We start from the raw sequence: 47,753 nt of genomic DNA, 5'->3' as shown, positions 1-47,753 counted from the left end.
CCCTAAGCCCTATCAATGCCTTACGCTACGCTCGCCACCACAGATCCACTGCCCTCGTGAATAAGACAGGCTAGGCCTTTCGACCCTCCGAGCGTCGGCACCGGCGTGCGGGCCGAACGACCTCGGCGCCAGAAACCGGACGGAACGCTATGAAGCGGATCGCCCCGGTTGGAGCGACCCGCCCTTCGGTATGTGCGAGGGCGGCCGATGCCTCAGCTTCAGCGGCCCTTTTTGTAGAGCTTGCTCGCAATCTCGAAGATTTCCTCTGGCGCATAATCGGGTGCGAATGCGCCGTAATTGCCGTCGAGTTCCGGGATCTTGCCGCCTTCCGGGTGGCCGTCGACGATCTCGAGGTTTCCCGGCGGATCGCCAGCCAAAGCCACCTCGTCGTTCGACCAGACTCCGGCAGCCTCTTTGTAGTCATCCGGGCTGAAGCGATAGAGGCGCCGATGTGAGCCCTCCTGAAGATACTTTTGACACTCAGGGATCTTGTCGAGGACGATGTTCGGGGTCGGGAGCATCTTCTCGATCTCGACGCCGGTCAGCTTCTTGAGCGCCAGGGCGTAGGCGTGTGCGTGGACCGAGCCGCGAACGAGCAGGTAGCCGCAGACCTCACGTCCGGTCGGGTCGCTGAGGGTCTCATAAACGCGCAGCTTGTGCAGGCGGGCGCCGCATTCCAGGTGGAAGTTGTGCAGAAGATCGATGATCAGGTTACCGGTCGTCGTGACCATGTCCATGTTCCAGGACGCGGCATTGGAGTTCATCGGCATCGCACCGCCGCCATTCGACAGGAAGCTTCCGGCGAGGCGGATGTCTTTCATGTCTTCGAAGGGCGCCTTCGAGATGTCGACGTCTTCTTTCGGGTTGCCAGGGCCGCAATTGAGCATCGAGACGCCGGTCGAGACGAGCTCGACATGGCCGAGCTCCTCGGCGAAGATACTCGACACGAGGCTATAGAAGGGGCGCAGTTTGGTCTTGTTGCGGAAATTGAAACTCTGGAACATGTAGTTTCCCAGGGTCGACATCTCTCCGTACTTACCGCCGAGCAGTTCTTGCAAAGCTGCGGCAGCATTGGGGTCGGGTCTCTTTGGTTGCGGAAGCTCGGCTTGCAAACGATCGATGCGCATAAACATAAGTTATTAACCCTCAGCGAAATGTTTATCGTGAGGATGCTACCGATGGCGCCGGGTTCGGTTCCGATAAAACATGAGACTGTGAATGGAGGGAAGACCGCCGGGGCCCGCCCTAACCGTCCCTAGCAACCTGCAGGAAATCTGTCGGCTCCGGGCGTTCGCCCGTGAAAACGCCGGCCGTTAGCCGTCGGCCGAAGACGCAGGCCGTGTCGAGATTTGTGCGGTAGCGGCGGAGTTCCGGTCTGCCCGACATCTGTGGAGTATGGCCGTGGACGACGTGCTTGCCGAAATCGAAATCCGCGCGGAGGAATGGCTCGCGTATCCATAGCCGGCTCCGAGTATTGGGATCGATTCCGGACTGGCCGGGCCGGAAGCCGGCATGAACGTAGTAGCGCTGCGCATCCGCATGAACGGTCGGGAGGCCCGAGACCCAGGTCAGAAGCTCGTGGGGCATGTCTTCCGGATCGTCGATACCAAACGAGGTCAGGGTCGCGTTACCTCCGTTCTCCAGCCAGGCGGTCGCTCCGAGGCCGGTCCTGTAGGCATCGATCAGCAGCGCCTCATGGTTGCCCATGAGGCATGTTACACATCCCGGTTCGCAACCCTCCAGTGCACGCAAGCGTGCGATGACGGCGTCACTGTCGGGTCCTCGGTCGATATAGTCGCCGAGGAATACGAGACTGCGCGGACGTCCGGCCGAATGATGATCGATGAGGGCCAGCAACCTGTCGAGGGCATCGGCGCAGCCATGGATGTCGCCGATCGCGTAGGTGAGATCTGTCACGGACGGCCTTCTGATCGGGTTGGCGGATCGGGCTGGAACGTCTGGGCGCAACGCTTCGATCTTCTCATCAGGTGATGATGGTGGAATGGCCGGGCTTCCGCCTCCGTCGGGCGTGCGGGCTCCCTTCGAACTCATCGGGTTGGTCCCATTTGAGACATCCCTTGATCATCGGACGGCAAGCCTCTATCGCAGCCGCGTCTTACGTCCGGCTCGCCGTGTCGAGCCACTCTTCAGTCGAGCCGTCCCAATTGACGGCATGCTCGATTTTGCCGCAGGAAAGTGACGATGGCCAAAGAGAAGTTTGCTCGCACGAAGCCGCACTGCAACATTGGCACGATTGGTCACGTTGACCACGGCAAGACGTCGTTGACGGCGGCGATCACGAAGGTGCTGGCGGAGTCGGGCGGCGCGACGTTCACGGCCTACGACCAGATCGACAAGGCACCCGAGGAGAAGGCACGCGGGATCACGATCTCGACCGCTCACGTGGAGTACGAGACGGCGAACCGTCACTACGCCCACGTCGACTGCCCGGGCCACGCGGATTACGTGAAGAACATGATCACGGGCGCGGCGCAGATGGACGGCGCGATCCTGGTGGTGTCGGCGGCCGACGGCCCGATGCCGCAGACCCGCGAGCACATCCTGCTCGCCCGCCAGGTCGGCGTTCCGGCGCTGGTGGTGTTCCTGAACAAGGTCGACCTCGTCGACGACGCCGAGCTCCTCGAGCTCGTCGAGATGGAGGTGCGCGAGCTCCTCTCCAAGTACGACTTCCCCGGCGACGACATCCCGATCACCAAGGGCTCGGCCAAGGTGGCTCTGGACAACGGCGACAAGGCGGTCGGCCATGACGCGGTGCTGGCCTTGATGGCGAGCGTGGATGCCTACATCCCGCAGCCCGAGCGTCCGATCGACAAGCCGTTCCTGATGCCGATCGAGGACGTGTTCTCGATCTCGGGCCGCGGCACGGTGGTGACGGGCCGGGTCGAGCGCGGCATCGTCAAGGTCGGCGAGACCGTGGAGATCGTCGGCATCCGGGCGACCCAGACCACCACGGTGACGGGCGTCGAGATGTTCCGCAAGCTGCTCGACCAGGGCCAGGCCGGCGACAATGTCGGCGTGCTCCTGCGCGGCACCAAGCGCGAGGACGTCGAGCGCGGCCAGGTCGTGTGCAAGCCCGGCTCGGTCAAGCCGCACACCAAGTTCAAGGCCGAGGCCTACATCCTGACCAAGGAGGAGGGCGGGCGCCACACCCCGTTCTTCACCAACTACCGGCCTCAGTTCTACTTCCGCACCACCGACGTGACCGGCGTGTGCGAGTTGCCCGAGGGCACCGAGATGGTGATGCCGGGCGACAGCGTCACCATGGACGTCACCCTCATCGTGCCCGTCGCCATGGAAGAGAAGCTGCGCTTCGCCATCCGTGAAGGCGGCCGAACCGTCGGCGCCGGCGTCGTCGCCGCTATCAACGACTGAGCTCTCAGGCTCATGCGAACCTGATGCAATCAGCGCGCGCATCGGGCTCGTGAATGCAGGGCGGATCCCGTCCCGAAGGATTATCCACATCAACGCCGGTGCTTCGTCTTGACGTAGCGCCGGCGTCGCCGTTTCTTAACCCTGGGTTGCAAGCCGAGAGGCTGTCTCATGGGTTCTGATACGTCGGCGGCGCGAAACCGGTATCGCCTCCTCACCAGACGAAGCTTGATGGCGACTGCCCTGTCGGCGTTTGCCCCCTCGTATCCGGCTCTGGGGGCGTCCAAGAACGCACCGGAAGGAGCGCTCGCGTTTCGAGACGAGGTTCTGATCCTCCTTCGCCGCGACTTTCCCGATGCGCCAGTCAGTCTTACGGACGACCCCGAAGAGGTCGTCATCGGACGCTTCACGCTTTACCTCGGCAATCTCCGGCGAAAATCCAATGGGCTGATCGGGATCGAGCGACGCGCCGCCATCCTCGACTACCTGCGTCCGCTCGCGACCGCCAAGCCACTACCGAGCCAGCCTCAGCCGGCAGAGAGCTTCGCCGACGCCTCGAAGCGCTTGCGCATCCAACTCGTCCCGAACGAGTATGAGCAACAGGCACCTCTGCTGACCTGCCGCCCCTTTTCCAAAAGGCTCCTCGTCGCCTACGTCCTCGACGAGCAGAACCGCTACCAGATGGTCACTCGGCCTATCTTCGAGAGCTGGGGCGTCGATCAGCAGACCGTCGAGGAGATCGCCAAGCGGAACCTCGAACTCGCCTCGGGCGGCGTTCAGGTCCATATCTCGCCCACGGGAAAAACGGGACGTTTCGCAACCCTCGCAGACGAAAGCGGATATGCGGCGGCGAGCCTCCTCCTGCCTATGGTGATGGACCAGATTCAGGAGGGTCTGCGGACACCCAGCATCATCGCCGCCGTCCCCACCCGCGACATCCTCATCGCCTGGTCGTCTGACTCCGAGGAGAAAGCGCGCCTCGCGAACGCCGTCACGTCCTATGCGAGCAAAGGTCCCTACAGCCGAAGCACGGAATTATTCTCCTACTCGCGCAAGGGTCTCCGACCGTTGAACGCATCCGAAATGGCCAAACACGGCCGTTAGGTAACATCGAATTTCGCCGGCTCGCATATGCCGAGTCTCTTGCACACTCTGCCGGTATCGGGCATGGAGCGTGCCGCGTAGGAGTGTAGCTCAACTGGTCAGAGCGTCGGTCTCCAAAACCGAAGGTTGCGGGTTCGAGTCCCTCCACTCCTGCCATTATTGTTCAAGCGCGGTGCCTGATCGATTTCCTCCTCCGGAGCCTCGATCAGAAGCGCATTTCGTGCTCTCGGTCGACAGGTCTCCCGCGGTCGACAAGACACGGGACTTGCGCTAGAGCATTCGCACTCCGAGATCGGTGACTGTGTTCGGTGCGGGCTTCGACCAGAGCCTCCGCGCCGGTACGCTTTCCGGTTAGGATCGATTTTCCCTGTTGTTGGCATCAATGGCATCGAACGAAGCAACCAAGAAGGTGGACCCGGCGCGCAGCCCGCAGCGCGGCTCCGCCTCGCCGACGCCGCCCCGGGCTACCCCGCCCGCGCGGCCAGCTCCCAAGCGCGTCGGCCCGTTCGAGTTCCTGTCCCAGGTGCGCGACGAAGGCCGCAAGGTCACGTGGCCGACGCGCAAGGAGACAGTTGTGACGACTATCATGGTGTTCATCATGGTCGTCGTGGCGAGCCTGTTCTTCACTGCCGTGGATCAGGTCCTGCGCTACCTCGTCACCCTGATCCTCGGGGTCGGGGCCTAAGAACTTTCTCGGCCCGACCGGTGCTCAGCGCCAGGGCCGACTGACGTCAGGATTTGGTGAGAACCGTGTCGAAGCGCTGGTACATCGTCCACGCCTACTCGAATTTCGAGAACAAGGTCGCGCAGTCCATCAAGGACCAGGCGGCTCAGCGCGGCCTGATGGAGCTGTTCGACGAAGTGATGGTGCCGACCGAGAAGGTTGTGGAGGTCCGTCGTGGCCGTAAGGTCGACGCCGAGCGCAAGTTCTTCCCCGGCTACGTGCTGGTGAAGTGCGACCTCACCGACGAGGTCTACCACCTCATCAAGAACACCCCGAAGGTCACAGGCTTTCTCGGAGCCGACAAGTCGAAGCCGGTGCCGATTCCTGATTCGGAGGCCGAGCGAATCAAGGGTCAGGTTGCCGAGGGCGTCGACCGGCCGAAGCCGTCGATCTCCTTCGAGATCGGCGAGATCGTCCGCGTCGCCGACGGTCCGTTCGCCTCGTTCAACGGCACCGTGGAGGAGATCGACGAGAGCCGCTCGCGCCTCAAGGTCGCCGTTTCCATCTTCGGCCGCGCCACGCCGGTCGAGCTCGAATACGCCCAGGTCGAAAAGGCCTGAACGTAGCGCGCCGCCTGCCGGTGCGCATCATCCGCGGGAGGCCCGCCCGGTTCGCCGCCGGGATCTACGGGCCGCACCGCGACCTGCAACCGTCCGAACCGACCGTGCTGAGGCAGCCGGACGGCGGACATTTCTTTGGGAGCAGTCCCTATGGCGAAGAAGATCACGGGCTACGTGAAGCTTCAGGTCCCGGCCGGCGCCGCCAATCCGTCGCCGCCCATCGGCCCAGCGCTCGGTCAGCGCGGCCTCAACATCATGGAATTCTGCAAGGCCTTCAACGCGAAGACTGCGCAGATCGAGAAGGGTACCCCGATCCCGGTCGTCATCACGGCCTACCAGGACCGGTCCTTCACCTTCGAGATGAAGCAGCCACCGGTCACCTTCTTCCTGAAGAAGGCCGCAGGCTTGAAGATCGGCAAGAAGCCGGCTTCCGGCTCGAAGACGCCCGGCAAGGGCCCGACGGTGGGCAAGGTGACCGAAGCGCAGTTGCGCGAGATCGCCGAGAAGAAGATGCCCGACCTGAACTGCGACTCGGTGGATGCCGCTGTCGCGATGATCCGTGGCTCCGCGCGGGCCATGGGCCTCGACGTCGTCGCTTGAGGGGGAGGGCACAATGGCACATGAAGGCAAGCGTATCCGCGCCGCCCGCGAGGGCATCGACGCGCTGAAGCTCTATCCGATCGCCGAGGCGATCAAGCTCGTGAAGGACAAGGCCAGCGCCAAGTTCGACGAGACGGTCGAGATCTCGATGAACCTCGGCGTCGACCCGCGCCACGCCGATCAGATGGTCCGCGGCGTCTGCAACCTGCCCAACGGCTCCGGCCGGACGGTGCGGGTGGCGGTCTTCGCCCGCGGCGCCAAGGCCGAGGACGCCAAGGCGGCCGGCGCCGACATCGTCGGAGCGGAGGATCTCCTCGAGATCGTCCAGAGCGGCAAGATCGAGTTCGATCGCTGCATCGCGACCCCGGACATGATGCCCCTCGTGGGACGTCTCGGTAAGGTTCTGGGTCCGCGCGGCCTGATGCCGAACCCGAAGGTCGGAACCGTCACCATGGACGTGAAGGGTGCCGTTGCGGGCGCCAAGGGCGGCTCGGTGGAGTTCCGCGTCGAGAAGGCGGGCATCGTGCATGCCGGCATCGGCAAGGTGTCGTTCGACGCCGACAAGCTCGTCGAGAACATCAAGGCCTTCGCCGATGCGGTCTCCAAGGCCAAGCCGGCTGGCGCCAAGGGCACCTACATCCAGCGCGTCGCCGTGACCTCCTCGATGGGTCCGGGCGTGCGGGTCGAGCCTGCGAGCGTTCTCGCAGTCTGATCGTGCTCCTCCTTGAGATTTGAAGCGCCCGGCCCACAAGGCCGGGCGTTTTTCGTTCTCCTCGGCCAGAATGCCCGTCCGCCTTTCCGCCAGCAGCGTCACCGTGGCTCCGGCGAACATCGCGAACGCGAAAACGCAGCCGGAGACGGCGCCGGCCATGGTCGGCGCGAGTGGCGCCCCTGCGCGACGTCGCAAGGTTTAGCGGCCGAGCAGCCAGCGACAAAAAACGACGCGCCCAGTGTTGCGGCAGGGTGATGATTCCGGCGCAGGCTGTGCTAGAACGCCGGGCATGCGATGCACCCTCCCGGTCTCATCCCGCCGACGCATCCTCTGCGTCTTCCCCGCCTACACGCCGTCCTTCGGGACATTCGCCCACGCCTACCCCCTCATGGGCGGCGTGAAGGCGTTCATGCCGCCGCAAGGCCTTCTCCTCATCGCGGCCTACATGCCCGAAGCGTGGGAGTGCCGCTTCATCGACGAGAACATCAAGCGGGCTAGGGCGGAGGATTTCGCCTGGGCCGACGCGGTGTTCGTGTCGGGCATGCACATCCAGGCGCCGCAGATCAGGGATATCTACGCCCGTGCCAATGAAGCCGGCAGGGTCACCGTCCTCGGCGGTCCCTCGGTCTCGGGTGCCCCGGAGGAATATCCCGAATTCGATTACCTGCATGTCGGCGAGATCGGCGATGCCACCGACCAGCTCGTCGAGATCCTCGACCGCGACGTCTCGATACCGTCCGCCCAGGTCAAGCTGGAGACCAAGGAGCGGCTGCCGCTCGCCGACTTCCCATCGCCGGCCTACGAAGCGGCCCCCCTGAAGCGCTACCTTATCGGCTCCCTGCAGTTCTCGTCCGGCTGCCCATATCGTTGTGAATTCTGCGATATCCCTCAGCTCTACGGCCGCCAGCCGCGGCTGAAGACCCCTGAGCAGATGTGCGCCGAGCTCGACGCGATCATCTCCCAGCCGGGCCACCCGGCGGTGGTCTACTTCGTCGACGACAACTTCATCGGGAACCGCAAGGCGACCAAGGACATGCTGCCCCACCTAGTGGAGTGGCAGAAGAAGAACGCTTATCCGCTGCAATTCGCCTGCGAGGCGACGCTGAACATGGCCAAGCAGCCCGACATCCTCGAGCTGATGCGCCAGGCGAACTTCATGACGGTGTTCGTTGGCATCGAGACGCCCGAGGAGGAGGCGCTTGCGGGCATCGACAAGAAGCACAATGCCGCCGTGCCGATGTACGAGGCGATCGAAACCCTCAACAGCTATGGCCTCGAGGTGACCTCCGGCATCATTCTCGGCCTTGATACCGATACCGATGGGTCCGAGCAAAAGCTCATCGACTTCATCGACAAATCGGCGGTGCCGGTGCTGACGATGAACCTCCTCCAGGCGCTGCCGAAGACCCCGCTCTGGGACCGGCTCACCCGCGAGGGCCGCCTCGTCCACGACGCTTCACTCGAATCGAACGTCCTGTTCAAGCGCCCGCACGACGACGTCGTGGCGAGCTGGCGCCGGGCGATCGCCCACGCCTACGAGCCGGCCCATCTGTTCGAGCGGTTCCGGCATCAGGTCGAGGTGACTTATCCGAACCGGATCAAGACCCCGATGAAGGGCAAGCTGACCCGGACCAACCTGCGACGCGGCGTGATCCTCGGCTTCAACATCGCCCTGAGGGTCGGCCTGCTATCCGACTACAGGCGGGTGTTCTGGCGCGCGGCCGGCCACGCTCTCAAGCGCGGACAGATCGAGGCGATCTTCAACATGGGTTTCGTCGCACACCATCTCATCCGCTTCACGCGCGAGGCGCTGCGCGGCGAGCACAACGCCTCGTTCTACGCGGCCAAGGCCGACCAGAAGCGCCAGGAGCGCGAGCCCTGGTGGCGGGCGGCGCGGCGCTTCCTACCCACCTGAAAAGGCGGCGAAGCAGCGGCTCGGCGTCAAGGAAAATCCCGTGCCTGCGACGTATTTCTCGACGCGAGCCCCTTGGCACGCGACGTGCGAGGCTCTATAGACGCCCCTCAACGTTTTCATACATGAGAAAGGAATCGACCGATCGGTCGCATTCCGCATGAGAAATCGCCTGGGCAACCAGGCGGTTATGGCCGGCAGGTTTCGTGGGGCTTAACGCCTCGCGGAGCTTCGTCCGGCCATGTCCTGTCCGAGACTGCAGGCGCCGGGCAACCGGCTTAATCCTCAAAGCCTGCACAGACGGGGAAGACCGAATTCAACACCCTCGCTTCGCTGCCTCGAGCAGCGCGGGGAGGTATCGGTTTGAACCATCTCGCCCGTGTCGTCCGCCGTTCGCGGAGGCCGCCAGGGGACAGGGCCGTGAAGCGTCGTTCGAGGACGTTCCGGCTTCGATTCGTAGCCGAGTTCCGTCCCGGGCGGCATGTGCAACCGGCGGACCCGCTTCAGGGTTCCGCCAACCGGAGAGAGCCCCAGTGGACAGGACAGCCAAAGCTGATCTCGTCACGACGCTCAACGGCGTGTTTGCGAACACCGCCGTCGTTGTCGTGGCCCACTACAAAGGCCTTACGGTCGCCGACATGCAGAAGCTGCGCTCGCAGATGAAGCTCGCCGGTGCCACCGTGAAGGTCACCAAGAACCGCATCGCCAACATCGCTCTCGATGGCACGGACGTTTCCTCCATCAAGCCGCTCCTGAAGGGCCCGACCCTGCTCGCCTATTCGAGCGATCCGGTCGCGGCCGCCAAGGTGGCGGTGGACTTCGCCAAGACCAACGAGAAGCTCGTGATCCTTGGCGGCGCCATGGGGAAGACTTCCCTGAACCCGGACGGCGTGAAGGCCTTGGCCTCGCTTCCGTCCCTCGACGAACTGCGCGCCAAGATCGTGGGCCTCATCCAGGCTCCCGCGACCAAGATCGCCCAGGTCGTCAATGCGCCGGCGGCCAAGCTCGCCCGCGTGTTCGGGGCCTATGCCACGAAGGACGAAGCGGCCTGAGCCGGTTCACCCCTTCAAAATCCATCCGTTCAAACCGATATATGAAGGAACACTACAATGGCTGATCTCGCCAAGCTCGTCGACGACCTGTCGTCGCTCACCGTCCTCGAGGCCGCCGACCTCGCCAAGATGCTCGAAGAGAAGTGGGGCGTCTCGGCCGCCGCTGCCGTCGCCGTCGCTGCCGGCCCGGCCGCCGGTGGTGGCGCTGCCGCCGCCGCCGAGGAGCAGACCGAGTTCACGGTCATGCTCGCCGGCGCTGGCGACAAGAAGATCGAGGTCATCAAGGAGGTCCGCGCGATCACCGGCCTCGGCCTCAAGGAAGCCAAGGATCTCGTCGAGGCGGCTCCCAAGGCCGTCAAGGAGTCCGTCACGAAGGACGAGGCCGAGAAGATCAAGGCCCAGCTCGAGAAGGCCGGCGCCAAGGTCGAACTCAAGTAAGGACGCGATGGACCTCTGCGGGTCCGTCAAGGTTCGGCGGGTCCTTTGAAGGACCGCCCACAATCCAGGCCCGCGGGTTCCGACCCGTGGGCCAAGGTCGCTTAAAGCGAGGTTGCTTCAAGTCGACCTGATCGGCCCTGGAACGGGCCTCTTGAGTGAGTTTCGGGTGAGGCCGGTCCGGCGGGGCTGTCTCATCGCCTGGTCGCGGGAGGCGTGTCGCCTTCCCCGGGCACCCGGTACGCGGAATGGTGGAGCGAGGTCACACATGGCCAACACGCTGGTCGGTCGCAAGCGCATTCGCAAGTTCTTTGGCAAGATCAAGGAAGTCGCCGAGATGCCGAACCTCATCGAGGTTCAGAAGGCATCCTACGACCAGTTCCTGATGATGGACGAGCCGGAGGGCGGCCGCGGCGACGAGGGCCTCCAGACCGTGTTCAAGTCGGTCTTCCCGATCTCGGACTTCTCCTCGACCGCCCTGCTCGAATTCGTGAAATACACGTTCGAGGCGCCGAAATACGACGTCGACGAGTGCCGCCAGCGCGGCATCACCTACGCGGCTCCCCTCAAGGTGACGCTGCGGCTTATCGTGTTCGATGTCGATCCAGACACGGGCGCGAAGTCCGTCAAGGACATCAAGGAGCAGGACGTCTACATGGGCGACATGCCCCTCATGACGGAGAACGGCACCTTCATCGTCAACGGCACCGAGCGCGTGATCGTCTCGCAGATGCACCGCTCGCCGGGCGTGTTCTTCGACCACGACAAGGGCAAGACCCACTCCTCGGGCAAGCTCCTGTTCGCCGCGCGCATCATTCCGTATCGCGGCTCGTGGCTCGACGTCGAGTTCGACGCCAAGGACATCGTGCATGTCCGTATCGACCGGAAGCGCAAGCTGCCCGTCACCTCGCTGCTGTTTGCGCTGGGCCTCGACGGCGAAGAGATCCTCTCAACCTTCTACAACCGCGTGGTCTACGACCGCGACGGCGCCGACTGGCGCGTGCCCTACGATGCCGAGCGCCTCAAGGGCTTCAAGGCTTCTGTCGATCTCGTCGATGCCGAGTCCGGCGAAGTCGTGCTCGAGGCCGGCAAGAAGCTCAACGCCCGCAATGCCCGGCAGATCGCCGAGCGCGGCGTCAACTTCCTGAAGGCCACGGACGAGGATCTGATCGGCCAGTACATCGCCGAGGATCTCGTCAACGAGAAGACCGGCGAGATCTGGGCCGAGGCCGGCGACGAGATCTCGGACAAGCTCTTGAAGAGCCTCGAAGAGGTCGGCATCGTCGAGCTGCCGGTGCTCGATATCGATCACGTCAATGTCGGTCCCTACATCCGCAACACGCTTGCCGTGGACAAGAACTCGTCCCGCGAGGGTGCGCTGTTCGACATCTACCGTGTCATGCGCCCTGGCGAGCCGCCCACCCTCGACACCGCCGAGGCGATGTTCCACTCGCTGTTCTTCGATTCCGAGCGCTACGACCTCTCGGCCGTTGGCCGCGTGAAGATGAACATGCGTCTGGACCTCGACGCAGAGGACACCGTGCGGACGCTTCGCCGCGAGGACATGCTCGCGGTCGTCAAGGCGCTCGTGGACCTGCGCGACGGCAAGGGCGAAATCGACGATATCGACCATCTCGGCAACCGCCGTGTGCGCTCGGTCGGCGAGCTCATGGAGAACCAGTACCGCCTCGGCCTGCTCCGCATGGAGCGCGCCATCAAGGAGCGCATGTCTTCGGTCGATATCGACACGGTCATGCCGCAGGACCTGATCAATGCGAAGCCAGCGGCTGCCGCCGTGCGCGAGTTCTTCGGCTCGTCGCAGCTCTCGCAGTTCATGGATCAGACCAACCCGCTCTCCGAGGTCACGCATAAGCGCCGCCTCTCGGCGCTTGGCCCGGGCGGCCTCACCCGTGAACGCGCCGGCTTCGAGGTGCGCGACGTGCACCCGACCCATTACGGCCGCATCTGCCCGATCGAGACGCCGGAAGGCCCGAATATCGGCCTGATCAACTCTCTCGCCACCTTCGCGCGGGTGAACAAGTACGGCTTCATCGAGACCCCGTTCCGGCGGGTCAAGGACGGCGTCGTCACCACCGAGGTCGCCTATCTCTCGGCGATGGAGGAGGCGAAGTACTTCGTCGCCCAGGCGAACGCCCAGATGGACGAGAACTTCAAGCTGACGGAAGACCTCGTGGTCTGCCGCCGGGCCGGCGACGTCATCGTGGTGGCGCCCGACCGTGTCGACCTCATGGATGTATCGCCCAAGCAGCTCGTCTCGGTGGCCGCGGCCCTGATCCCCTTCCTCGAGAACGACGACGCCAACCGCGCACTCATGGGCTCGAACATGCAGCGCCAGGCGGTGCCGCTGGTTCGCGCCGATGCGCCCTTCGTCGGCACCGGCATGGAGGCCGTCGTCGCTCGCGATTCCGGTGCCGCCATCGGCGCTCGGCGCTCGGGAATCGTCGACCAGGTCGACGCGACTCGTATCGTCATTCGCGCCACGGAAGAGGCCGATGCCACGAAGCCCGGCGTCGACATCTACCGCCTGCAGAAGTTCCAGCGCTCGAACCAGTCGACCTGCATCACGCAGAAGCCGCTGGTCCGCGTCGGCGAGGCCGTGAAGAAGGGCGAGATCATCGCCGACGGTCCCTCGACCGAATTCGGCGAGCTCGCGCTCGGCCGGAACGTGCTCGTCGCGTTCATGCCGTGGAACGGCTACAACTTCGAGGACTCGATCCTGCTTTCCGAGCGGATCGTGAAGGATGACGTGTTCACCTCGATTCATATCGAGGAATTCGAGGTGATGGCCCGCGATACCAAGCTCGGGCCGGAAGAGATCACCCGCGACATCCCGAACGTCTCGGAAGAGGCGCTCAAGAACCTCGACGAGGCCGGCATCGTCTATATCGGTGCCGAGGTCCACGCGGGCGACATCCTGTGCGGCAAGATCACCCCGAAGGGCGAGAGCCCGATGACGCCGGAGGAGAAGCTCCTTCGCGCCATCTTCGGCGAGAAGGCCTCGGACGTGCGCGACACCTCGCTGCGGGTGCCGCCGGGCGTCACCGGCACGATCGTCGAGGTCAGGGTGTTCAACCGCCACGGCGTCGACAAGGACGAGCGCGCCCAGGCCATCGAGCGCGAGGAGATCGAGCGCCTCGCCAAGGATCGCGACGACGAGCAGGCGATCCTCGACCGCAACACCTATGCACGCCTCTCCGATCTCCTGATCGGGCAGGCCCCGATCGCCGGACCGAAGGGTTTCAAGAAGGAGACCACCCTGACGCGGGAGCTCATCAACGAGTATCCGCGCTCGCAATGGTGGCAGTTCGCCGTGGTCGACGACCGTCTCATGACCGAGATGGAAGCGATGCAGAAGCAGTACGACGAGTCGAAGAAGCGTCTCGAGCAGCGCTTCCTCGACAAGGTCGAGAAGCTGCAGCGCGGCGACGAGCTCCCGCCCGGCGTGATGAAGATGGTCAAGGTCTTCGTCGCGGTGAAGCGCAAGATCCAGCCCGGCGACAAGATGGCCGGCCGCCACGGCAACAAGGGCGTCGTCTCGCGGATCGTGCCGATCGAGGACATGCCGTTCCTGGAAGACGGGACGCATGCCGATATCGTGCTCAACCCGCTCGGCGTGCCGAGCCGCATGAACGTCGGCCAGATCCTCGAGACCCATCTCGGCTGGGCCGCGGCAGGCCTCGGCCGCAAGGTCGGGCTCGCAGTGGATGCTTACCTGCGCAGCCATGACATCGCGCCGCTCAAGGCGGAGATGCAGGCGATCTACTCGCCGTCCGAACTCGAAGGGCTCAGCGACGAGGATTACGCAGAGGTCGGCAACAACCTGCGCCGCGGCGTGCCGATGGCGACGCCGATCTTCAACGGCGCCAAAGAGGCCGATATCGAGGCGATGCTGGAAATGGCCGGTCTCGACCGGTCGGCTCAGTCGACCCTCTATGACGGCCGCACCGGCGAGCCCTTCGACCGCAAGGTGACGATGGGCTACATCTACATGCTGAAGCTGCACCACCTCGTGGACGATAAGATCCACGCCCGGTCGATCGGTCCGTACTCGCTCGTCACCCAGCAGCCGCTGGGCGGCAAGGCGCAGTTCGGCGGTCAGCGCTTCGGCGAGATGGAGGTCTGGGCACTGGAGGCCTATGGCGCGGCCTACACGCTGCAGGAGATGCTCACGGTGAAGTCGGACGATGTCGCCGGCCGCACCAAGGTCTACGAGGCGATCGTCCGTGGCGACGACACCTTCGAGGCCGGTATCCCCGAGAGCTTCAACGTGCTCGTCAAGGAGATGCGTTCGCTCGGCCTCAACGTCGAGCTGACCTCGTCCAAGAAGACCGCCAACGACCAGATCGAGCCGCCTGCCGAGGCGGCCGAATAAGGCACGCTCCCGTGCCGGCTGAGGCGAGCCGGCACGGTTCGAGCGGGGAGGGGTAGCACCTTCCTAAACGGCCAGCGGCGACCCGGCCGGTCGCGGCGCCGACACATTTCAGTACGTGGCTGCCCGAGCGCGGGGCACCCCGTCATCAGGAGACGATCATGAACCAAGAGGTCATGAATCTTTTCAATCAGCAGGCACAGCCTCAGAGCTTCGACCAGATCAAGATCTCGATCTCGTCGCCTGAGAAGATCCTGTCGTGGTCCTTCGGCGAGATCAAGAAGCCCGAGACGATCAACTACCGGACGTTCAAGCCCGAGCGCGATGGCCTGTTCTGCGCGCGGATCTTCGGACCGATTAAGGATTACGAGTGCTTGTGCGGCAAGTACAAGCGCATGAAGTACAAGGGCGTCATCTGTGAGAAGTGCGGCGTCGAGGTCACCCTCGCGCGCGTGCGGCGTGACCGCATGGGCCATATCGAGCTCGCCGCGCCCGTGGCGCATATCTGGTTCCTGAAGTCGCTGCCCTCGCGCATTGGCCTCCTGCTCGACATGGCGCTCAAGGATCTCGAGCGGATCCTCTACTTCGAATCCTACGTCACGATCGAGCCGGGCCTCACCCCCTTGAAGGAGCGTCAGCTCCTGTCGGAGGAGGAGTACCTGCGCGCGCAGGAGGAGTACGGCGAGGACAGCTTCACCGCCATGATCGGCGCGGAAGCGATCCGTCGCATCCTGCAGGAGCTCGACCTCGACGGGATCGCGAACTCGCTTCGCGAAGAGATCGCGACGACAACATCCGAGCTGAAGCCGAAGAAGCTGCTCAAGCGCCTGAAGATCATCGAGGCCTTCCAGATGTCGGGCAACAAGCCCGAATGGATGATCCTCACCGTGGTGCCGGTGATCCCGCCGGATCTGCGTCCGCTCGTCCCCCTGGACGGAGGCCGCTTCGCCACGTCCGATCTCAACGACCTCTACCGCCGCGTCATCAACCGCAACAACCGTCTCAAGCGGCTGATCGAGTTGCGCGCGCCCGACATCATCATCCGCAACGAGAAGCGGATGCTGCAGGAGGCCGTTGACGCCTTGTTCGACAATGGCCGTCGCGGCCGCGTCATCACGGGCGCCAACAAGCGCCCTCTGAAGTCGCTCGCCGACATGCTCAAAGGTAAGCAGGGCCGTTTCCGCCAGAACCTGCTCGGCAAGCGCGTCGATTATTCGGGCCGCTCGGTCATCGTGGTCGGTCCGGAGCTGAAGCTGCACCAGTGCGGCCTGCCCAAGAAGATGGCGCTGGAGCTGTTCAAGCCGTTCATCTACGCGCGCCTCGACGCCAAAGGCTTCTCCGCCACCGTCAAGCAGGCGAAGAAGCTCGTCGAGAAGGAGAAGCCCGAGGTCTGGGATATCCTCGACGAGGTGATCCGCGAGCATCCGGTGATGCTCAACCGCGCCCCGACGCTCCACCGTCTCGGCATCCAGGCCTTCGAGCCGAAGTTGATCGAGGGCAAGGCGATCCAGCTGCACCCGCTCGTCTGCGCGGCGTTCAACGCCGACTTCGACGGCGACCAGATGGCCGTCCACGTGCCGCTCTCGCTCGAGGCCCAGCTCGAAGCGCGCGTGCTGATGATGTCGACGAACAACATCCTGCACCCGGCCAACGGTCAGCCGATCATCGTGCCCTCGCAGGACATCGTCCTCGGCCTCTACTACCTGTCGATCGTCGGCGAGGGTCTGCCCGGTGCCTTCGACGGCACCAACAAGCAGAACCCGATGCAGGGCGTCTACGGCACCGTAGGAGAGCTCGAGCACGCCCTCGCCGCAGGCGCGGTCAAGCTGCATTCCAAGATCAAGTGGCGCTGGAAGGGCATCGGCCCGGACGGCGAGCCGCTGACGAAGACCTACGACACCACGCCTGGCCGCGTGATCCTGTCCGGCGCCCTGCCGCTGCACAAGAACGTCCCCTTCGACGTCGTCAACAAGCTGATGACCAAGAAGGAGATCTCCGCGATGATCGACACCGTCTACCGCCATTGCGGTCAGAAGGAATCGGTCATCTTCTGCGACCGGATCATGGGTCTGGGCTTCAACCACGCGTTCAAGGCCGGCATCTCGTTCGGCAAGGACGACATGGTCGTGCCGGACAACAAGTGGCCGATCGTCGACGACACCCGCGCGCTCGTGAAGGATTACGAGCAGCAGTACAATGACGGCCTGATCACTCAGGGCGAGAAGTACAACAAGGTCGTCGACGCCTGGGCCAAGTGCTCCGACAAGCTCACCGCCGAGATGATGTTGCGCATCTCGACCGTGCAGAAGGACGAGAACGGCGCGGATAAGCAGGTCAACTCGATCTACATGATGAGCCATTCGGGTGCGCGCGGTTCGCCGGCGCAGATGAAGCAGCTTGCCGCCATGCGCGGCTTGATGGCCAAGCCCTCGGGCGAGATCATCGAGACGCCCATCATCTCGAACTTCAAGGAAGGCCTCGACGTTCTCGAGTACTTCAACTCCACCCACGGCGCCCGCAAGGGCCTCGCGGACACGGCGTTGAAGACCGCGAACTCCGGCTACCTCACCCGTCGTCTCGTCGACGTGGCGCAGGATGCGGTCATCCGCGAGGTCGATTGCGGCACGACCAACGGCATCAAGATGCGCGCCATCGTCGATGCCGGCCAGGTTGTGGCCCCGCTCTCGATCCGTATCCTCGGCCGCGCCACGGCCGAGGACCTGGTGGCCCAGGACGGCACCGTGATCGTCAAGACCAACGAGACGATCGAGGAGAAGCATCTGCCCGCCATCCAGGCGGCCGGCATCCAGGAGGTGAAGATCCGCTCGGTGCTCGTCTGCGCCACGAAGAGCGGCGTCTGCGCCACCTGCTACGGGCGCGATCTTGCCCGCGGCACGCCCGTCAACATGGGCGAGGCCGTCGGCGTCATCGCGGCGCAGTCGATCGGCGAGCCGGGCACGCAGCTCACCATGCGTACCTTCCACATCGGAGGCGCCGCGCAGATCGCCGACTCGTCCTTCATCGAGTCGAGCTTCGAGGGCACGATCAAGATCCGCAACAGGGCGCTGGCGCGCAACACCGACGGCGATCTGATCGCCACAGGTCGTAACGTCGCCGTCGTCATCGTCGGTTCGGATGGTTCCGAGCGGGCGGTCCACCGCCTGCAATACGGTGCGCGCCTGCGCGTCGACGAGGGCGACAAGGTCAAGCGCGGCCAGCGCATCGCCGAGTGGGACCCCTATACCCGTCCGATCATCACCGAGACCGACGGCGTGGTCGCCTACGAAGACCTCATCGACGGCCAGTCCATCACCGAGACCACCGACGAGTCGACCGGCATCGCCAAGCGCGTCGTCATCGACTGGCGCGGCACGGCTCGGACGGCGGATCTCAAGCCGGCGATGCTGGTGCTCGACAAGGACGGCAAGCCGATGAAGCTGCCGCGCGGCTCGGATGCCCGCTACTTCCTGCCCGTCGACGCCATCATCGGCTACGATCCGGGAGCGACGGTGAAGGCCGGCGACATCCTGGCTCGTGTCTCCACCGACTCGGCCAAGACCCGCGACATCACCGGCGGTCTGCCGCGGGTGGCGGAGCTGTTCGAGGCGCGTCGTCCGAAGGACGCGGCGATCATCGCCGAGAAGTCGGGCACGATCCAGTTCGGGCGCGACTACAAGAACAAGCGTCGTCTCACGCTGACGCCGCATGACGGTTCGGAGGCGGTCGAGTACCTGATCCCCAAGGGCAAGCACATCCACTTGCAGGACGGGGACGTGGTGGAGCTCGGCGACTACATCGTCGATGGCAACCCGGCGCCGCACGACATCCTGGCGATCAAGGGCGTGGAGGAGCTTGCCGCCTACCTCGTCAACGAGATCCAGGAGGTCTACCGGCTCCAGGGCGTGTCGATCAACGACAAGCACATCGAGGTCATCGTCCGGCAGATGCTGCAGAAGGTGGAGATCACCGATGGTGGCGATTCCGAGATCCTGACGGGCGATCAGATCGACCGGACGGAGCTCGCCGAGGTCAACGAGAAGCTCCTTGCCGAGGGCAAGAAGCCGGTCGTCGGCGTTCCGGTACTGCTCGGCATCACCAAGGCGAGCTTGCAGACGAAGTCGTTCATCTCGGCGGCCTCGTTCCAGGAGACCACCCGCGTCCTCACCGAGGCGGCCGTCAACGGCAAGATCGACTACCTCGAAGGCCTCAAGGAGAACGTGATCGTCGGATCGCTGATCCCGGCCGGAACGGGCTCGATGGCGGCCGATATCCGTGCCGTCGCACGGCGCCGCGACGCCATGATCCTCGAGCAGAAGGCGACCGAGAGCGGAGCCCACAAGCTCAACGAGCTACCCTCGGCCGCCGAGTAAGGCCACCGGGCTTAGACACTGTCCGAAGGGGCTGCCGAGAGGCGGCCCCTTCTTCGTTCCACCGCAATAATTCCGGAGTTCCGGCGAAACAGCCAAGGATTCCACCCTGACCCGAAGCGCCGATCGCCCCAGGAACGTTACGTTTCCTTCACATCCAGCCACTTCGCGGTTGACGTCAGGCGAATCCGGCTCTAACAGACCCACATTGAACGGCTGGCCGTAGGCGGTAGCCGATCGACGCGCTTCCTCAGAAGCCACGATCCAGACCGCCTAAACGCGACCGACATTCAAAACGACGAACACGTGTCAGTCTGGTACGACCGCGGGCCTAGCGTCTGTGGTCCTCTGCTCGCAACGACGCGCCAAAGGCTGATCGCAGCCTGGGGCGCGGTTTTGCGTTTCGCTGTACCCCAGCGGTCGACACGAGACAGATGATTTCGACGGTCGCCATGAGGCGACGCGTTGCGAGAGGATTGGCATGCCGACGATCAACCAGCTGATCGCCCAGCCGCGCAAGGCGCAGAAGAGCCGCAACAAGGTGCCGGCCCTCGAGGCCTGCCCGCAGAAGCGTGGCGTCTGCACGCGCGTCTACACGACGACCCCGAAGAAGCCGAACTCCGCGCTCCGCAAGGTCGCCAAGGTTCGTCTGACCAATGGCTTCGAGGTCATCGGCTACATCCCGGGCGAGGGCCACAACCTTCAGGAACACTCCGTGGTGATGATCCGCGGCGGCCGCGTGAAGGATCTTCCGGGCGTGCGCTACCACATCCTGCGCGGCGTGCTCGACACGCAGGGCGTCAAGGGCCGCAAGCAGCGCCGCTCGAAGTACGGCGCCAAGCGTCCGAAGTAAGATCTGCGTCCCAAGCAAGAATTCGCGCACCCCACAAGGATGTCGCCGGCCATTCGCCCAAGGCGGCCTGCGTGGGGTGGTTCAGATTGAAGTGATACCGATACGGAGCGAGCGATGTCCCGCCGCCATTCTGCCGAGAAGCGTGAAATCATCCCCGACGCCAAGTACGGCGACGTCGTGCTCACCAAGTTCATGAATTCGATCATGTACGAGGGCAAGAAGTCGATCGCCGAAGGCATCGTTTACGGCGCCTTCGACATCGTCGAGAGCCGCGCCCGCACGAACCCGATCGAGGTGTTCCGCGCCGCCCTCGACAATGTTGCCCCGGCCATCGAGGTCCGCTCGCGCCGCGTCGGCGGCGCCACCTACCAGGTTCCGGTCGAGGTTCGCACCGAGCGCCGCCAGGCGCTGGCGATCCGTTGGCTGATCCAGGCCGCCCGTGGTCGGAACGACCGCACCATGGTCGAGCGGCTCTCGGCCGAACTCCTCGATGCCGCGAACAACCGCGGCAACGCCGTCAAGAAGCGGGAAGACACGCACCGGATGGCGGAAGCCAACCGCGCCTTCTCGCACTACCGCTGGTAAGCGGCCTCAGGACTCTTCAGGAGCAATCCGATGCCCCGCACGCACGCGATCGAGGACTACCGCAACTTCGGCATCATGGCCCACATCGATGCTGGCAAGACCACGACCACCGAGCGGATCCTCTACTACACCGGCAAGTCCCATAAGATCGGCGAAGTCCACGACGGCGCCGCGACCATGGATTGGATGGAGCAGGAGCAGGAGCGTGGCATCACGATCACCTCGGCTGCGACTACCTGCTTCTGGCGCGAAAAGCGCCTGAACATCATCGACACTCCCGGCCACGTCGACTTCACGATCGAAGTGGAGCGGTCTCTGCGCGTGCTCGACGGCGCGGTCTGCGTCCTCGACGGCAACCAGGGCGTGGAGCCCCAGACCGAGACCGTCTGGCGTCAGGCTGACAAGTATGACGTGCCGCGCATCGTGTTCGTCAACAAGATGGACAAGATCGGCGCCGACTTCTTCAAATGCGTGGCGGACATCATCGACCGCGTCGCAGGCAAGCCGGTCTGCCTGCAGCTTCCCATCGGTGCGGAGACCAGCTTCACCGGCGTGATCGACCTGATCAAGATGAAGGCCGTCGTCTGGACGAGCGAGCAGCTCGGCGCCGATTTCTCCGAGAAGGAGATCCCGGCCGATCTCCTCGACCAGGCGGTCGAGTACCGGCTCAAGCTCGTCGAGGCCTGCGTCGAGATGGATGACGACGCCATGACGGCGTACCTGGACGGTGTCGAGCCGGATGCCGAGACGATGCGTCGTCTCGTGCGCACCGCCGTGCAACGCCGTGCGTTTCACCCGGTTCTCTGCGGCTCGGCCTTCAAGAACAAGGGCGTTCAGCCCCTGCTCGACGCGGTGGTGGATTACCTGCCCTCGCCCGAGGGCCGCGGCGAGATCAAGGGTCTGGATTTCAAGACCGAGGAAGAGGTCGTCCGCCATCCCACGGACACCGACCCCTTCTCAATGCTTGCCTTCAAGATCATGGACGACCCCCACGTTGGCACGATCACGTTCTGCCGCGTCTACTCGGGCAAGATCGAGTCCGGCGCCAACGTGATCAATTCGACCCGCGACAAGAAGGAGCGCGTCGGCCGCATGCTGCTGATGCACGCCAACAACCGTGAGGACGTCAAGGAAGCCTTCGCCGGCGACATCGTGGCGTTGGCCGGCCTCAAGGATACTCGGACCGGAGACACTCTCTGCGATCCGCAGAAGGCCGTCATCCTCGAGAAGATGGAGTTCCCCGAGCCGGTCATCGAGATCGCGGTCGAGCCGAAGTCGAAGGCCGACCAGGAGAAGCTCGGTATCGCCCTCGCCAAGCTCGCGGCGGAGGATCCGTCCTTCCGCGTCTCGACCGATCAAGAGTCGGGCCAGACCATCCTCAAGGGGATGGGCGAGCTCCACCTCGACATCAAGGTCGACATCCTGCGCCGCACCTACAAGGTCGACGCGAATATCGGCGCGCCTCAGGTGGCCTATCGTGAGAAGCTCACGAAGCGGACCGAGATCGACTACACCCACAAGAAGCAGACCGGCGGTACCGGTCAGTTCGCGCGGGTAAAGTTCGTGGTCGAGCCCAACGAGCCCGGCAAGGGCTTCGAGTTCGTCTCCAAGGTGATCGGCGGGTCGGTGCCCAAGGAATACATTCCGGGCGTCGAAAAGGGCCTCAACTCGGTGCTCGGCGCCGGTATCCTCGCGGGCTTCCCGGTGGTGGACATCAAGGTCGAGCTCGTGGACGGTGCCTACCACGACGTCGATTCGTCGGCTCTCGCCTTCGAGATCGCGTCACGCGCGGCGCTCCGTGAAGCCCTACAGAAGGGTGGTTCGGTGCTGCTCGAGCCGGTGATGAAGGTCGAGGTCGTCTCGCCGGAAGAGTATACCGGCTCGGTGATCGGGGATCTGAACTCCCGCCGTGGTCAGATCCAGGGCCAGGACATGCGCGGCAACGCCAACGTCATCAACGCGATGGTGCCGCTCGCCAACATGTTCGGCTACGTGAACCAGCTGCGCTCCTTCAGCCAGGGCCGCGCGAACTTCACGATGCAGTTCGACCATTACGAAGAGGTGCCGCGCGGCGAGGCCGAGAAGGTCGTCGCCAAGTACGCCTAAGGCGTATCGCTGCAGCACCCCACCCATTCATTCGGATAGACGGAGGCTACGATGGCCAAAGAGAAGTTTGCTCGCACGAAGCCGCACTGCAACATTGGCACGATTGGTCACGTTGACCACGGCAAGACGTCGTTGACGGCGGCGATCACGAAGGTGCTGGCGGAGTCGGGCGGCGCGACGTTCACGGCCTACGACCAGATCGACAAGGCACCCGAGGAGAAGGCACGCGGGATCACGATCTCGACCGCTCACGTGGAGTACGAGACGGCGAACCGTCACTACGCCCACGTCGACTGCCCGGGCCACGCGGATTACGTGAAGAACATGATCACGGGCGCGGCGCAGATGGACGGCGCGATCCTGGTGGTGTCGGCGGCCGACGGCCCGATGCCGCAGACCCGCGAGCACATCCTGCTCGCCCGCCAGGTCGGCGTTCCGGCGCTGGTGGTGTTCCTGAACAAGGTCGACCTCGTCGACGACGCCGAGCTCCTCGAGCTCGTCGAGATGGAGGTGCGCGAGCTCCTCTCCAAGTACGACTTCCCCGGCGACGACATCCCGATCACCAAGGGCTCGGCCAAGGTGGCTCTGGACAACGGCGACAAGGCGGTCGGCCATGACGCGGTGCTGGCCTTGATGGCGAGCGTGGATGCCTACATCCCGCAGCCCGAGCGTCCGATCGACAAGCCGTTCCTGATGCCGATCGAGGACGTGTTCTCGATCTCGGGCCGCGGCACGGTGGTGACGGGCCGGGTCGAGCGCGGCATCGTCAAGGTCGGCGAGACCGTGGAGATCGTCGGCATCCGGGCGACCCAGACCACCACGGTGACGGGCGTCGAGATGTTCCGCAAGCTGCTCGACCAGGGCCAGGCCGGCGACAATGTCGGCGTGCTCCTGCGCGGCACCAAGCGCGAGGACGTCGAGCGCGGCCAGGTCGTGTGCAAGCCCGGCTCGGTCAAGCCGCACACCAAGTTCAAGGCCGAGGCCTACATCCTGACCAAGGAGGAGGGCGGGCGCCACACCCCGTTCTTCACCAACTACCGGCCTCAGTTCTACTTCCGCACCACCGACGTGACCGGCGTGTGCGAGTTGCCCGAGGGCACCGAGATGGTGATGCCGGGCGACAGCGTCACCATGGACGTCACCCTCATCGTGCCCGTCGCCATGGAAGAGAAGCTGCGCTTCGCCATCCGTGAAGGCGGCCGAACCGTCGGCGCCGGCGTCGTCGCCGCTATCAACGATTAATCACACGAAACGATCACGTCCGCAGGGAACGATCGGGGGCGGGTCCTCGCGCCCGCCCCTTCAACGTCCCGCCAAGGTTTAGGTCATGAACGGTCAGAATATTCGTATCCGCCTCAAGGCGTTCGACCATCGCATTCTCGATGCGTCGACCCGTGAGATCGTCTCGACCGCCAAGCGCACCGGCGCCACCATCCGTGGTCCGATCCCGCTGCCGACGCATATCGAGAAGTTCACCGTCAACCGCTCGCCGCACATCGACAAGAAGTCGCGCGAGCAGTTCGAGATGCGCACGCACAAGCGTGTGCTCGATATCGTCGATCCGACGCCCCAGACCGTGGACGCGCTGATGAAGCTCGACCTCGCCGCCGGCGTGGACGTGGAGATCAAGCTCTAAGTCCCGCGGGGATTTAGAGCTTACCGTTTCATCGCGCGAGGGAGATACCTATGCGCTCAGGCGTCATTGCACAGAAGGTCGGGATGACCCGCATCTTTACGGATGCTGGGGAACACGTGCCCGTGACCGTGCTCAAGATCGATCAATGCCAGGTGGTTGCCCACCGCACCGTCGAGAAGAACGGCTACGTCGCCCTTCAGGTCGGCGTCGGCAAGGCCAAGGTAAAGAACGTGTCGGCCGCCGAGCGTGGCCGCTTCGCGGTCGCCAAGGTCGAGCCGAAGCAGAAGCTTGCCGAGTTCCGCGTGTCCGAGGACGCGATGATCCCGGTCGGTGCCGAGATCACGGCCGACCACTTCATTCCTGGTCAGTTCGTCGATGTCACCGGCACAACCACCGGCAAGGGCTTTGCCGGCGGCATGAAGCGCTGGAACTTCGGCGGTCTGCGCGCCACCCACGGCGTATCGATCTCGCACCGTTCGATCGGTTCGACCGGTGGCCGTCAGGACCCCGGCAAGACCTTTAAGAACAAGAAGATGCCCGGCCATATGGGCGTCGATCGGGTCACCACCCAGAACCTGCGCGTCGTGCGCACGGACCCTGAGCGTGGCCTCATCCTCGTCGAGGGCGCCGTACCGGGCGTCGCCGGCGGTTGGATCCAGATCCGCGACGCGGTGAAGCGCAAGCTTCCCGCTGACGTTCCGCAGCCTGGCAAGTTCCGTGAGCAGGGCGCCTCCGCCCCTGCCACCGAAGCGCCGGCTCCCGAGGCTCCCGCTTCCGAGGAGAACGCGTGATGAAGCTCGATATCACCACGCTCGACGGCGCCCAGGCCGGCTCGGTCGAGCTCGACGAGGCCATTTTCGGCCTCGAGCCCCGCGCAGATTTGCTCCAGCGCATGGTACGCTGGCAGCTCGCCAAGCGCCGCGCCGGCACTCATGCGGTCAAGAACCGCTCTGAGGTCGATCGCACGCGCAAGAAGCTGTACAAGCAGAAGGGCACCGGTAACGCCCGTCACGGCGCCGCCTCCGCTCCGCAGTTCCGCGGTGGCGGTCGTGCCTTCGGTCCGATCGTGCGCAGCCATGCTCACGATCTGCCGAAGAAGGTCCGTGCGCTTGCCCTCAAGCACGCGCTCTCGGCCAAGGCGAAGGACTCGACGCTCATAATCGTCGACGACGTGACGCTGGCCGATGGCAAGACCAAGGGTCTCGTCGAGCGCTTCGACAAGATGGGTCTGTCGAGCGCGCTGATCATCAGCGGGGCCGAGGTCGACGTGAACTTCGGTCGCGCCGCCCGCAACATCCCGATGATCGACGTGCTGCCGGTCCAGGGCATCAACGTCTATGACATCCTGCGCCGCGACAAGCTCGTGCTGACGCGCGCTGCCGTCGATGCGCTGGAGGCGCGTTTCAAATGAGTGCCGATCCGCGCCACTACGACATCATCGTCTCCCCGGTCATCACCGAGAAGGCGACGAACCTCACCGAGCAGAACAAGGTCGTCTTCCGGGTCGCCCCGAAGGCTACCAAGCCGCAGATCAAGGAAGCGGTCGAGAAGCTGTTCGACGTCAAGGTGGTGGGCGTGAACACGCTCGTCACCAAGGGGAAGAAGAAGATCTTCCGCGGTCTGCGCGGGCAGCGTTCGGACGTGAAGAAAGCGATCGTCACCCTCGCCGAAGGCGAGACGATCGACGTCACGACCGGCCTCTGAGACAGTCGGGTTAAGGATTACCACCGATGGCCTTGAAGACATTCAAACCGGTCACGCCGAGCCTTCGCCAGCTCGTGCTCGTCGACCGCCGTGAGCTCTACAAGGGCAAGCCGGTCAAGAAGCTCACCGAGGGCAAATCGTCGTCCGGCGGACGCAACAATCTCGGCCGCATCACCGTTCGCTTCCGCGGCGGTGGTCACAAACGCACCCTGCGCAACGTCGACTTCAAGCGTCGCGAACAGCTTGGCGTGACGGCGACCGTGGAGCGGATCGAGTACGATCCGAACCGCACCGCCTTCATCGCGCTGATCACCTATCCGGACGGCGTGCAGAGCTACATCCTGGCTCCCCAGCGTCTTTCGCCAGGCGACAAGGTCATTGCCGCAGAACAGGTCGACATCAAGCCCGGCAATGCCGGCCCCGTCGGCAACATGCCGGTCGGTACGATCATTCACAACATCGAACTGAAAATCGGCAAGGGTGGCGCGATCGCCCGTTCGGCCGGCAACTACGCTCAGATCGTTGGCCGCGACCAGGGATACGTTACGCTTCGTCTGAACTCGGGCGAGCAGCGTCTGGTCCACGGCCAGTGCTTCGCCAGCGTCGGCGCCGTCTCGAACTCCGACCACATGAACATCTCGCTCGGCAAGGCGGGACGCAATCGCTGGCTCGGCAAGCGCCCGCATGTCCGCGGCGTCGCGATGAACCCGGTCGATCACCCGCATGGCGGCGGTGAGGGACGTACCTCTGGCGGCCGTAACCCGGTCACCCCATGGGGCGTGCCGACGAAGAGGAAGAAGACCAGGTCCAATAAGCGGACCGACGTCTTCATCCTGTCCAGCCGCCACAACCGCAAGAAGTAACCATCATGGCACGCTCGCTCTGGAAGGGGCCGTTCATCGACGGCTACCTCCTCAAAAAGGCCGAGGCCGCTCGTGGCTCGAGCCGCAACGAAGTCATTAAGATCTGGAGCCGCCGCTCCACGATCCTTCCGCAGTTCGTCGGGCTCACATTCGGTGTGCACAACGGGCAGAAGCACATCCCGGTCTACGTCTCCGAGGAAATGGTCGGCCATAAGTTCGGCGAGTTCTCGCCGACCCGCACCTTCCACGGTCACGCGGCCGACAAGAAGGCAAAGAGGCGCTGAGATGGGCAAGCAAGCCACCCCCCGCGCGCTGCCGGACAATGAGGCCAAGGCCGTCGCCCGCATGCTGCGCGTGTCGCCCCAGAAGCTGAATCTCGTCGCGCAGCTCATCCGCGGAAAGAAGGTCGACTCGGCGCTTGCCGATCTTGAATTCTCCCGCAAGCGGATCGCCCGCGAGGTCAAGAAGTGCCTCGAGAGCGCCATCGCGAATGCGGAGAACAACCACGACCTCGATGTCGACGATCTTGTCGTCAAAGAGGCCTTCGTCGGAAAGGCGCTGGTTCTCAAGCGCTTCCACGCCCGTGCCCGCGGTCGCGGCGCCCGTATCCTGAAGCCCTTCGCGAACCTCACCATCGTGGTGCGCGAAGTCCCGACCGCCGAAGCGGCGTGAGGAGGACCTGATGGGCCAGAAAATCAATCCGATCGGTCTGCGGCTCGGTATCAACCGGACCTGGGACTCGCGCTGGTTTGCTCAGAAGGGTGAGTACGCCAAGCTGATGCACGAGGACGTGGCGATTCGCGCTTCGCTCATGAAGCAGCTCAAGCAAGCCGCGGTCTCGAAGATCGTCATCGAGCGTCCGCACCGGAAGTGCCGCGTCACCATTCACTCTGGTCGTCCGGGTGTCGTGATCGGCAAGAAGGGCGCGGATATCGAGAAGCTGCGCAAGCTCGTCGGCACGATGACCAAGGCCGACGTGACCATCAACATCGTCGAGGTGCGCAAGCCCGAGATCGACGCCACCCTGGTGGCCGACTCGATCGCGCAGCAGCTCGAGCGTCGTGTCGCCTTCCGCCGCGCCATGAAGCGCGCGGTTCAGTCGGCGATGCGCCTGGGTGCCGAGGGCATCCGCATCAATTGCTCGGGCCGACTCGGCGGCGCCGAGATCGCGCGCCAGGAATGGTACCGTGAGGGCCGCGTTCCGCTGCATACCCTGCGGGCGGACGTCGATTACGGTGTCGCCACCGCCTTCACGACCTACGGGACGTGCGGGATCAAGGTTTGGGTGTTCAAGGGAGAGATCCTCGAGCACGACCCGATGGCGCAGGACAAGCGCGCTCAGGACGAGGGTGGCCGCTCCGGTGGTCGCCGTGAGCGCGATGGCGAAGGCGGCCGCGAGCGCGGCCGTCGCGATCACGCCTGATCGCACGCCCGATACAAGGAAGGTGTTGAGAGGCTGCCATGTTGCAACCCAAGAAGACCCGGTTTCGTAAGCAGTTCAAGGGCCGCATCCACGGTGCGGCCAAGGGCGGCTTCGAGCTGAATTTCGGTAGCTTCGGACTGAAGGCCATCGAGCCGGAGCGGATTACCGCGCGTCAGATCGAGGCAGCCCGCCGCGCGATCACCCGCGAGATGAAGCGCCAGGGCCGCGTCTGGATCCGGATCTTCCCGGATGTTCCGGTCACGGCCAAGCCCACCGAAGTCCGCATGGGCTCCGGTAAGGGCGCGCCCGAGTTCTGGGCCGCTCGCGTCCATCCCGGACGCATCATGTTCGAAGTCGACGGCGTCGCCGAGGACATCGCCAAGGAGGCCCTGCGCCTCGGTGCGGCGAAGCTCCCGATCCGCACGCGCGTCGTCCAGCGTATTGCCGATTGAGAGGGGAGGGGATCATGAAGTCGTCACAGAGACAGTCGGATCTGGCCGCCCTGTCGCCGGACCAGTTGAACGATGAGTTGCTCAACCTGAAGAAGGAGCAGTTCAACCTGCGCTTCCAAGGCGCCACTGGGCAGCTCGAGAACGTCGCGCGTGTCCGTGAGGTCCGCCGCGATATCGCCCGTGTCCGCACGCTGCAGCGTCAGAAGACGCTTGCTACGGCCCAGGCCTGAGGAGTCACACCACATGCCGAAGCGCGTATTGCAGGGCGTCGTCGTTAGCGACAAGGGTCAGAAGACCATCGTCGTCAAGGTGGAGCGTCGCTTCACCCATCCGGTGATGAAGAAGACCGTTCGTCGCTCCAAGAACTATCATGCCCATGACGAGGCGAATATTGCGAAGATCGGGCAGACGGTCTCCATCGAGGAGTGCCGTCCGTTTTCCAAGACCAAGACATGGAAGCTGGTCGACGGTGCTGTTGTCGAGGTTGCGGCCGAAGCCTGAACCACGGATCCATCCGGACACGAAAACGGGCGCAGAATTCTGCGCCCGTTTTCGTTTGCCTAATAATTCATGCGTCCCATTTTGAAGGCCGCTGCGACGCCCGTTCAACGCCGCGGCTTCGCGGGCTTCCGGTTCGCCGGTTTTGGAACGCCGATCGGTTTACGCGGCATCTGCGCGGAAAGTGCCATCCTGGCAATGTCATGCGGCCGCGGTGCACCGGCCGCGATGCGCCTGAGTGCCTCCGCCATCTCCTCGATCATCTGAGCCGATTCGCCCTCGAGGGTCTCCTCCGCTCGAATGCCGTTGAGTTCGGGTGCGATTTCCTCGGCTGCCTCCCGCAATTCTGCGATCAGCTCGGCGGGGCTCCAGCGGGGATAGGATGGTTCGGCCATGGCATGAGGATATGGCAGGAGGCATCGCGCGCCACAACCGAACTCAGCTCTTGCGCCAGCCTGACCTGACCGTCGATTTATCCCTTGCGCGATCCGTCCGCCTATAGTAGTGCGCATGGCTTCGCGACATTCGAGACGGGTGCTTGCACCTTTCGTACGCGGCGACCGCGCCGGTGTTCAGAACACCGAATGCGCGGTCCTTCATATGAGCCGGGGGCATCAGATCCCCATCAGGCGTCGTCCGCCGGACAATACCGTCCGCGTGCGGAAACCCGTCTGAAACAAGGAAAGGTCACTCTTGTGATCCAGATGCAGACGAATCTGGACGTCGCCGACAATTCTGGTGCACGTCGCGTGATGTGCATCAAGGTGCTCGGCGGGTCGAAGCGCAAATATGCCGGCGTCGGCGACATTATCGTCGTCTCCGTCAAGGAGGCGATCCCGCGCGGCCGCGTCAAGAAAGGCGACGTCATGAAGGCGGTCGTCGTTCGCACCGCGAAGGAAGTGAAGCGCGCCGACGGTTCGGTGATCCGCTTCGACAAGAACGCCGCCGTTCTGATCAACAATCAGAAGGAGCCGATCGGCACCCGCATCTTCGGACCGGTTCCGCGCGAGCTTCGCGGCCGCAACCACATGAAGATCATCTCGCTCGCGCCGGAGGTGCTGTGATGGCTGCCAAGGTCAAGAAGGGCGACAAGGTCGTCGTTCTCACCGGCCGCGACAGGGGTCGCTCGGGTGAGGTGATTCAGGTGCTCCCGAAGGAAGATCGCGCGCTCGTTCGCGGCATCAACCTCGTGAAGAAGCACCAGAAGCAGACGCAGAACCAGGAAGGCGGAATTGTCTCGAAAGAGGCCGCCATCCATCTCTCCAACATCGCCGTCGCCGACCCCAAGGATGGGCAGCCGACGCGGGTTGGTTTCCGCATTCTCGACGACGGCCGCAAGGTCCGGTTCGCCAAGCGCTCGGGGGATCTGATCGATGGCTGAGAAGAACGCTGACAACTACGTCCCTCGCCTGCGCAAGCACTACGACGAAGTCGTGCGCCAGAAGTTGATCGAGGAGTTCGGTTACAAGAACCCGATGCAGGTTCCTGTGATCGAGAAGATCGTGATCAATATGGGCGTCGGCGAGTCGACCGCTGATTCGAAGAAGGCCTCGGTGGCGGCGGGCGATCTTGCCCTCATTGCCGGCCAAAAGCCGGTCATCACCCGGGCCCGCAAGGCGATCGCGACCTTCAAGGTCCGCGAGGGCATGCCGATCGGCTGCAAGGTGACGCTCCGCAAGGCGCGCATGTACGAGTTCATGGATCGCCTAGTCACGATCGCGCTGCCGCGCGTCCGCGACTTCCGCGGCCTGAACCCGCGCTCCTTCGACGGTCGCGGGAACTATGCCCTCGGGCTTAAGGAGCACCTCGTGTTTCCTGAGATCTCCTACGACAAGGCCGAGGCGACCTGGGGCATGGACATCGTGATCCAGACCACGGCTCAGACCGATGCTGAGGCGCGCGCGCTCCTCACGCAGTTCCGATTCCCGTTCCGGCAGTAAGCGCCTCGTGGCTCTTATACGCGGACACCGGAGACAGACATGGCAAAGAAAAGCTCAGTCGAGAAAAACAACCACCGCAAGGAGTTGGTGAAGCGGTTCGCCGCCAAGCGCAAGGCGCTGCTCGCCACCGCCAACAACGACTCCCTCGAGATGGAGGAGCGCTTCGAGGCACGCCTCAAGCTCGCGGAACTTCCCCGCAACTCGTCCGCGACACGCATCCGCAACCGCTGCGGCATGACCGGCCGTCCGCGCGCGTTCTATCGCAAGATGGGCGTGTCGCGCATCGCGCTTCGCGAACTCGGCAACCAGGGTCTGATCCCCGGTCTCGTCAAGTCGAGCTGGTAAGGAGCACGCACCATGGTCAACGATCCCGTGGGCGATATGCTCACCCGCATCCGCAATGGACAGCAGCGTCGGCGCAACGTCGTCCAGACGCCCGGCTCCCGTCTGCGCGCGAGCGTTCTCGACGTTCTGAAGTCCGAGGGCTACATCCGTGATTACGCCACCACCGATTTCGGAAACGGCCGCACGGAATTCGCGATCGAGCTGAAGTACTATGACGGCCAGCCCGTCATCCGCTCGATCCAGCGTGTCTCGAAGCCCGGCCGCCGCGTCTACTCGTCGGTCGGTGAACTCCCCCGCGTCGCCGACGGCCTCGGCGTTACCATCGTGTCCACCCCGCAGGGCGTCATGGCCGACCACGAGGCGCGTGAGCGCAACGTCGGCGGCGAAGTGCTCTGCAAGGTGTTCTGATCTCGGACGATAAGGAGGAAAGGCCATGTCTCGCGTAGGCAAGAAGCCCGTTCCCGTCCCGTCCGGCGTGACGGCGACGGTGACCGGTCAAACGGTGAAGATGAAGGGCTCGAAGGGCGAACTCCAGTTCGTCGTTCCGAACCTGGTGGACGTTTCGTTCGCGGACGGCGCGGTTTCCGTGCAGCCGAAGAACCAAACCAAGGAAGCGCGTTCGCTCTGGGGCACCTCGCGTGCTCAGGTCGCGAACCTCGTCGAGGGCGTATCGAAGGGCTTCGAGAAGAAGCTCGAGATCACCGGCGTCGGCTATCGTGCGGCGATGGCCGGCAAGGCCCTCAAGCTGTCGCTCGGCTACAGCCACGACATCGAGTACGAAATCCCGGCCGGCATCACCATCACGACGCCCAAGCCCACGGAAATCGTGATCACGGGCATCGACCGGCAGGTTGTCGGTCAGGTCGCCGCCGAGATCCGCGACTATCGCGGTCCCGAGCCCTACAAGGGCAAGGGCGTGAAGTATGCGGGTGAGTTCATCTTCCGCAAGGAAGGCAAGAAGAAGTAAGGGCCGGCGATCATGTCACGCAAAATCGATGCACTCGACCGCCGCAAGGCTCGTGTGCGCCGCGCGCTGCGGGCCGCGGCGAACGGACGGCCCCGTCTCTCGGTGTTCCGTTCGTCCAAGCAGATCTACGTCCAGGTAATCGACGACGCCGAGGGTCGTACCCTCGCCGCCGCTTCGAGCATCGACAAGGGTCTCAAGGGCGATCTGAAGACTGGGGCCGATGTTGCCGCAGCGGCGGCGGTCGGCAAGCTCGTTGCCGAGCGCGCCAAGGCGGCTGGGGTCACCAAGGTGATCTTCGACCGGTCCGGCTACCTCTTTCACGGCCGCGTCAAGGCGTTGGCCGAGGCTGCCCGCGAAGGCGGTCTGGAGTTCTGAGAATTGGCGGTAGGGGATGGCCTTGGGCCATCCCTCGATTCTAGCGAATCAAGCGAGCGGGTCTGCCAACCTGCGCCAGTGAGATAACGGAAAGACAGCATGGCACGTGAACGGGAAGGCGGGGGCCGCGGCCGCCGCGACGAGCGCGAAGAGCGCGACAGCGAGTTCGTTGACAAGCTCGTACATATCAACCGCGTCGCCAAGGTGGTGAAGGGTGGCCGTCGCTTCGGCTTCGCTGCTCTCGTCGTCGTCGGCGACCAAAAGGGCCGCGTCGGCTTCGGTCACGGCAAGGCCCGTGAGGTTCCCGAGGCGATCCGCAAGGCGACTGAAGCCGCCAAGCGCGGTCTCGTCCGCGTGGCCCTCCGCGAGGGTCGGACGCTGCACCACGACGTGCAGGGCCGTCATGGGGCCGGCAAGGTGATTCTGCGCGCAGCGCCACAAGGTACCGGCATCATCGCCGGCGGCCCGATGCGCGCCGTGTTCGAGACCCTCGGCATGCAGGATGTAGTCGCCAAGAGCCTCGGCTCGTCGAACCCCTACAACCTCGTCCGCGCGACCTTCGACGCGCTGAAGAACGAGGACAGCCCGCGCGCGGTCGCCGCTCGTCGCGGCATCAAGGTGTCGGCCCTTCAGGCCCGCCGCCGTGACGCCGACCCGACCGACCTGTCCGAAGCAGCCGTGGCTTAAGGGAGGGTCCGATGGCACAGAAGACACTCCGCATCGAGCAGATCGGTTCCCCGATCCGCCGTGAGGGCGATCAACGCGCGACGCTGATCGGCCTCAAGCTCAACAAGCTGCACCGTGTTTCCGAGCTGGAGGATACTCCCTCCGTGCGCGGGATGATCCGCAAGGTTCAGCACCTCGTGCGCGTCCTCGACGACGCGGCCTGAGGGAGGGCATCATGAAGCTGAACGAAATTCGCGATAACGACGGCGCAACCAAGAACCGGATGCGCGTCGGCCGGGGCATCGGCTCCGGCAAGGGCAAGACCGCGGGCCGCGGCGTGAAGGGTCAGAAGGCCCGCACCGGCGTCTCGATCAAGGGCTTCGAGGGCGGTCAGATGCCGCTGCATCGTCGCCTCCCGAAGCGGGGCTTCAACAATCTGTATTCCACGGATCTGAACGAGGTGAATCTCGGTCGCATCCAGGAGGCTGTTGATGCCGGCCGTATCGAGGCAGGTGCGACCATCACGGTTGAGACACTGATCGCGGCCGGCATCTGTGCGCGAGCACGCGACGGCGTGAAGCTCCTTGGCGTCGGCGAGTTGACCACCAAGCTCGCCTTCAAGGTGACCCGTGCTTCTAAATCCGCCATCGCGGCGGTGGAGAAAGCCGGCGGCTCGGTCACGGTCGAATTTGCCGACGGTGTCTCCACCCGCGGCAAGACCGACAGCGCGGTTGCGTAGACGCACCACGCTCTTTAAGTCGAACCCCTGAGCGGCGGCCCGTGCGACCTGCGCGTGGCCGCCGTCTTCGTTATGTGACGGGTGTGAATACACCCGGCCGAATAGGTTTTCAGGAACCGAGACCATGGCCTCAGCCGCTGAGCAGCTCGCCGCGAACCTCAATTTCGGGGCGATCGCCAAGGCCGACGAACTCAAGAAGCGCATCTGGTTTACGCTGGGTGCGCTCGTGGTGTTCCGGCTCGGCACCTACATCCCGATCCCCGGCATCGATCCTGAGCAATTCGCGCGCAACTTCCAGAGCCAGGCCGGCGGTGTGCTGGGCCTGTTCAACATGTTCTCCGGCGGTGCCGTCGAGCGCATGGCGATCTTCGCGCTCAACATCATGCCGTACATCTCGGCCTCGATCATCATCCAGCTTCTTACCTCGGTGATTCCGACGCTCGAAGCTCTGAAGAAAGAGGGGGAGTCCGGCCGCAAGGTCATCAATCAGTACACGCGCTATCTCACGGTCGTGTTGGCGCTGGTTCAGAGTTGGGGCATCGCCATCGGCTTGCAGGGGTCGAGCGCCGCGACCGATCCTGGACCGTTCTTCATCCTGTCGACGGTGATCACCCTGACAGGCGGAACGCTGTTCCTGATGTGGATCGGTGAGCAGATCACCTCGCGCGGCATCGGTAACGGCTCCTCGCTCATCATCTTCGCCGGGATTGTTGCGCACCTGCCGACGGCGATCATCGGCGCGCTCGAATTGAGCCGCACCGGAGGCCTCTCGGCGGCCGTGATCCTGGGCGTCGGTATTGCCGCGGCCGTCCTCGTCTACTTCATCGTCTTCATGGAGCGGGCCCAGCGCCGGATCCTGATCAACTACCCCAAGCGGCAGGTCGGCAATAAGATGTACGAGGGTCAGACCTCGTTCCTGCCCCTGAAGCTGAACACTGCCGGCGTGATTCCGCCGATCTTCGCCTCGTCGCTTCTGCTGCTTCCGGCGACGATCGCGAGCTTCTCGGCGAACCAGGGCGGGACCGGCATCCTCGCCACCATTACCACCTATCTCGGCCACGGCCGACCGCTCTACATGCTGCTTTACGCGGCCCTGATCATCTTCTTCGCCTTCTTCTACACCGCCGTTGTGTTCAACCCGGAGGAAACGGCCGACAATTTGAAGAAGCAGGGCGGCTTCATACCCGGTATTCGGCCTGGTGAGCGGACGGCCGCCTTCATCGACAAGGTGCTGACGCGGATCACCGTCATCGGTGCACTGTATCTGACCCTGGTCTGTCTGGTGCCCGAAATTCTTGCGTCTCAAGTGTCGGCGAGTCTCGGTTTCGGCGGCACGTCGCTGCTGATCGTGGTGTCTGTCACGATGGACACCGTTGCCCAGATCCACGGGCATCTGATAGCCCACCAATATGAGGGATTGGTGAAGAAGGCCAAGCTGCGCGGGGCGACGCCCAAGAGGCGCTGAGCCGTCCTCGGCACGGATTTCACGGCGGCGTCGTAAAAGGCGCCGCGGCCGATCAAGAAGCCCGGCTGCGGGTCAAACACGAGGAAGCGACGCCCATGCGGATCATCCTGCTCGGACCGCCCGGAGCCGGCAAGGGAACTCAGTCTGCCCGCATCGTCGAGCGCTTCGGCATTCCGCAGCTCTCGACAGGCGACATGCTACGCGCCGCTGTAGCCGCTGGAACTCCGGTTGGACTCGAGGCGAAGTCGATCATGGAAAGCGGCGGGCTGGTCACGGATTCCGTCGTCGTCGGTATCGTCGCCGACCGGATCGAGGAAGCCGACGCGCGGTCCGGCTTCATCCTCGACGGCTTCCCTCGCACGGTGGATCAGGCAATCGCTCTCGATCGGATGCTGTCCGACAAGGGTCTATCCCTGACGACGGTCATCGAGTTCGTGGTGGATGAAAGCGCCCTCGTCGGCCGGATCGCCAAGCGGGCCGAGGAGACCGCCGCACGCGGTGAGCCCGTTCGCAAGGACGATACCCCCGAGGTCTTCAAGACCCGTCTCGACGCCTACAAGATGCAGACCGCACCGCTCTCGGCTTATTACGGTAGCCTCGGGACGCTCGAGACCGTGGATGGAATGAAGCCGGTCGATCAGGTCACCGAAGATCTCTTGAAGATCCTCGAGGCCCACGCCGAAACTGCCGCCTCCTGACACTCGATCAGATCGAGGGTTGACAGGGTGTGCTCAGCGCGCTACCCGACCGACCTTCGTCCAGATGCGTCATGGGTCCGAGGTACCTCGTCGAGGGGCCGCGGGCCGATTTGTCGTTACGGACGGCGTGCAGGGGCCGGCCTCCACCGGACGCACGTCTCAGCAATCTCGGCCGGGCGGATCGTCCCGCGCCACTGGAGAATGACCTTGGCCCGTATCGCTGGCGTTAACATCCCGACCAACAAGCGCGTCGTCATCGCGCTGCAGTACATCCACGGCATCGGCCCGAAGAAGGCCGAGGAGATCACAGGCAAGGTCGGCATTCCGGCCGAGCGCCGCGTGAACCAACTCACCGACGCCGAGGTGCTGTCGATTCGCGAGACGATCGACCGCGACTACATCGTCGAGGGCGACCTGCGCCGCGAAGTGTCGATGAACATCAAGCGCCTGATGGATCTTGGCTGCTACCGCGGTCTGCGCCATCGCCGCAACTTGCCGGTCCGCGGCCAGCGCACGCACACCAATGCGCGTACTCGCAAGGGCAAGTCGAAGCCCATCGCCGGTAAGAAGAAGTAATCCTTCGCGCTTGGGAGGCCGTGCTTCGCTCGGCTTCCTAACCGTTGCAACGGGTGGCCCACGTGGCTGCCTGGCATGACGAGCTGGTTCAACATGTGCCGCCGTCAGATCGACATCAGAAATCCCGAGCGCCTGGCATTACGGGCGCGCCTGAAGGACGAGAGATAAGATGGCTAAGGAAGCAACCCGCGTTCGTCGTCGCGAGCGCAAGAATATCGTGTCGGGCGTCGCGCACGTGAATGCCTCGTTCAACAACACGATGGTCACAATCACCGACGCGCAGGGCAACACCATCTCATGGTCGTCGGCTGGCGCGATGGGCTTCAAGGGCTCACGCAAGTCGACGCCCTACGCTGCCCAGGTCGCGGCGGAGGACGCGGCCCGCAAGGCATCCGAGCACGGCATGCGCACCCTTGAGGTCGAGGTCTCCGGTCCGGGGTCCGGCCGTGAATCGGCGTTGCGCGCGCTCCAGGCTGCCGGCTTCACGGTTACCTCGATCCGCGATGTGACATCGATCCCCCACAACGGCTGCCGTCCGCGCAAGCGTCGTCGGGTCTGATCGAGCAGCGGCTGGCGTGACGGAGACGGAGAAACGCGTGTCGGGTGCGGGCAAGCCCCTTCCGGGTGTGCTGCGTTGGAATCTCGGCGACCTCACGGTTACCGTGCTCAATGACGGCTACCTGCAGGGCTCCCTCGATCTCGTCACGGGCATTTCTAAGGATGAAGCCGGTTCGCTTCAGGCGGCCGGCTTCCGAGCCGACGCACCGCGGATCACGCTCAACGCATTTCTGATCACCGGTCCGGGCCGCAAACCGATCTTGATCGACACGGGTATGGGCGGTCTCGGCGGCGAGACGCTCGGTCATGTTCCGGCTGCTCTGGCCGTCGCTGGCGTTGGAGCCGATGAGATCGAGACGGTGCTTCTCACGCACCTTCATCCCGATCACGCCGGCGGCCTGATCGACGCTGACGGCAAGGCCTTCTATCCGAATGCGAGCCTCGTGTTGCATGCCAACGAGGCCGCGCATTGGCTCGATGCCGGAGCAATGTCGCGGGCTCCGGACGCGGCCAAGCCGTATTTCGAGAACGCGCAGAAAGCGGTCGCACCTTACGCCGGACGAATGACGCTCCACACGGGTGGGGATGTCGGACCTGGTGTCGAGGCAGTGCCATTGCCGGGTCATACGCCAGGGCATACCGGTTTCCGGATCGGCACGGGCCGACACACGCTGATGATGTGGACTGACGTCGTCCACCTCCCGGCGATCCAGTTCAAGAACCCGGAGGCCGGGGTTTCGTTCGACGTAGACGGCGACCAGGCCCGGATTGTGCGCAAGCGCGTCCTCGACGAGGTCGCCAGCGAGCGTTGCCTGATCGCCGGTTCCCATCTGGAGTTCCCAGCGCTGGGCTACGTCGCGCGCGACGGCGCCGGCTACAGCTTCGTGCCGGAGCTCTGGGTGGCGGCACAGTGACGGACGCGGAAACGCGGACGAGAGATTTCGAGGCCGTACGGCGCTGGGCGTAGCGTCGAACGGAATCCGGCGCGGACACCACTAATGGTCCGCGTAGACTTTGCGAGAGGTAGGACCGTGGTCATTCAGAAGAACTGGCAAGAGCTCATCAAGCCGAACAAGCTCCAGGTCTCGACCGGGCACGACCCCAAGCGGGTCGCCACCGTGGTGGCCGAGCCGCTCGAGCGCGGCTTCGGCACGACACTGGGCAATTCGCTGCGTCGCGTGCTGCTGTCCTCGCTTCAGGGCGCAGCCGTGACTTCCGTGCAGATCGACGGCGTGCTGCATGAATTCTCGTCGATCCCGGGCGTGCGCGAGGACGTCACCGACATCGTCCTCAACATCAAGACCATCGCGATCCGCTCGCAGACCGAAGCGCCGAAGCGCCTGACGCTGCGCAAGACCGGCCCCGGCGTCGTCACCGCCGGCGATATCAGCGCAGTCGGCGACATTCAGATCCTCAACCCAGACCTCGTGATCTGCACGCTCGACGATGGCGCTGAGATCCGGATGGAGTTCACGGTCGCTACCGGCAAGGGTTACGTCCCCGCTGAGCGCAACCGGCCCGAAGATGCGCCGATCGGCCTGATCCCGGTGGATGCCCTGTTCTCGCCCGTCACCAAGGTCAGCTACCGCATCGAGACCACCCGCGAGGGCCAGGATCTCGACAAGGACAAGCTGACGATGACGATCGAGACCAACGGCGCCGTATCGCCCGAGGATGCTCTCGCCTACGCCGCGCGCATCATTCAGGACCAGCTGCAGGTCTTCGTGAACTTCGAAGAGCCCCGCAAGGAGGAGGCGCAACCGCTCGCTCCGCAGCTCCCCTTCAACCCGGCCCTGCTCAAGAAGGTCGACGAACTCGAACTCTCGGTGCGTTCTGCGAACTGCCTGAAGAACGACAACATCGTTTATATCGGCGACCTCATCCAGAAGTCTGAGGGCGAGATGCTGCGCACCCCGAACTTCGGCCGCAAGTCGCTGAACGAGATCAAGGAAGTGCTCGCCGCGATGGGTCTGCACCTCGGCATGGACATCCCCGGCTGGCCGCCGGAGAACATCGAGGACCTCGCGAAGCGCTTCGAGGAGCACTACTAGGCTGACAACCTTCGTCGTTCCGGGGCTCAGGGCAGTGCCCGGAACGACGGTGTGTGAGGCGCACCGATTCCGGCGCGCTCCCTGAGGAAATCCCGCCGCGGGGTCATGCGGAATGAGAAGCCCCGCTCATGGGGCGCTTGGCCGTACCGTGGCACGGCGGCCATCAACGAAGGAAAGCCATCATGCGTCACGGTTTCCGCGGTCGTCGATTCAACCGCACCACCGAGCATCGCAAGGCGATGTTCGCGAACATGTCCGCCGCGCTGATCAAGCACGAGCAGATCATCACCACGCTGCCGAAGGCCAAGGACCTGCGTCCCGTCATCGAGAAGCTGATCACGCTGGGCAAGACCGACACGCTTCATGCGCGTCGTCTCGCTATGTCGCAGATCCGCGATGCCGACATGGTCCGCAAGCTCTTCGCCGTCATCGGTCCGCGCTACAACACCCGCCCGGGTGGCTATTGCCGCATCATGAAGGCCGGCTTTCGTTACGGCGACAACGCGCCGCTCGCCGTCATCGAGTTCGTCGACCGCGATGTCGATGCCCGCGGAAAGGATTCAGGTCCGGTACTGACGGACGAAGCCGCCTGATCGCGGTTCGCGGTCTCGAGCGTAGAAAAAGGGGCGGTCCGTAGGACCGCCCCTTTTTCCATTTCAGCCGCAGGGTCCCGGCGGCGTCCTATCCGACAGCCGGACCGGATGCAGAGATACTCAGGCGCGGACAGAGAGCAGGTTTGCCACCTGTGACGCGAGTTCGGCGGACTCGAACGGCTTGCGGAGAACGGCGACATTCGCGGGGATCGGCACCGCCTCCGCATGGCCGGTAACGATCAGGACGGGAACGTTCAGTCCGCTGCGCCGGATGGCGTCCATGAGGTCGACCCCCGTCATGCCCGGCATCGCGAGATCGGCGACGACGAGGTCGAACTTTCCCGTCTTCAGGAGGGCGAGAGCAGCCTGGCCGTCCTTGGCTTCGGTCTCGCGATAGCCGAACCCGTTGAGGAACGAAGCCGTCACGTGGCGGACCTCGTCGTCGTCGTCCACCACGAGAATGCGGGCGGGGCGCGTTTCGACGGCCGTCAGAGGAGCGGGCAGTTCGGCTTCCTCCATCACAGATTCCGCCCGAGGGAGGATCAGCTCGACGCGAGTGCCTTCGCCCACGACACTGGTGATCCGCAGCCGCCCGCTCGATTGCTGCGCCAGGCCGAAGACCATGGCGAGGCCGAGACCCGTTCCTTGGCCGAGGGACTTGGTGGTGAAGAACGGCTCGCAGACGCGTTCGAGGAGTTCGGCCGGGATGCCGGTACCACTGTCGCTGACGGCGACGGAGACGTAGTCGCCCTCGGGAAGATCGGGATCGTCGACCGCAACTCCGCTCATCGTCGAGATCACGATCCGCCCTCCCTCCGGCATGGCGTCGCGCGCGTTGATGCAGAGGTTGAGGATTGCGAGTTCGAGTTGATCGGGATCGACGAGGGCATGCGGACAGCCGCCATCGAGTTCCTTGCTCACCGTCACGAGGCCACCGAGGCTGCCGCCGATCAGCTCGCCCATCCCGCAGATCAATGCGTTCAGGTCCACTGCGCGGGAGCGGAGTTCGCGCGAGCGGCTGAAGCCGAGAAGTCGCTTCGTCAGCGCGGCGCCGCGCTGTGCTGCCTGCGTAGCATTGCCGACGAGACGCTGCACCCTCGGCTGGTCGGCAATCTTGGGCGCGACCAGTTCGAGACTGCCGAGGATGGCGGTGAGAAGGTTGTTGAAGTCATGGGCGATGCCGCCTGCGAGAGTTCCGAGCGCCTGCATCTTGTCGGATTGGCGAAGGCGCGCCTCCAGCATGCGCTGCTCCGTGACGTCTCGCTCGATCACCGCGAGATGGGCGACATGGCCGGCCTCGTCCCGGATAGGCACTCTGACCACGTGGCTCCAGCGCTCCGCGCCGGCCGGGCCCTCCGTGACCAAGCCCTCGGTGGAGGAGCCCGAGCCGATAGCGGCAATGTCCGCCTCATGGCTTGCAGCGGAATGTTCGCCACCGATCTCCGCCTCGGTGCGGCCGAGGCAGACAGAGACGTCGCGTCCGAGACGCTCGGCCTTGCGGGCGTTCAGGCGCACAAAGCGCCCCTCCGGGTCCTTGAAGGCGATCGCGTCCTCGGTGTGGTCGAGGAGACCGAGGAGAAGTGAGCGCTCGGTCGCGAGATCGCGCCCGAGGCGATGGCGCTCGATGGCGTTCCGGACCGTACTGCGCAGAAGTACCGAGTCCCACGGTTTCGTGACGTAGCCGGTGATCCCGCCACGATTGAGGGCGGCGACGACGGCGCTGAGGTCGGCATATCCCGTGAGGAGGATGGCCTGTGCGTCATGGAACGCCCGCGCCTCTGCGAGGAGCTGGTCGCCCGTCATGCCCGGCATCCGCTGGTCCGAGACGATCACGGCGATCTCGGAATTCGCCCTGAGAATGCCGAGAGCTTCGGCTGGGCTCGTCGTCGTGCGGATCTCGTACTCGTCCTCGAAGAGGTCCTCGAGGGCGACGAGGATGTCCGGCTCGTCGTCGACGGCGAGTATCGTACCTTTGGCCATGCTCATGCCGCCTGCCGCGGTATGCCGATCACGAAGCAGGCTCCTCCTCCCGGCGCCGTCTCGACGCTGAGGGAGCCGCGATGGGCTTGGACCACGCTGTAGGCAATGGCAAGCCCGAGCCCCGTCCCGGATCCCACCGGCTTCGTCGTGAAGAACGGCTCGAAGATCTTCTCCTGAAGGTCATCCGGAATGCCGGGCCCCGTGTCGCAAATCCGGATGAGATCGGTATCCTCGGTGCTCTCCGTCCCGATGGTGATGGTGCCGCCCTCCGGCATGGCGTCAGCGGCGTTGCCGAGGATGTTCATGACGACCTGGTTCAGCAAAGCCGGCGTACAGTGAATCTCTGGTCGCCCCTTGAGCTCTCGCTCCACCGCGATGAGGTTGCCGAGCTTGTGCTGGATCAGCGCCAGCACGGTGTCGATCGCTTCGGGCACGTTCACGAGCGTCCGCTCGCCCTCGTCGAGGCGGGAGAACTTGCGTAGGTTGAGGACGAGGTCTTGGATGCGGGTGAGTCCCATCCTCATAGACCCGACTCGATCCCTGGCCTTGGTCAAGGCGCGTTTGGCCGACAAATCATCCGGTGACGGGATCTCTCCGAGCATCCGTTCGACGGTGCCCTGGTGGGCGAGGATGAAGGCGAGAGGGTTATTGATCTCGTGGGCGATGCCGGCGACGAGTTCGCCGAGCGATGCCATCTTGGCGGCCTGAACGAGCTTCGCCTGGGCATCGGTGAGCTTCCGGTTCGCGGTGGCAAGATCGCGGTTGGCCTGCTCCAGCGCACCGGCCAGTGCGGCCCGGGCTTCGGCCGCCTCGGCTTCGGCGCGAGCACGTTCGAGGGCGCGCTCGCGAGCCCCGAACTCGCCAGCAATCCGCCGGTTATCCTCCTCGAGCAGCTTGCGCCGGACAAGGCCACGAACCCGCATCACCAGGATCTCGGCATCGGTTTTCGAGACGACGTCGTCGGCGCCTGCCGCGAAGGCGTCGACGAGGAACGCCTTGGCGGGCGACGTGCCCGCAATGCCGACGAGCTGGAAGGTCGGTGTCCCCACCTCATGCGTCTCGCGCCCGGCGGCCCGACGCCGGTCGATTTCGCGGCAGAGGACCAGGCCGTCGTAGGAGTGACCCATGAGGTCGACGGTCACGCAGTCGAAGGCCGCATCGGGCGCGTCGAGGGCCGCCAGAGCGGCCTCTGGCCCGTCTACTGCCCGCACCTCGTGGCCCTCATGGGCGAGAAGCCCAGCCAGAAAGGTACGGTAGGTGGCGCTCGAATCCACCATCAGCACACGGCCGCGCCGGAAGGCCGAGACGCCGGGACCGTCGCCCGCCTGTTCGCCACCGCGTTCGCGCAAGAGCGCACGGATGCGCAGGATCAGGATGTCGCGATCTGCCGATTTCGCCACATAGGCATCGGCGCCGCTGTCGAGGCCATGGCGCTCGCCGTCGCGGGCGCCGGTGAGCATCAGAAGAGGCAGCGTGCGGGTCCGCAGCGACAGCCGCATCTGCCGGGTGAACTCGTCGCCATTCATGCCGGGCAGATGGAAGTCCGCCACGACGAGGTCGGGCAGCCGCGTGTTCAGATGGTCGAGGGCGGCCTCAGCCGTGCCACAGCGCTCCACCGAGAAACCCTCCGCTTCGAGGAGGAGGCGAAGTTCCAGGGCCTGCGTCTCGGAATCCTCCACCAGGAGGATGCGGGACGGCCGCTTGGTGTCCGGCCTCGGGATGGGTGTGGCGGTCATGAGGCAGTATCGGGCTGGGCCAGACGGATGAGATGGGCGGCGATGCGGTCCAGCGGCAGGACGGCACGGGCGGCCGAAAGACGGATGGCGGCGGCGGGCATGCCGAACACGACCGCGGTGCTCTCGTCCTCGGCGACGGTGGAAGCTCCGGTGCGGTACAGGTCGAGGAGGCCGGCCGCGCCATCCTCTCCCATTCCCGTCAGCAGAAGTCCGATCCCTCGCGGTCCCGCGTGTCGAGCGACGGAGCGGAACAGGACCGTGGCGGCAGGTCTCTGCCCTCCGACCGGAGGCGCATTGGAGACGCGCAACCCGAGGCCCGGTCCGAGTTCGAGATGGCGATCGCCAGGGGCGACATAGACGCGCCCCGGCTCGGCCCGAATCCCGTCCCGCGCCAACGAGACCGGCAGGGGTACGACGCCGTTGAGCCAGGACGCGAAGCCCTCCATGAAGGCCGCACCCATGTGCTGCACGACGAGGACTGGGAGGGGGAAATCAGCGGGGAGCGCGCCGATTACCCGCGCCAGGGCAGGCGGGCCACCGGTGGACGCCGCAATGGCAGCCACGACAGGCCGCTCGCTGGTACGTCCGGAAGGCTCGAATGAGGCGTCCGATCCGGCCACCCTGCGCTTCGACCATTCCGAACCGATCGGCCGACGCCGGATGACCGAGACCTCGGCCATGATCCGGAGCTGAGTGCAGATCTCGGCGGCCACCGCGTCGTAGCCCGCATTGGTGGTCGCCACTGGTTTCTCGACTACCGAGAGCGCGCCTGCCCGCAGAGCATTCATCGAGATGCCCAGGGAGGAATCTTCGACGGAATCCGCGATAACCACGATGGGCGTCGGCCGGTCGGCCATGATTCTGCGCGTCGTTTCCAGGCCGTCGATACCCGGGAGCCTGATATCCATCGAGATGACGTCCGGCCGGGCATCGGAGATGGCCGCCAGAGCGGCCTCGCCCGAAGCCACGGCGGCGACGACCTCCAACCTGGCGTCCCTACCGACGATGTGTGTGAGGAGTTGGCGAACGACGAGGGAATCTTCGACGATCATCACGCGCACCCGCGCCGGACCCTCCAGCATGCCGTCGCTCATAGGAGCTGCCCGATCGTTTCGAGAAGCCGGCCCTGATCGAAGCTCTGCTTGGTCAAGTAGGCGTCCGCCCCGAGGGCGAGCCCGCGGGCGACGTCGTCAGGATCCCCGCGCGATGTCATCAGAATGATCGGCAGGCGCGCAAAGGAAGCCTCTTTACGCAGGGCCTCGAGCAGTCCGAACCCATCGAGGCGCGGCATCTCGACATCCGCGACCACGAGGTCGATCGGCTCGATGCCGGCGCGCATGCGGTCGAGGGCGTCCTGACCATCGACACAGACCACGACGCGATAGCCCGCCGCTTCCAAGATGCCCTTCTCCAAGGTGCGGGTGGTGATCGAATCATCGACGACAAGGATCGTCGAACGTTGCGTCGCAGCGATCGTTCCTTTCGTGGCTGTCTCGACATCTCTGCTGCGCGGGACGGTCGCAGACGGACGCGCATCGGCGGCTCGGCTTACGACCTCGTCGACGTCGAGAACGAGGATCGGCCGATCGCCATCGATGATCGTGCCGGAGAAGAGCCTCATATCCTCGACGACCGGCGGAGCGGGCATCATCAGCAGGGTCCGCACATCGAGGAGGCGATCCACCTCCAGGACGCAGCGGCGGTTGCCACCGCGAAGAAGCACGGCGTTCATGCCGCTCGTTTCGCTTGTTGGCGGCTCTCCCACGACGCCAATGAGGTCGCCGAGGCGAATGATGGGCAGCGAGGTCGACTTCCCGTCTTGGTCAGAAATCCGCAATGTCGGGCGGCCGATCACGCTGGCGACCTCGCCTCGATTCAAGCGAAGGAGCCGCTCGATCGAGCGGCTCGGTAAGGCGTAGGTATCGCCGGCCGCTGCGACCAGCAGGAGGTTGCGCCGCGCAGCCGAGAGCGGAAGGCTCATGGTCAGAGCCGTGCCCCACGGCTCGCGAGGCTGGAGCCTCACCGTTCCGTTCAACCGGCCCACGGTGTCGGAGACCACGGACAGTCCGATTCCCCTGCCCGACAGGGTGTCCACGGATGCGCTCGTCGAGAAGCCCGGCTCGAACACCACGGCGAGGATCGCGTCCGGGTCGGGCGCCGCTCCTTCCATGAGGAGACCGCGCCTGCGCGCCGTGGCTGCGATCGCCGTAAGGTTCGGGCCGGCACCATCATCGGTCACCGCGATGACGAGCCGGCCACCCTGCGCGGCCACTTCGAGGCCTATCGTCAGAGCGGGCGGCTTGCCGAGCCGTGACCGCACCTGAGCCGGCTCGGCGCCATGGCTCAAGGCGTTGCGCAGGGCGTGCAGGACCGGGTCCTTCAGCGCCTGCAGCATGGCCCGGTCCACCGGCAGATCGAGCCCCGACATGTGGACCTCGACCTCGGAGCCCGCATCCCGTGCCATGTCACGCAGAACCCGGGCGAAGCCGCCGAACACCGCCTCGGCGGGGACGAGGGCGAGCCGCTCCGCACCGTCGCGCACGCGCGTCGCCGCGGCGTCAATGGCGGAGGCGACGACGGTTCGCCGACGCGACAATGCCAAAGCGTCTCTGGCGAGCGCCGAGAGATGAGCCTCCAAGGCGCGAAACTCGGCAATGGTCGCGTCCATCTTGCCGTCTCGCGCTTCGTTCTGACCGCCGCGTTTCGAGCGAGTGAGCCTCCCGGTGGTCGCGACCCGCAGGTTCTCGACACGATGGCCGAGTTCGAGAGCGCTCCGCCGGATGCCGGCGAGACCCTCCGCCACCGCGCCCTCGCCGATGAGAGCTGTCGCGAGCTCATGGCTCGCTCGCGACAGGCCTTCGACAGCATCTGCAGGGACGCGGAGGACTGTCGGACCCGTTTCCTGAGATGGTTCAGCCGATGGCTGCACGTCGGGGGGCGGTGAGCTGCGTGCAGGCGCGGCCGGCGGGGCGGTGCGGGGAACGCCGAGGCACAGATCGAGGGCGGCCAGGGCATCCTCCGGCGGGGAGGGCGTGAGGCCGGCCTGAAGGTCCGCGACACAAGCCTCGATCCGGTCGAGGGAAAGGTCGACGGCCGCATGGGCTGGCCGGTCGAGGGCGGCGGAGCCGTCCATGATTCGCTCGAACAGGGTCTCCAGGCGATGCGCCACCGCTTCGACTGCAGGCAGATCCACGGCCCGCGATGCACCCTTGAGGCTGTGCGCGCGGCGGAAGATGTCGTTCCAGTCCGGCGGCCGACCCTCGCTGCCCGCCAGGGCCGCGCGGATCACGTCGAGATGTTCGCGATACTCGATGGCGAAGGCTTCGAGGAGCTGCTGCCGGATATCCACCGCCTGCGGCCGCTCTCAATGCCGGTAGCGTTCGGCCAGCGTCATCAGCGCCTGGGCGAGTTCGGTGAGGTTGGCCGAGGCCGCCTCGACCTCGCGGGTTCCCGCGGCGGTCTGCTGGCTGGCTTGACGGATGTTCTGCAGGGCGCCCATCACCTGCTCGATCCCGAGCTGCTGCTGGTTGGTGGAGGCGACGATCTGCTGGAAGGTCTGGACGTTCTCCTCGACCCGGGCCGTGATCTCTTCGATGGTGCGCTGGGTGGTGTCCGAGCGGATCTTGCCGGCGGCGGCGCGTTTCACCGCTTCCTCCGTGAGCATCACCGAGGTGTTGATTCCACGCTGGATCTCCGAG

At 64.7% G+C, this 47,753-nt stretch carries 51 protein-coding genes and 1 tRNA gene (1 of these 52 only partly in view); 44 read left to right on the top strand and 8 right to left on the bottom strand.

Annotation, left to right across the window (positions count from 1 at the left end):
* Positions 1 to 218: 218 nt before the first annotated feature.
* Together K2Y56_RS03810 and K2Y56_RS03805 are read right to left on the bottom strand one after the other, a co-directional pair.
* A complete protein-coding gene (locus tag K2Y56_RS03810) occupies positions 219 to 1,133 on the bottom strand; it encodes a manganese catalase family protein (protein WP_292505243.1) in 915 nt (304 codons plus the stop codon).
* A 112-nt stretch (positions 1,134 to 1,245) separates the two neighbouring features.
* The gene (locus K2Y56_RS03805; protein ID WP_292505240.1) at positions 1,246 to 1,917 is read right to left on the bottom strand and encodes a metallophosphoesterase family protein; all 672 of its coding nucleotides are present in this window, start codon (positions 1,915 to 1,917) and stop codon (positions 1,246 to 1,248) included.
* Positions 1,918 to 2,202: 285 nt separating this feature from the next.
* Between K2Y56_RS03805 and tuf (K2Y56_RS03800) the strand changes: the two genes are divergently transcribed.
* The 27 genes from tuf (K2Y56_RS03800) (at position 2,203) to rpsQ (ending at position 29,369) form a co-directional block, all read left to right on the top strand.
* On the top strand, positions 2,203 to 3,393 hold the full coding sequence (gene tuf / locus K2Y56_RS03800; protein ID WP_292505203.1) for an elongation factor Tu: 1,191 nt from the start codon (positions 2,203 to 2,205) through the stop codon (positions 3,391 to 3,393).
* 228 nt (positions 3,394 to 3,621) lie between these two features.
* Positions 3,622 to 4,494 carry a hypothetical protein gene (locus K2Y56_RS03795; RefSeq protein ID WP_292505238.1) on the top strand — a complete coding sequence of 291 codons (873 nt, stop codon included), beginning with the start codon at positions 3,622 to 3,624 and terminating at the stop codon, positions 4,492 to 4,494.
* A 79-nt stretch (positions 4,495 to 4,573) separates the two neighbouring features.
* Positions 4,574 to 4,650 (top strand) — tRNA-Trp (locus K2Y56_RS03790).
* A 226-nt stretch (positions 4,651 to 4,876) separates the two neighbouring features.
* Positions 4,877 to 5,179: a preprotein translocase subunit SecE gene (gene secE / locus K2Y56_RS03785; protein ID WP_292505235.1), complete on the top strand. Its 303-nt coding sequence runs from the start codon at positions 4,877 to 4,879 to the stop codon at positions 5,177 to 5,179.
* A gap of 65 nt (positions 5,180 to 5,244) precedes the next feature.
* Entirely contained in the window at positions 5,245 to 5,778 is a 534-nt protein-coding gene (gene nusG / locus K2Y56_RS03780) for a transcription termination/antitermination protein NusG (protein ID WP_292505232.1), read from the top strand.
* A 150-nt stretch (positions 5,779 to 5,928) separates the two neighbouring features.
* A complete protein-coding gene (rplK, locus tag K2Y56_RS03775) occupies positions 5,929 to 6,378 on the top strand; it encodes a 50S ribosomal protein L11 (RefSeq protein WP_150966892.1) in 450 nt (149 codons plus the stop codon).
* 13 nt (positions 6,379 to 6,391) lie between these two features.
* Entirely contained in the window at positions 6,392 to 7,090 is a 699-nt protein-coding gene (gene rplA / locus K2Y56_RS03770; RefSeq protein WP_292505226.1) for a 50S ribosomal protein L1, read from the top strand.
* Positions 7,091 to 7,379: 289 nt separating this feature from the next.
* On the top strand, positions 7,380 to 9,005 hold the full coding sequence (locus K2Y56_RS03765) for a B12-binding domain-containing radical SAM protein (RefSeq protein ID WP_292505223.1): 1,626 nt from the start codon (positions 7,380 to 7,382) through the stop codon (positions 9,003 to 9,005).
* A gap of 530 nt (positions 9,006 to 9,535) precedes the next feature.
* The gene (gene rplJ, locus K2Y56_RS03760) at positions 9,536 to 10,054 is read left to right on the top strand and encodes a 50S ribosomal protein L10 (RefSeq protein ID WP_292505220.1); all 519 of its coding nucleotides are present in this window, start codon (positions 9,536 to 9,538) and stop codon (positions 10,052 to 10,054) included.
* A gap of 57 nt (positions 10,055 to 10,111) precedes the next feature.
* On the top strand, positions 10,112 to 10,492 hold the full coding sequence (gene rplL / locus K2Y56_RS03755) for a 50S ribosomal protein L7/L12 (RefSeq protein ID WP_292505217.1): 381 nt from the start codon (positions 10,112 to 10,114) through the stop codon (positions 10,490 to 10,492).
* A 265-nt stretch (positions 10,493 to 10,757) separates the two neighbouring features.
* The gene (rpoB, locus tag K2Y56_RS03750) at positions 10,758 to 14,882 is read left to right on the top strand and encodes a DNA-directed RNA polymerase subunit beta (protein ID WP_292505216.1); all 4,125 of its coding nucleotides are present in this window, start codon (positions 10,758 to 10,760) and stop codon (positions 14,880 to 14,882) included.
* A gap of 158 nt (positions 14,883 to 15,040) precedes the next feature.
* A complete protein-coding gene (gene rpoC / locus K2Y56_RS03745) occupies positions 15,041 to 19,249 on the top strand; it encodes a DNA-directed RNA polymerase subunit beta' (protein WP_292505213.1) in 4,209 nt (1,402 codons plus the stop codon).
* Between the two features lie 478 nt (positions 19,250 to 19,727).
* Positions 19,728 to 20,099 (top strand): 30S ribosomal protein S12, encoded by a 372-nt coding sequence (gene rpsL, locus K2Y56_RS03740; protein WP_292505211.1) that lies wholly within the window; start codon positions 19,728 to 19,730, stop codon positions 20,097 to 20,099.
* A 114-nt stretch (positions 20,100 to 20,213) separates the two neighbouring features.
* A complete protein-coding gene (gene rpsG / locus K2Y56_RS03735) occupies positions 20,214 to 20,684 on the top strand; it encodes a 30S ribosomal protein S7 (RefSeq protein WP_292505208.1) in 471 nt (156 codons plus the stop codon).
* A gap of 30 nt (positions 20,685 to 20,714) precedes the next feature.
* Positions 20,715 to 22,790 (top strand): elongation factor G, encoded by a 2,076-nt coding sequence (gene fusA, locus K2Y56_RS03730; protein ID WP_292505206.1) that lies wholly within the window; start codon positions 20,715 to 20,717, stop codon positions 22,788 to 22,790.
* Positions 22,791 to 22,841: 51 nt separating this feature from the next.
* Entirely contained in the window at positions 22,842 to 24,032 is a 1,191-nt protein-coding gene (tuf, locus tag K2Y56_RS03725) for an elongation factor Tu (protein ID WP_292505203.1), read from the top strand.
* A gap of 85 nt (positions 24,033 to 24,117) precedes the next feature.
* Positions 24,118 to 24,426 (top strand): 30S ribosomal protein S10, encoded by a 309-nt coding sequence (rpsJ, locus tag K2Y56_RS03720; protein ID WP_018044230.1) that lies wholly within the window; start codon positions 24,118 to 24,120, stop codon positions 24,424 to 24,426.
* Positions 24,427 to 24,476: 50 nt separating this feature from the next.
* Positions 24,477 to 25,217: a 50S ribosomal protein L3 gene (gene rplC, locus K2Y56_RS03715; protein WP_292505201.1), complete on the top strand. Its 741-nt coding sequence runs from the start codon at positions 24,477 to 24,479 to the stop codon at positions 25,215 to 25,217.
* Positions 25,217 to 25,837, top strand: a complete 621-nt coding sequence (gene rplD / locus K2Y56_RS03710) for a 50S ribosomal protein L4 (protein WP_292505199.1) — start codon at positions 25,217 to 25,219, stop codon at positions 25,835 to 25,837. Before rplC ends, rplD begins: the two co-directional genes overlap by 1 nt.
* Positions 25,834 to 26,130, top strand: a complete 297-nt coding sequence (locus K2Y56_RS03705; protein ID WP_292505197.1) for a 50S ribosomal protein L23 — start codon at positions 25,834 to 25,836, stop codon at positions 26,128 to 26,130. The genes rplD and K2Y56_RS03705 overlap by 4 nt, the downstream gene beginning before the upstream one ends.
* Positions 26,131 to 26,156: 26 nt before the next feature.
* Positions 26,157 to 26,993, top strand: a complete 837-nt coding sequence (rplB, locus tag K2Y56_RS03700) for a 50S ribosomal protein L2 (RefSeq protein ID WP_292505194.1) — start codon at positions 26,157 to 26,159, stop codon at positions 26,991 to 26,993.
* A 5-nt stretch (positions 26,994 to 26,998) separates the two neighbouring features.
* Positions 26,999 to 27,277 (top strand): 30S ribosomal protein S19, encoded by a 279-nt coding sequence (gene rpsS / locus K2Y56_RS03695; protein WP_238242921.1) that lies wholly within the window; start codon positions 26,999 to 27,001, stop codon positions 27,275 to 27,277.
* A 1-nt stretch (position 27,278) separates the two neighbouring features.
* Positions 27,279 to 27,665, top strand: coding sequence for a 50S ribosomal protein L22 (gene rplV, locus K2Y56_RS03690; RefSeq protein WP_292505188.1), 387 nt, complete (start codon positions 27,279 to 27,281; stop codon positions 27,663 to 27,665).
* Positions 27,666 to 27,675: 10 nt separating this feature from the next.
* Positions 27,676 to 28,416: a 30S ribosomal protein S3 gene (gene rpsC / locus K2Y56_RS03685; protein WP_292505187.1), complete on the top strand. Its 741-nt coding sequence runs from the start codon at positions 27,676 to 27,678 to the stop codon at positions 28,414 to 28,416.
* Between the two features lie 38 nt (positions 28,417 to 28,454).
* On the top strand, positions 28,455 to 28,868 hold the full coding sequence (gene rplP, locus K2Y56_RS03680) for a 50S ribosomal protein L16 (RefSeq protein WP_292505185.1): 414 nt from the start codon (positions 28,455 to 28,457) through the stop codon (positions 28,866 to 28,868).
* Between the two features lie 14 nt (positions 28,869 to 28,882).
* Complete coding sequence (rpmC, locus tag K2Y56_RS03675) at positions 28,883 to 29,098, top strand: 50S ribosomal protein L29 (RefSeq protein WP_292505183.1); 216 nt, start codon at positions 28,883 to 28,885, stop codon at positions 29,096 to 29,098.
* Between the two features lie 13 nt (positions 29,099 to 29,111).
* Positions 29,112 to 29,369: a 30S ribosomal protein S17 gene (rpsQ, locus tag K2Y56_RS03670; RefSeq protein ID WP_292505180.1), complete on the top strand. Its 258-nt coding sequence runs from the start codon at positions 29,112 to 29,114 to the stop codon at positions 29,367 to 29,369.
* A 104-nt stretch (positions 29,370 to 29,473) separates the two neighbouring features.
* On the opposite strand, the gene K2Y56_RS03665 is transcribed toward rpsQ, so the two are convergent.
* Entirely contained in the window at positions 29,474 to 29,761 is a 288-nt protein-coding gene (locus K2Y56_RS03665) for a hypothetical protein (RefSeq protein WP_292505179.1), read from the bottom strand.
* A gap of 300 nt (positions 29,762 to 30,061) precedes the next feature.
* Between K2Y56_RS03665 and rplN the strand changes: the two genes are divergently transcribed.
* The 17 genes from rplN (at position 30,062) to rplQ (ending at position 40,339) form a co-directional block, all read left to right on the top strand.
* A complete protein-coding gene (gene rplN / locus K2Y56_RS03660; protein ID WP_055881693.1) occupies positions 30,062 to 30,430 on the top strand; it encodes a 50S ribosomal protein L14 in 369 nt (122 codons plus the stop codon).
* Positions 30,430 to 30,747 (top strand): 50S ribosomal protein L24, encoded by a 318-nt coding sequence (rplX, locus tag K2Y56_RS03655; protein ID WP_292505177.1) that lies wholly within the window; start codon positions 30,430 to 30,432, stop codon positions 30,745 to 30,747. The genes rplN and rplX overlap by 1 nt, the downstream gene beginning before the upstream one ends.
* On the top strand, positions 30,740 to 31,306 hold the full coding sequence (rplE, locus tag K2Y56_RS03650; RefSeq protein ID WP_292505175.1) for a 50S ribosomal protein L5: 567 nt from the start codon (positions 30,740 to 30,742) through the stop codon (positions 31,304 to 31,306). The genes rplX and rplE overlap by 8 nt, the downstream gene beginning before the upstream one ends.
* Positions 31,307 to 31,345: 39 nt before the next feature.
* A complete protein-coding gene (rpsN, locus tag K2Y56_RS03645; RefSeq protein WP_292505172.1) occupies positions 31,346 to 31,651 on the top strand; it encodes a 30S ribosomal protein S14 in 306 nt (101 codons plus the stop codon).
* 12 nt (positions 31,652 to 31,663) lie between these two features.
* A complete protein-coding gene (rpsH, locus tag K2Y56_RS03640; protein WP_163639994.1) occupies positions 31,664 to 32,059 on the top strand; it encodes a 30S ribosomal protein S8 in 396 nt (131 codons plus the stop codon).
* A gap of 25 nt (positions 32,060 to 32,084) precedes the next feature.
* Positions 32,085 to 32,618 (top strand): 50S ribosomal protein L6, encoded by a 534-nt coding sequence (gene rplF, locus K2Y56_RS03635; RefSeq protein ID WP_292505167.1) that lies wholly within the window; start codon positions 32,085 to 32,087, stop codon positions 32,616 to 32,618.
* 12 nt (positions 32,619 to 32,630) lie between these two features.
* A complete protein-coding gene (rplR, locus tag K2Y56_RS03630) occupies positions 32,631 to 32,993 on the top strand; it encodes a 50S ribosomal protein L18 (protein ID WP_292505165.1) in 363 nt (120 codons plus the stop codon).
* A 99-nt stretch (positions 32,994 to 33,092) separates the two neighbouring features.
* A complete protein-coding gene (gene rpsE / locus K2Y56_RS03625) occupies positions 33,093 to 33,680 on the top strand; it encodes a 30S ribosomal protein S5 (protein ID WP_292505162.1) in 588 nt (195 codons plus the stop codon).
* An 11-nt stretch (positions 33,681 to 33,691) separates the two neighbouring features.
* Positions 33,692 to 33,883, top strand: a complete 192-nt coding sequence (rpmD, locus tag K2Y56_RS03620) for a 50S ribosomal protein L30 (protein WP_292505159.1) — start codon at positions 33,692 to 33,694, stop codon at positions 33,881 to 33,883.
* Positions 33,884 to 33,894: 11 nt separating this feature from the next.
* A complete protein-coding gene (rplO, locus tag K2Y56_RS03615) occupies positions 33,895 to 34,398 on the top strand; it encodes a 50S ribosomal protein L15 (RefSeq protein WP_292505156.1) in 504 nt (167 codons plus the stop codon).
* Between the two features lie 124 nt (positions 34,399 to 34,522).
* Positions 34,523 to 35,863: a preprotein translocase subunit SecY gene (secY, locus tag K2Y56_RS03610; protein WP_292505153.1), complete on the top strand. Its 1,341-nt coding sequence runs from the start codon at positions 34,523 to 34,525 to the stop codon at positions 35,861 to 35,863.
* A gap of 95 nt (positions 35,864 to 35,958) precedes the next feature.
* Entirely contained in the window at positions 35,959 to 36,561 is a 603-nt protein-coding gene (locus tag K2Y56_RS03605) for an adenylate kinase (RefSeq protein ID WP_292505150.1), read from the top strand.
* Positions 36,562 to 36,768: 207 nt separating this feature from the next.
* Positions 36,769 to 37,137, top strand: a complete 369-nt coding sequence (rpsM, locus tag K2Y56_RS03600) for a 30S ribosomal protein S13 (RefSeq protein WP_019904471.1) — start codon at positions 36,769 to 36,771, stop codon at positions 37,135 to 37,137.
* 169 nt (positions 37,138 to 37,306) lie between these two features.
* A complete protein-coding gene (gene rpsK, locus K2Y56_RS03595) occupies positions 37,307 to 37,696 on the top strand; it encodes a 30S ribosomal protein S11 (protein WP_292505145.1) in 390 nt (129 codons plus the stop codon).
* A 37-nt stretch (positions 37,697 to 37,733) separates the two neighbouring features.
* Positions 37,734 to 38,609 (top strand): MBL fold metallo-hydrolase, encoded by an 876-nt coding sequence (locus K2Y56_RS03590; RefSeq protein WP_292505261.1) that lies wholly within the window; start codon positions 37,734 to 37,736, stop codon positions 38,607 to 38,609.
* A gap of 84 nt (positions 38,610 to 38,693) precedes the next feature.
* On the top strand, positions 38,694 to 39,746 hold the full coding sequence (locus tag K2Y56_RS03585) for a DNA-directed RNA polymerase subunit alpha (protein ID WP_292505141.1): 1,053 nt from the start codon (positions 38,694 to 38,696) through the stop codon (positions 39,744 to 39,746).
* Positions 39,747 to 39,928: 182 nt separating this feature from the next.
* Entirely contained in the window at positions 39,929 to 40,339 is a 411-nt protein-coding gene (rplQ, locus tag K2Y56_RS03580) for a 50S ribosomal protein L17 (protein ID WP_292505139.1), read from the top strand.
* A gap of 120 nt (positions 40,340 to 40,459) precedes the next feature.
* Here the strand turns inward: rplQ and K2Y56_RS03575 are convergent, their stop codons facing one another.
* The 5 genes in view from K2Y56_RS03575 to K2Y56_RS03555 are tightly spaced (at most 15 nt apart) and all read right to left on the bottom strand, a layout consistent with a single transcriptional unit that may run on beyond the window.
* Positions 40,460 to 42,319, bottom strand: a complete 1,860-nt coding sequence (locus K2Y56_RS03575; RefSeq protein WP_292505136.1) for a response regulator — start codon at positions 42,317 to 42,319, stop codon at positions 40,460 to 40,462.
* Between the two features lie 2 nt (positions 42,320 to 42,321).
* The gene (locus K2Y56_RS03570) at positions 42,322 to 44,055 is read right to left on the bottom strand and encodes a response regulator (protein WP_292505132.1); all 1,734 of its coding nucleotides are present in this window, start codon (positions 44,053 to 44,055) and stop codon (positions 42,322 to 42,324) included.
* A complete protein-coding gene (cheB, locus tag K2Y56_RS03565; RefSeq protein ID WP_292505258.1) occupies positions 44,052 to 45,137 on the bottom strand; it encodes a chemotaxis-specific protein-glutamate methyltransferase CheB in 1,086 nt (361 codons plus the stop codon). Before cheB ends, K2Y56_RS03570 begins: the two co-directional genes overlap by 4 nt.
* An 8-nt stretch (positions 45,138 to 45,145) precedes the next feature.
* Positions 45,146 to 47,404 (bottom strand): response regulator, encoded by a 2,259-nt coding sequence (locus tag K2Y56_RS03560; RefSeq protein ID WP_292505129.1) that lies wholly within the window; start codon positions 47,402 to 47,404, stop codon positions 45,146 to 45,148.
* Between the two features lie 15 nt (positions 47,405 to 47,419).
* Positions 47,420 to 47,753 carry the final stretch of a methyl-accepting chemotaxis protein gene (locus K2Y56_RS03555; RefSeq protein ID WP_292505128.1) on the bottom strand. 1,337 nt of this gene lie beyond the right edge of the window, so only the last 334 of its 1,671 coding nucleotides appear in the window; its start codon lies beyond the right edge, outside the window — the gene reads right to left on this strand; the stop codon is at positions 47,420 to 47,422.

Origin of the sequence: Methylobacterium sp., assembly GCF_019745455.1 — a bacterium.
Classification (GTDB): Bacteria; Pseudomonadota; Alphaproteobacteria; order Rhizobiales; family Beijerinckiaceae; genus Methylobacterium.
Note: the sequence above shows the minus strand (reverse complement) of the source record. Positions and strands in the feature narration are given on the sequence as shown.

What these genes read in the sequence shown, in the direction of transcription:
- K2Y56_RS03810 (WP_292505243.1), bottom strand. Translation starts at nt 1,133, where the DNA reads ATGTTTATGCGCATCGATCGTTTGCAAGCCGAGCTTCCGCAACCAAAG.
- tuf (WP_292505203.1), top strand. Translation starts at nt 2,203, where the DNA reads ATGGCCAAAGAGAAGTTTGCTCGCACGAAGCCGCACTGCAACATTGGC.
- K2Y56_RS03795 (WP_292505238.1), top strand. Translation starts at nt 3,622, where the DNA reads ATGGCGACTGCCCTGTCGGCGTTTGCCCCCTCGTATCCGGCTCTGGGG.
- secE (WP_292505235.1), top strand. Translation starts at nt 4,877, where the DNA reads ATGGCATCGAACGAAGCAACCAAGAAGGTGGACCCGGCGCGCAGCCCG.
- rplK (WP_150966892.1), top strand. Translation starts at nt 5,929, where the DNA reads ATGGCGAAGAAGATCACGGGCTACGTGAAGCTTCAGGTCCCGGCCGGC.
- rplA (WP_292505226.1), top strand. Translation starts at nt 6,392, where the DNA reads ATGGCACATGAAGGCAAGCGTATCCGCGCCGCCCGCGAGGGCATCGAC.
- K2Y56_RS03765 (WP_292505223.1), top strand. Translation starts at nt 7,380, where the DNA reads ATGCGATGCACCCTCCCGGTCTCATCCCGCCGACGCATCCTCTGCGTC.
- rplL (WP_292505217.1), top strand. Translation starts at nt 10,112, where the DNA reads ATGGCTGATCTCGCCAAGCTCGTCGACGACCTGTCGTCGCTCACCGTC.
- rpoB (WP_292505216.1), top strand. Translation starts at nt 10,758, where the DNA reads ATGGCCAACACGCTGGTCGGTCGCAAGCGCATTCGCAAGTTCTTTGGC.
- rpoC (WP_292505213.1), top strand. Translation starts at nt 15,041, where the DNA reads ATGAACCAAGAGGTCATGAATCTTTTCAATCAGCAGGCACAGCCTCAG.
- rpsL (WP_292505211.1), top strand. Translation starts at nt 19,728, where the DNA reads ATGCCGACGATCAACCAGCTGATCGCCCAGCCGCGCAAGGCGCAGAAG.
- rpsG (WP_292505208.1), top strand. Translation starts at nt 20,214, where the DNA reads ATGTCCCGCCGCCATTCTGCCGAGAAGCGTGAAATCATCCCCGACGCC.
- fusA (WP_292505206.1), top strand. Translation starts at nt 20,715, where the DNA reads ATGCCCCGCACGCACGCGATCGAGGACTACCGCAACTTCGGCATCATG.
- tuf (WP_292505203.1), top strand. Translation starts at nt 22,842, where the DNA reads ATGGCCAAAGAGAAGTTTGCTCGCACGAAGCCGCACTGCAACATTGGC.
- rpsJ (WP_018044230.1), top strand. Translation starts at nt 24,118, where the DNA reads ATGAACGGTCAGAATATTCGTATCCGCCTCAAGGCGTTCGACCATCGC.
- rplC (WP_292505201.1), top strand. Translation starts at nt 24,477, where the DNA reads ATGCGCTCAGGCGTCATTGCACAGAAGGTCGGGATGACCCGCATCTTT.
- rplD (WP_292505199.1), top strand. Translation starts at nt 25,217, where the DNA reads ATGAAGCTCGATATCACCACGCTCGACGGCGCCCAGGCCGGCTCGGTC.
- K2Y56_RS03705 (WP_292505197.1), top strand. Translation starts at nt 25,834, where the DNA reads ATGAGTGCCGATCCGCGCCACTACGACATCATCGTCTCCCCGGTCATC.
- rplB (WP_292505194.1), top strand. Translation starts at nt 26,157, where the DNA reads ATGGCCTTGAAGACATTCAAACCGGTCACGCCGAGCCTTCGCCAGCTC.
- rpsS (WP_238242921.1), top strand. Translation starts at nt 26,999, where the DNA reads ATGGCACGCTCGCTCTGGAAGGGGCCGTTCATCGACGGCTACCTCCTC.
- rplV (WP_292505188.1), top strand. Translation starts at nt 27,279, where the DNA reads ATGGGCAAGCAAGCCACCCCCCGCGCGCTGCCGGACAATGAGGCCAAG.
- rpsC (WP_292505187.1), top strand. Translation starts at nt 27,676, where the DNA reads ATGGGCCAGAAAATCAATCCGATCGGTCTGCGGCTCGGTATCAACCGG.
- rplP (WP_292505185.1), top strand. Translation starts at nt 28,455, where the DNA reads ATGTTGCAACCCAAGAAGACCCGGTTTCGTAAGCAGTTCAAGGGCCGC.
- rpmC (WP_292505183.1), top strand. Translation starts at nt 28,883, where the DNA reads ATGAAGTCGTCACAGAGACAGTCGGATCTGGCCGCCCTGTCGCCGGAC.
- rpsQ (WP_292505180.1), top strand. Translation starts at nt 29,112, where the DNA reads ATGCCGAAGCGCGTATTGCAGGGCGTCGTCGTTAGCGACAAGGGTCAG.
- K2Y56_RS03665 (WP_292505179.1), bottom strand. Translation starts at nt 29,761, where the DNA reads ATGGCCGAACCATCCTATCCCCGCTGGAGCCCCGCCGAGCTGATCGCA.
- rplX (WP_292505177.1), top strand. Translation starts at nt 30,430, where the DNA reads ATGGCTGCCAAGGTCAAGAAGGGCGACAAGGTCGTCGTTCTCACCGGC.
- rplE (WP_292505175.1), top strand. Translation starts at nt 30,740, where the DNA reads ATGGCTGAGAAGAACGCTGACAACTACGTCCCTCGCCTGCGCAAGCAC.
- rpsN (WP_292505172.1), top strand. Translation starts at nt 31,346, where the DNA reads ATGGCAAAGAAAAGCTCAGTCGAGAAAAACAACCACCGCAAGGAGTTG.
- rpsH (WP_163639994.1), top strand. Translation starts at nt 31,664, where the DNA reads ATGGTCAACGATCCCGTGGGCGATATGCTCACCCGCATCCGCAATGGA.
- rplF (WP_292505167.1), top strand. Translation starts at nt 32,085, where the DNA reads ATGTCTCGCGTAGGCAAGAAGCCCGTTCCCGTCCCGTCCGGCGTGACG.
- rplR (WP_292505165.1), top strand. Translation starts at nt 32,631, where the DNA reads ATGTCACGCAAAATCGATGCACTCGACCGCCGCAAGGCTCGTGTGCGC.
- rpsE (WP_292505162.1), top strand. Translation starts at nt 33,093, where the DNA reads ATGGCACGTGAACGGGAAGGCGGGGGCCGCGGCCGCCGCGACGAGCGC.
- rpmD (WP_292505159.1), top strand. Translation starts at nt 33,692, where the DNA reads ATGGCACAGAAGACACTCCGCATCGAGCAGATCGGTTCCCCGATCCGC.
- rplO (WP_292505156.1), top strand. Translation starts at nt 33,895, where the DNA reads ATGAAGCTGAACGAAATTCGCGATAACGACGGCGCAACCAAGAACCGG.
- secY (WP_292505153.1), top strand. Translation starts at nt 34,523, where the DNA reads ATGGCCTCAGCCGCTGAGCAGCTCGCCGCGAACCTCAATTTCGGGGCG.
- K2Y56_RS03605 (WP_292505150.1), top strand. Translation starts at nt 35,959, where the DNA reads ATGCGGATCATCCTGCTCGGACCGCCCGGAGCCGGCAAGGGAACTCAG.
- rpsK (WP_292505145.1), top strand. Translation starts at nt 37,307, where the DNA reads ATGGCTAAGGAAGCAACCCGCGTTCGTCGTCGCGAGCGCAAGAATATC.
- K2Y56_RS03585 (WP_292505141.1), top strand. Translation starts at nt 38,694, where the DNA reads ATGGTCCGCGTAGACTTTGCGAGAGGTAGGACCGTGGTCATTCAGAAG.
- rplQ (WP_292505139.1), top strand. Translation starts at nt 39,929, where the DNA reads ATGCGTCACGGTTTCCGCGGTCGTCGATTCAACCGCACCACCGAGCAT.
- K2Y56_RS03575 (WP_292505136.1), bottom strand. Translation starts at nt 42,319, where the DNA reads ATGGCCAAAGGTACGATACTCGCCGTCGACGACGAGCCGGACATCCTC.
- K2Y56_RS03570 (WP_292505132.1), bottom strand. Translation starts at nt 44,055, where the DNA reads ATGACCGCCACACCCATCCCGAGGCCGGACACCAAGCGGCCGTCCCGC.
- cheB (WP_292505258.1), bottom strand. Translation starts at nt 45,137, where the DNA reads ATGCTGGAGGGTCCGGCGCGGGTGCGCGTGATGATCGTCGAAGATTCC.